Annotated in this window: 51 protein-coding genes and 3 pseudogenes; 24 read left to right on the plus strand and 30 right to left on the minus strand. The window is 72.6% G+C overall.

What is annotated here, in order from left to right; all coding sequences use genetic code 11:
- The first annotated feature begins 90 nt into the window (after window positions 1–90).
- The 3 genes from ACN260_RS03195 to sucD all read left to right on the plus strand — a co-directional run bounded on the left by ACN260_RS03195 (window position 91) and on the right by sucD (window position 3,067).
- Entirely contained in the window at window positions 91–495 is a 405-nt protein-coding gene (locus ACN260_RS03195; protein ID WP_088645808.1) for a cobalamin B12-binding domain-containing protein, read from the plus strand.
- A gap of 503 nt (window positions 496–998) precedes the next feature.
- Window positions 999–2,177 carry an ADP-forming succinate--CoA ligase subunit beta gene (gene sucC, locus ACN260_RS03200; RefSeq protein ID WP_145921670.1) on the plus strand — a complete coding sequence of 393 codons (1,179 nt, stop codon included), beginning with the start codon at window positions 999–1,001 and terminating at the stop codon, window positions 2,175–2,177.
- A gap of 2 nt (window positions 2,178–2,179) precedes the next feature.
- A complete protein-coding gene (gene sucD / locus ACN260_RS03205) occupies window positions 2,180–3,067 on the plus strand; it encodes a succinate--CoA ligase subunit alpha (protein WP_422754632.1) in 888 nt (295 codons plus the stop codon).
- A 61-nt stretch (window positions 3,068–3,128) separates the two neighbouring features.
- Here sucD and ACN260_RS03210 read toward each other — a convergent pair whose 3' ends face one another.
- Window positions 3,129–3,386: a hypothetical protein gene (locus tag ACN260_RS03210; protein ID WP_302746309.1), complete on the minus strand. Its 258-nt coding sequence runs from the start codon at window positions 3,384–3,386 to the stop codon at window positions 3,129–3,131.
- A gap of 156 nt (window positions 3,387–3,542) precedes the next feature.
- Here ACN260_RS03210 and ACN260_RS03215 point away from each other — a divergent pair.
- A pseudogene (locus ACN260_RS03215) lies at window positions 3,543–4,817 on the plus strand (DUF6350 family protein); the annotation flags it as partial.
- A 238-nt stretch (window positions 4,818–5,055) separates the two neighbouring features.
- On the opposite strand, the gene ACN260_RS03220 reads toward ACN260_RS03215, so the two are convergent.
- Both ACN260_RS03220 and ACN260_RS03225 read right to left on the minus strand, forming a co-directional pair.
- The gene (locus ACN260_RS03220; protein ID WP_422754633.1) at window positions 5,056–5,655 is read right to left on the minus strand and encodes a hypothetical protein; all 600 of its coding nucleotides are present in this window, start codon (window positions 5,653–5,655) and stop codon (window positions 5,056–5,058) included.
- A gap of 26 nt (window positions 5,656–5,681) precedes the next feature.
- Window positions 5,682–5,978 carry a CD225/dispanin family protein gene (locus ACN260_RS03225; protein WP_088647169.1) on the minus strand — a complete coding sequence of 99 codons (297 nt, stop codon included), beginning with the start codon at window positions 5,976–5,978 and terminating at the stop codon, window positions 5,682–5,684.
- 185 nt (window positions 5,979–6,163) lie between these two features.
- Between ACN260_RS03225 and purN the strand changes: the two genes are divergently transcribed.
- Entirely contained in the window at window positions 6,164–6,784 is a 621-nt protein-coding gene (purN, locus tag ACN260_RS03230) for a phosphoribosylglycinamide formyltransferase (protein ID WP_422754634.1), read from the plus strand.
- On the plus strand, window positions 6,781–8,352 hold the full coding sequence (purH, locus tag ACN260_RS03235; protein ID WP_422754635.1) for a bifunctional phosphoribosylaminoimidazolecarboxamide formyltransferase/IMP cyclohydrolase: 1,572 nt from the start codon (window positions 6,781–6,783) through the stop codon (window positions 8,350–8,352). The genes purN and purH overlap by 4 nt, the downstream gene beginning before the upstream one ends.
- Window positions 8,353–8,393: 41 nt before the next feature.
- Here purH and ACN260_RS03240 read toward each other — a convergent pair whose 3' ends face one another.
- From ACN260_RS03240 to ACN260_RS03260, 5 genes are all read right to left on the minus strand, one after another.
- On the minus strand, window positions 8,394–9,440 hold the full coding sequence (locus ACN260_RS03240; protein ID WP_422754636.1) for an ABC transporter ATP-binding protein: 1,047 nt from the start codon (window positions 9,438–9,440) through the stop codon (window positions 8,394–8,396).
- The gene (locus ACN260_RS03245) at window positions 9,424–10,461 is read right to left on the minus strand and encodes an ABC transporter ATP-binding protein (RefSeq protein WP_422754637.1); all 1,038 of its coding nucleotides are present in this window, start codon (window positions 10,459–10,461) and stop codon (window positions 9,424–9,426) included. The genes ACN260_RS03240 and ACN260_RS03245 overlap by 17 nt, the downstream gene beginning before the upstream one ends.
- A 40-nt stretch (window positions 10,462–10,501) precedes the next feature.
- Window positions 10,502–11,458 (minus strand): ABC transporter permease, encoded by a 957-nt coding sequence (locus tag ACN260_RS03250; protein WP_088647164.1) that lies wholly within the window; start codon window positions 11,456–11,458, stop codon window positions 10,502–10,504.
- Between the two features lie 18 nt (window positions 11,459–11,476).
- Window positions 11,477–12,415 (minus strand): ABC transporter permease, encoded by a 939-nt coding sequence (locus ACN260_RS03255; protein WP_422754638.1) that lies wholly within the window; start codon window positions 12,413–12,415, stop codon window positions 11,477–11,479.
- Between the two features lie 152 nt (window positions 12,416–12,567).
- Window positions 12,568–14,172, minus strand: a complete 1,605-nt coding sequence (locus tag ACN260_RS03260; protein ID WP_422754639.1) for a peptide ABC transporter substrate-binding protein — start codon at window positions 14,170–14,172, stop codon at window positions 12,568–12,570.
- A 405-nt stretch (window positions 14,173–14,577) separates the two neighbouring features.
- Between ACN260_RS03260 and ACN260_RS03265 the strand changes: the two genes are divergently transcribed.
- The 3 genes from ACN260_RS03265 (at window position 14,578) to ACN260_RS03275 (ending at window position 18,196) form a co-directional block, all read left to right on the plus strand.
- Window positions 14,578–15,438 (plus strand): bifunctional methylenetetrahydrofolate dehydrogenase/methenyltetrahydrofolate cyclohydrolase, encoded by an 861-nt coding sequence (locus tag ACN260_RS03265; RefSeq protein WP_422754640.1) that lies wholly within the window; start codon window positions 14,578–14,580, stop codon window positions 15,436–15,438.
- 166 nt (window positions 15,439–15,604) lie between these two features.
- The gene (locus ACN260_RS03270; protein WP_422754641.1) at window positions 15,605–16,555 is read left to right on the plus strand and encodes a malate dehydrogenase; all 951 of its coding nucleotides are present in this window, start codon (window positions 15,605–15,607) and stop codon (window positions 16,553–16,555) included.
- A 423-nt stretch (window positions 16,556–16,978) separates the two neighbouring features.
- Window positions 16,979–18,196 carry an NADP-dependent isocitrate dehydrogenase gene (locus ACN260_RS03275; protein ID WP_422754642.1) on the plus strand — a complete coding sequence of 406 codons (1,218 nt, stop codon included), beginning with the start codon at window positions 16,979–16,981 and terminating at the stop codon, window positions 18,194–18,196.
- Between the two features lie 305 nt (window positions 18,197–18,501).
- On the opposite strand, the gene galT is transcribed toward ACN260_RS03275, so the two are convergent.
- The 4 genes from galT to ACN260_RS03295 all read right to left on the minus strand — a co-directional run bounded on the left by galT (window position 18,502) and on the right by ACN260_RS03295 (window position 22,693).
- Window positions 18,502–19,578 carry a galactose-1-phosphate uridylyltransferase gene (gene galT / locus ACN260_RS03280; protein WP_422754643.1) on the minus strand — a complete coding sequence of 359 codons (1,077 nt, stop codon included), beginning with the start codon at window positions 19,576–19,578 and terminating at the stop codon, window positions 18,502–18,504.
- Complete coding sequence (locus tag ACN260_RS03285; RefSeq protein WP_422754644.1) at window positions 19,575–20,381, minus strand: DeoR/GlpR family DNA-binding transcription regulator; 807 nt, start codon at window positions 20,379–20,381, stop codon at window positions 19,575–19,577. The genes galT and ACN260_RS03285 overlap by 4 nt, the downstream gene beginning before the upstream one ends.
- A 103-nt stretch (window positions 20,382–20,484) precedes the next feature.
- The gene (gene cysC / locus ACN260_RS03290) at window positions 20,485–22,014 is read right to left on the minus strand and encodes an adenylyl-sulfate kinase (protein ID WP_422754645.1); all 1,530 of its coding nucleotides are present in this window, start codon (window positions 22,012–22,014) and stop codon (window positions 20,485–20,487) included.
- A 127-nt stretch (window positions 22,015–22,141) separates the two neighbouring features.
- The gene (locus tag ACN260_RS03295) at window positions 22,142–22,693 is read right to left on the minus strand and encodes a DM13 domain-containing protein (RefSeq protein ID WP_422754646.1); all 552 of its coding nucleotides are present in this window, start codon (window positions 22,691–22,693) and stop codon (window positions 22,142–22,144) included.
- 175 nt (window positions 22,694–22,868) lie between these two features.
- Between ACN260_RS03295 and ACN260_RS03300 the strand changes: the two genes are divergently transcribed.
- The 7 genes from ACN260_RS03300 (at window position 22,869) to ACN260_RS03330 (ending at window position 29,817) form a co-directional block, all read left to right on the plus strand.
- Complete coding sequence (locus ACN260_RS03300) at window positions 22,869–23,795, plus strand: polyphosphate polymerase domain-containing protein (RefSeq protein WP_422754647.1); 927 nt, start codon at window positions 22,869–22,871, stop codon at window positions 23,793–23,795.
- Window positions 23,796–23,801: 6 nt separating this feature from the next.
- Window positions 23,802–24,479: a DUF4956 domain-containing protein gene (locus ACN260_RS03305; RefSeq protein WP_145921651.1), complete on the plus strand. Its 678-nt coding sequence runs from the start codon at window positions 23,802–23,804 to the stop codon at window positions 24,477–24,479.
- The gene (locus ACN260_RS03310; RefSeq protein ID WP_422754648.1) at window positions 24,479–26,242 is read left to right on the plus strand and encodes a CotH kinase family protein; all 1,764 of its coding nucleotides are present in this window, start codon (window positions 24,479–24,481) and stop codon (window positions 26,240–26,242) included. Before ACN260_RS03305 ends, ACN260_RS03310 begins: the two co-directional genes overlap by 1 nt.
- A 186-nt stretch (window positions 26,243–26,428) precedes the next feature.
- Window positions 26,429–27,286, plus strand: a complete 858-nt coding sequence (locus ACN260_RS03315) for an ABC transporter ATP-binding protein (protein WP_422756600.1) — start codon at window positions 26,429–26,431, stop codon at window positions 27,284–27,286.
- A complete protein-coding gene (locus tag ACN260_RS03320) occupies window positions 27,279–28,160 on the plus strand; it encodes an ABC transporter permease (protein WP_422754649.1) in 882 nt (293 codons plus the stop codon). The genes ACN260_RS03315 and ACN260_RS03320 overlap by 8 nt, the downstream gene beginning before the upstream one ends.
- The gene (locus tag ACN260_RS03325; RefSeq protein ID WP_422754650.1) at window positions 28,157–29,107 is read left to right on the plus strand and encodes an ABC transporter ATP-binding protein; all 951 of its coding nucleotides are present in this window, start codon (window positions 28,157–28,159) and stop codon (window positions 29,105–29,107) included. The genes ACN260_RS03320 and ACN260_RS03325 overlap by 4 nt, the downstream gene beginning before the upstream one ends.
- Entirely contained in the window at window positions 29,107–29,817 is a 711-nt protein-coding gene (locus ACN260_RS03330; protein WP_281894486.1) for an ABC transporter permease, read from the plus strand. The genes ACN260_RS03325 and ACN260_RS03330 overlap by 1 nt, the downstream gene beginning before the upstream one ends.
- Before the next feature lie 161 nt (window positions 29,818–29,978).
- Here ACN260_RS03330 and valS read toward each other — a convergent pair whose 3' ends face one another.
- The 9 genes and pseudogenes from valS to ACN260_RS03375 all read right to left on the minus strand — a co-directional run bounded on the left by valS (window position 29,979) and on the right by ACN260_RS03375 (window position 41,468).
- Window positions 29,979–32,594, minus strand: a complete 2,616-nt coding sequence (gene valS, locus ACN260_RS03335; protein ID WP_422754651.1) for a valine--tRNA ligase — start codon at window positions 32,592–32,594, stop codon at window positions 29,979–29,981.
- 97 nt (window positions 32,595–32,691) lie between these two features.
- Window positions 32,692–34,266, minus strand: coding sequence for a trypsin-like serine protease (locus tag ACN260_RS03340; protein WP_422754652.1), 1,575 nt, complete (start codon window positions 34,264–34,266; stop codon window positions 32,692–32,694).
- Window positions 34,267–34,397: 131 nt separating this feature from the next.
- Window positions 34,398–36,230, minus strand: coding sequence for an ABC transporter ATP-binding protein (locus ACN260_RS03345; protein ID WP_422756601.1), 1,833 nt, complete (start codon window positions 36,228–36,230; stop codon window positions 34,398–34,400).
- Between the two features lie 95 nt (window positions 36,231–36,325).
- Window positions 36,326–38,131 carry an ABC transporter ATP-binding protein gene (locus tag ACN260_RS03350; RefSeq protein ID WP_422754653.1) on the minus strand — a complete coding sequence of 602 codons (1,806 nt, stop codon included), beginning with the start codon at window positions 38,129–38,131 and terminating at the stop codon, window positions 36,326–36,328.
- A gap of 37 nt (window positions 38,132–38,168) precedes the next feature.
- Window positions 38,169–38,681, minus strand: a complete 513-nt coding sequence (locus ACN260_RS03355; protein ID WP_422754654.1) for a methylated-DNA--[protein]-cysteine S-methyltransferase — start codon at window positions 38,679–38,681, stop codon at window positions 38,169–38,171.
- Window positions 38,678–39,052: pseudogene (locus ACN260_RS03360) on the minus strand (DNA-3-methyladenine glycosylase family protein); the annotation flags it as partial. The pseudogene ACN260_RS03360 and the gene ACN260_RS03355, both read right to left, overlap by 4 nt.
- A 144-nt stretch (window positions 39,053–39,196) precedes the next feature.
- A pseudogene (locus tag ACN260_RS03365) lies at window positions 39,197–40,246 on the minus strand (bifunctional transcriptional activator/DNA repair enzyme AdaA); the annotation flags it as partial.
- Window positions 40,247–40,359: 113 nt separating this feature from the next.
- Entirely contained in the window at window positions 40,360–40,962 is a 603-nt protein-coding gene (locus tag ACN260_RS03370) for a hypothetical protein (protein ID WP_422754655.1), read from the minus strand.
- Window positions 40,959–41,468, minus strand: coding sequence for a SigE family RNA polymerase sigma factor (locus tag ACN260_RS03375; protein ID WP_422754656.1), 510 nt, complete (start codon window positions 41,466–41,468; stop codon window positions 40,959–40,961). The genes ACN260_RS03370 and ACN260_RS03375 overlap by 4 nt, the downstream gene beginning before the upstream one ends.
- A 143-nt stretch (window positions 41,469–41,611) precedes the next feature.
- Here ACN260_RS03375 and ACN260_RS03380 point away from each other — a divergent pair, with 143 nt between their 5' ends.
- From ACN260_RS03380 to ychF, 3 genes are all read left to right on the plus strand, one after another.
- The gene (locus tag ACN260_RS03380; RefSeq protein ID WP_422754657.1) at window positions 41,612–42,073 is read left to right on the plus strand and encodes a hypothetical protein; all 462 of its coding nucleotides are present in this window, start codon (window positions 41,612–41,614) and stop codon (window positions 42,071–42,073) included.
- A 71-nt stretch (window positions 42,074–42,144) separates the two neighbouring features.
- Window positions 42,145–42,879 (plus strand): Type 1 glutamine amidotransferase-like domain-containing protein, encoded by a 735-nt coding sequence (locus tag ACN260_RS03385; RefSeq protein WP_422754658.1) that lies wholly within the window; start codon window positions 42,145–42,147, stop codon window positions 42,877–42,879.
- 58 nt (window positions 42,880–42,937) lie between these two features.
- A complete protein-coding gene (gene ychF / locus ACN260_RS03390) occupies window positions 42,938–44,023 on the plus strand; it encodes a redox-regulated ATPase YchF (RefSeq protein WP_088647525.1) in 1,086 nt (361 codons plus the stop codon).
- A 390-nt stretch (window positions 44,024–44,413) separates the two neighbouring features.
- On the opposite strand, the gene ACN260_RS03395 is transcribed toward ychF, so the two are convergent.
- Window positions 44,414–45,010 carry a Uma2 family endonuclease gene (locus tag ACN260_RS03395; RefSeq protein ID WP_422756602.1) on the minus strand — a complete coding sequence of 199 codons (597 nt, stop codon included), beginning with the start codon at window positions 45,008–45,010 and terminating at the stop codon, window positions 44,414–44,416.
- 110 nt (window positions 45,011–45,120) lie between these two features.
- On the opposite strand from ACN260_RS03395, the gene ACN260_RS03400 reads away from it, so the two are divergent.
- Both ACN260_RS03400 and ACN260_RS03405 read left to right on the plus strand, forming a co-directional pair.
- Window positions 45,121–45,693 carry a hypothetical protein gene (locus tag ACN260_RS03400; RefSeq protein ID WP_422754659.1) on the plus strand — a complete coding sequence of 191 codons (573 nt, stop codon included), beginning with the start codon at window positions 45,121–45,123 and terminating at the stop codon, window positions 45,691–45,693.
- A 95-nt stretch (window positions 45,694–45,788) separates the two neighbouring features.
- Window positions 45,789–46,256 carry a GNAT family N-acetyltransferase gene (locus ACN260_RS03405; RefSeq protein WP_422754660.1) on the plus strand — a complete coding sequence of 156 codons (468 nt, stop codon included), beginning with the start codon at window positions 45,789–45,791 and terminating at the stop codon, window positions 46,254–46,256.
- 57 nt (window positions 46,257–46,313) lie between these two features.
- Here ACN260_RS03405 and ACN260_RS03410 read toward each other — a convergent pair whose 3' ends face one another.
- From ACN260_RS03410 to ACN260_RS03420, 3 genes are all read right to left on the minus strand, one after another.
- A complete protein-coding gene (locus ACN260_RS03410) occupies window positions 46,314–47,042 on the minus strand; it encodes a class I SAM-dependent methyltransferase (RefSeq protein WP_422754661.1) in 729 nt (242 codons plus the stop codon).
- Between the two features lie 200 nt (window positions 47,043–47,242).
- Window positions 47,243–47,749 (minus strand): GNAT family N-acetyltransferase, encoded by a 507-nt coding sequence (locus tag ACN260_RS03415; protein ID WP_422754662.1) that lies wholly within the window; start codon window positions 47,747–47,749, stop codon window positions 47,243–47,245.
- Window positions 47,750–47,829: 80 nt separating this feature from the next.
- Window positions 47,830–48,723 (minus strand): NAD(P)-dependent oxidoreductase, encoded by an 894-nt coding sequence (locus tag ACN260_RS03420; protein WP_422754663.1) that lies wholly within the window; start codon window positions 48,721–48,723, stop codon window positions 47,830–47,832.
- Between the two features lie 60 nt (window positions 48,724–48,783).
- Here ACN260_RS03420 and ACN260_RS03425 point away from each other — a divergent pair, with 60 nt between their 5' ends.
- Entirely contained in the window at window positions 48,784–49,149 is a 366-nt protein-coding gene (locus ACN260_RS03425) for a MerR family transcriptional regulator (protein ID WP_422754664.1), read from the plus strand.
- Window positions 49,150–49,192: 43 nt separating this feature from the next.
- Here ACN260_RS03425 and ACN260_RS03430 read toward each other — a convergent pair whose 3' ends face one another.
- Window positions 49,193–49,555 (minus strand): PH domain-containing protein, encoded by a 363-nt coding sequence (locus tag ACN260_RS03430; protein ID WP_302746275.1) that lies wholly within the window; start codon window positions 49,553–49,555, stop codon window positions 49,193–49,195.
- 111 nt (window positions 49,556–49,666) lie between these two features.
- Here ACN260_RS03430 and ACN260_RS03435 point away from each other — a divergent pair, with 111 nt between their 5' ends.
- Entirely contained in the window at window positions 49,667–50,941 is a 1,275-nt protein-coding gene (locus ACN260_RS03435; protein WP_422754665.1) for a septum formation family protein, read from the plus strand.
- Between the two features lie 159 nt (window positions 50,942–51,100).
- On the opposite strand, the gene ACN260_RS03440 is transcribed toward ACN260_RS03435, so the two are convergent.
- The gene (locus ACN260_RS03440) at window positions 51,101–51,409 is read right to left on the minus strand and encodes a 4a-hydroxytetrahydrobiopterin dehydratase (RefSeq protein WP_088647517.1); all 309 of its coding nucleotides are present in this window, start codon (window positions 51,407–51,409) and stop codon (window positions 51,101–51,103) included.
- A 182-nt stretch (window positions 51,410–51,591) separates the two neighbouring features.
- On the opposite strand from ACN260_RS03440, the gene ACN260_RS03445 reads away from it, so the two are divergent.
- On the plus strand, window positions 51,592–52,032 hold the full coding sequence (locus ACN260_RS03445; protein ID WP_422754666.1) for a (deoxy)nucleoside triphosphate pyrophosphohydrolase: 441 nt from the start codon (window positions 51,592–51,594) through the stop codon (window positions 52,030–52,032).
- A gap of 180 nt (window positions 52,033–52,212) precedes the next feature.
- On the opposite strand, the gene ACN260_RS03450 is transcribed toward ACN260_RS03445, so the two are convergent.
- Genes ACN260_RS03450 through ACN260_RS03460 form a run of 3 tightly spaced genes read right to left on the minus strand, consistent with a single transcriptional unit; the run spans window position 52,213 to window position 56,013 of the window.
- Window positions 52,213–53,280: a succinate dehydrogenase/fumarate reductase iron-sulfur subunit gene (locus tag ACN260_RS03450; protein WP_422754667.1), complete on the minus strand. Its 1,068-nt coding sequence runs from the start codon at window positions 53,278–53,280 to the stop codon at window positions 52,213–52,215.
- Window positions 53,280–55,193, minus strand: coding sequence for a fumarate reductase/succinate dehydrogenase flavoprotein subunit (locus tag ACN260_RS03455; RefSeq protein WP_422754668.1), 1,914 nt, complete (start codon window positions 55,191–55,193; stop codon window positions 53,280–53,282). The genes ACN260_RS03450 and ACN260_RS03455 overlap by 1 nt, the downstream gene beginning before the upstream one ends.
- 13 nt (window positions 55,194–55,206) lie before the next feature.
- Entirely contained in the window at window positions 55,207–56,013 is an 807-nt protein-coding gene (locus ACN260_RS03460) for a hypothetical protein (protein ID WP_422754669.1), read from the minus strand.
- Between the last annotated feature and the right edge of the window lie 119 nt (window positions 56,014–56,132).

The following is a 56,132-nucleotide window of genomic DNA, read 5'->3' on the forward strand; positions in this document are numbered from 1 at the left end:
TAGGGGTCCGGCCCGGGTTCTCCACCCCCGGTGGGCCGGGTTACCGTTCGTTCAGCTGGTAGCCGCGGGAGCCGTGAAGGGTGTGCGCTGATGAACTCTCGTATCCGGGTAGTCGTCGCGAAGCCGGGCCTCGACGGCCACGACCGGGGTGCCAAGGTGGTGGCGCGTGCCCTGCGTGACGCGGGTATGGAGGTCATCTACACCGGCCTGCACCAGACCCCGGAGCAGATCGTCGAGACCGCCATCCAGGAGGACGCCGACGCGGTCGGCCTCTCGGTGCTCTCCGGCGCGCACATGACGCTCTTCCGCCGGGTCCTGGAGCTGCTCGCCGAGCGGGACGCGCGGGACGTCGTCGTCTTCGGCGGCGGCATCATCCCCGACGCCGACATCCCCGAGCTGGTGGAGATCGGCGTCAAGAAGATCTTCACGCCGGGCGCGACCACCCAGTCGATCGTCGAGTGGGTCCGCGCCAACGTTGCCCAGCCGGTCGCCTGACGACCTGCGGGTGCGGCGCATCCGTCCGTACACCGACGGTGGTGGGCCGGTTTCCGGCCGCCGCCGTCTGGTCGTGCCGTGACCCCGGCGTGGCATCAGGTGGGAGGGCTTCCCGAATCCGGGCAGGGTGAAGGGCCGGACGCACCCCTCACACGCCCGGCCCTTCTATGCACGATGCCCCGCCGCCACCCCTCGACCGACAGGGCATCGGCCGCTCCCGTCTTCGCGCTGATCAGCGCTCCGACATCAGACTCAACGACGCCCGTACGGTGGGGTTACGCGTTACGTGGGACAACCTGCGGACCGATCTGTGCCACCGGCGAGTCGCCGACGGCGCGCTGTGCATTACCGCACACCGCGCACCCGCTCGGTTGCCGCCGGTGCCCACCTCGCTAGGCTGCGGCCAATGGCCTGTTTCAACTGATGGCAGGCGTCAACGGAGTTTCCACAACGCTGGCGGCGGCGCGACGGCGCGCCGCGGAGACGGGACGGGACGCGCAATCGTGGACCTGTACGAGTACCAGGGGCGGGACCTGTTCGAGCGGCACGGCTTGCCCGTGCTCGCCGGCGGCGTCGCCACGACCCCGGAGGAGGCCCGCGCGATCGCCGAACGCCTCGGCGGTCGGGTGGTCGTCAAGGCGCAGGTGAAGGTCGGCGGCCGAGGCAAGGCCGGCGGCGTCAAGCTGGCCGAGGGCACCGACGAGACGGTGGCCAGGGCCACCGACATCCTCGGCATGGACATCAAGGGACACACCGTCCACAAGGTCATGATCACGGTGACCGCGGACGTGGCCGAGGAGTACTACTTCTCCTACCTGCTCGACCGGGCGAACCGCACCTTCCTCTGCATCGCCAGCGTCGCCGGCGGCATGGACATCGAGCAGGTCGCCGCCGAGACCCCCGACAAGGTGGTCAAGGCCCCGATCGACGCGGTCGAGGGCGTGGACGAGGCGAAGGCCCGGGAGATCGTCGACGCGGCGGGGTTCCCGGCCGAGGTCGCCGACCAGGTCGTCGCGGTCGCGGTGGGGCTGTGGAAGGCGTTCGTCGCCGAGGACGCCACCCTGGTCGAGGTGAACCCGCTGGCCAAGACGGGCGACGGCACGCTGCTGCTGCTCGACGCCAAGGTCACCCTGGACGAGAACGCCGGCTTCCGGCACCCGGACCACGAGGCCCTGGTCGACCAGGCCGCGGTGGACCCGCTGGAGCAGGCCGCCAAGGAGAAGGACCTCAACTACGTCAAGCTCGACGGCGAGGTCGGCATCATCGGCAACGGCGCGGGTCTGGTCATGTCCACCCTCGACGTGGTGGCCTACGCGGGCGAGCGGCACGGCAACGTCAAGCCGGCCAACTTCCTCGACATCGGCGGCGGCGCGAGCGCCGCGGTGATGGCCAACGGCCTGGAGATCGTGCTCTCCGACCCCTCGGTGCGCAGCGTCTTCGTCAACGTCTTCGGCGGCATCACCGCCTGCGACGAGGTCGCCAACGGCATCATCCAGGCGTTGGCCCTGCTGGAGGAGCGCGGCGAGAAGGTCACCAAGCCGCTCGTGGTCCGGCTCGACGGCAACAACGCGGAGGCCGGTCGGGCGATCCTCGACGGCGCCGGGAACCCGCTGGTGCAGCGGGTCGACACCATGGACGGCGCGGCCGAGCGGGCCGCCGAGCTGGCAGCTGCGGGGGTCTGACGATGGCGATCTGGCTGACCAAGGAGTCCAAGGTCATCGTGCAGGGGATGACCGGCTCCGAGGGTTCCAAGCACACCCGGCGGATGCTCGCCGCCGGCACCAACGTCGTCGGCGGGGTGAACCCGCGCAAGGCCGGCACCACCGTCGACTTCGACGGCACCGAACTGCCGGTGTTCGCCTCCGTCGCGGACGCGATGCGGGAGACCGGGGCGGACGTCACGGTGATCTTCGTACCGCCGCAGTTCACCAAGGGCGCGGTGGTCGAGGCGATCGACGCGGGTATCCCGCTCGCCGTGGTGATCACCGAGGGCGTGCCGGTGCACGACACCGCCTCGTTCTGGGCGTACAACGTGGCCAAGGGCGGGCAGACCCGGATCATCGGGCCCAACTGCCCCGGCATCGCCTCGCCGGGCGCGTCCAACGCCGGCATCATCCCGGCCGACATCACCGGCTCCGGCCGGATCGGCCTGGTCAGCAAGAGCGGCACGCTGACCTACCAGATGATGTACGAGCTGCGCGACATCGGCTTCTCCACCTGCGTCGGCATCGGCGGTGACCCGATCATCGGGACCACCCACATCGACGCGCTCGCCGCGTTCGAGGCCGACCCGGAGACCGACGCCATCGTGATGATCGGCGAGATCGGCGGCGACGCCGAGGAGCGGGCCGCCGAGTTCATCAAGGACAACGTCACCAAGCCGGTGGTCGGCTACATCGCCGGCTTCACCGCGCCCCCCGGCAAGACCATGGGGCACGCCGGCGCGATCATCTCCGGCTCGGCGGGCACCGCCGAGGCCAAGCAGCAGGCCCTGGAGGCGGTCGGCGTCAAGGTCGGCAAGACCCCGACCGAGACCGCCAAGCTGATGCGGGAGCTGATGTCCGGCCGCTGAGCCGTGCACGGCACCACCCGGGCGAGCGACGCAGGGGGTCGACCGGAGACGGTCGGCCCCCTCAGTCGTTCCAGAGCGGGTACGTCCCGCTGGCCCGCCAGATCGCGGTACCGATGATGTTGATCACGCCGAACGCGATGGCCAGGTAGCCGAGGACCGGCGACTGGCCGTACCGCTTGGCGTCGCGGATCGACAGGTAACCGAAGATGATGCCCAGGATGCCGCAGCAGATCAGGCCGAGGACGATGCCGAGCACCCCCCAGAGCGTGGTGCGGTCCCGCCCGGCCGCGGCCGGTGGCGGTGGGTACGGAGCGTTCACGGCTTCCTCCGGGCGATCGGTGCCGCGACTTCGGTCGCGTCCCTGCGCCGAGGCTAGACCGGATCGGGGCCGCACGGCGGTGGATCACGGAACTCGCCGCCCCCCGCCGGCCCCGACGGGCAGCCACCACCGGCGCGGCATGCCAGAGTAGAGCCGATGTCCTCGACCACCCCTGATCAGCCCCGCCGTCCCAGCGGTGCCCGCACCGGCAGGCCGCCCGGCCGTGCCGGCGGCGCCCGGGTACCCGCGCCCCGCCGGCCGGAGCAGTCCGGGCGCTCCCGGGCACCGCTGCCCGTCGCCGCCGCGGTGGCCGCGGCCGGCGCGGCCGTCACCTCGTACCTGCCGGTGGCGGTGGTGCTCGGGCTGGCCCAGTTCAGCGAGGACGCCGGCTCGCTGGTCGGTGCGCTGCGCGCCGGGCTCGCCGGCTGGCTGCTCGGGCACGGCGTGCCGCTGGAGACCACCGCCGGCCGGCTCGGCCTCGTCCCGCTGACGCTCTGCGCGTTCGCCTTCTGGCGGCTGAGCCGGGCCGGGGTGCACGCCAGCCGGGCGGTCGGCGCGCGTGGCGGCCGGTCACCCCGGCAGGCGGCCACCGTCGCCCTCGCGGTCGGCCTCGGGTACGCCGTGTTCGGCGTCCTGGCCGCGCTGCTTGTCGACAGCGCCGGCCTGCGGGTGTCCCCGGTCCGGTCCGGGCTGACCCTGCTGCTGTTCGGCACGCTGGCCGCCCTGGTCGGGGCGGCCCGCACCACCGCCGTCACCCGGCTGCTCGCCGACCGCGCGCCACCGGTGCTGCGCGACGGCGTCCGCACCGGCCTGGTCGCCGCCCTGCTGCTGCTCGCCGCCGGGGCGAGCGCGGCGGGCCTGGCGGTGGCGACCGGTGGGGGAGACGCCGCCGACCTGATCGGGGCCTACCGGACCGGGGTCGCCGGGCAGGCCGGGATCACCCTGGTCAGCCTCGCCTACGCGCCGAACGCCACCGTCTGGTCGGTGGCCTACCTGCTCGGCCCGGGGTTCTCCGTCGGCACCGGCACGGCGGTCCGGCTCAGTGAGGTCTCCGTCGGGTCGCTACCGGCCGTACCCCTGCTCGCCGGGCTGCCCAGCGGCCCGGTCGACGGGTTCGGCGCGGCGCTGCTGGCGGTGCCGGTGCTGGCCGGCATGACGGCGGGCTGGCTGCTCGCCCGCCGGCTGCTCCGTCCGGACGCCGACGAGTGGACCCCGCCGGCCTGGCCGGCGCTGCTCGGCCCGGCCGTGCTCGCCGGTCCGGTGGTCGGCCTGGTCGTCGGGCTCGCCGCGGCGGCATCCGGCGGCCCGCTCGGCGGCGGCCGGCTGGCCGAGATCGGTCCGGTGCCGTGGCAGGTGGCGGCGGTGGCCACCGCGGTGGTCACGGTCGGCGCGCTGCTCGGGGCCGTCGCCGCCAAGGTGCTCGACCGGCCGTCGTCGGCCCGGCCCCGGCCAGCCGCCGACCGCCCCCGCCGGGCTCCGGAGCGGCCCGACCCGACCGGGGACCGGCGGCCGACCCGGGAGCGCCCCCGGTCGTCCGAGGACCGCCCGCCCCGCCCGGTACCCGACTGACCACCCCGTGCCGGACCGCCGGCGTGGTGGTCCTGCCGGGACACGCGACGAGGGGCGCCCCGGACGGTGCCGGGACGCCCCTCGATCGTGCCCGCCCGGGTCAGGGCGAGGTGGGCAGCGTGAAACTGCCGATGATGTTGAGGAGCAGCAGCAGGATGCCGAGACCGACCGCGACCGCCCCGCAGATCAGGCCGGCCTTGGCCTGACCGCCGTTGCTGGCCAGGCCCTGGTTCGCCTTCTGCATGCCCAGCCAGCCGGTGATCGCCGCGCCGATACCGAGCGGAATGCCCAGGTAGAGGCAGCAGAGCAGCGGGATGGACGCGATGCCGAGGATCAGCGACACCAGACCGAGGGTGTTCTGCTGCCCCTGCGGCGCCGGGTAGCCGGCCCCCGGGTAGGAGCCGGCCGCCGCGGCGTACGGCTGCTGCCCGTAGGGGTCCTTGTGGACGGGCTGGCCGTACGGGTCCGGCTGGAAGGGCTGACCGTACGGCTGGCCCGGGGTGGGCTGGGGGCCGTACGGGTCGTGGGTGGGCTGCCCGTACGGCGGCTGCTCACCGTACGGTGCCGCCGGCTGCTGCCCGTACGGTGCCTGCGGCGCGGCGTACGGGTCCTGCGGCTGGCCCGACACGGGCTGCTGCCCGTACGGATCGTGCGGGGGCTGCTGGCCGTACGGGTCGTGGCCGGGGGTTCCGGGCTGCATCTCGGCTGCTCCTCAGTCGTGGTCCGTCAGTAGCTGCTGGTGCTGCTGCCGTCGATCGCACCCATCACACCACCGAAGAGGCAGCACAGCAGCACGATGACGAGCCACACGCCACCGATGATGAAGGCCAGCTTCGACCACTTCTTGGACTCGCGGGCGGCGGCCTCGGCGCCCGCGTAGTCGCCCTGCTGCAGAGCCGGGTTGACCTTGGAGGCGTTGATGATGGCCGGGATCGCCAGCGGCCAGAAGAAGAAGATGGCCACGATCGACGCGGTCATGTTGTTGTTGATCGGCTGCTGCGGGTTGGGGTAGCCGGGCTGCATCTGCAGTACTCCTCGTTCACGTCGGTACGGCGTCCGTACCTGATCATGGGCTGTGGGGCGCGGTGGCGGGCACGGCCCGGCCACCGGGCGACCGGCAGCGTACCGTGTCCGGGCGACACGCGTGATCACCCGAAACGTCGCCGCCCGCAGGATGGGCGTGCCGACCTGCCCGCTAGGGTGGCCGGGTGACCGAGCCCGCGTCCGTCGCCCGCCTCGTCGTCCTCGTCTCCGGCTCCGGCAGCAACCTCCAGGCGTTGCTGGACGCCACCGCCGACCCCGGCTACGGGGCCCGGGTGGTGGCCGTCGGCGCCGACCGGGACGGCATCGTCGGGCTGGACCGGGCCGCCGCCGCCGGGGTGCCGACCTTCGTCGACCGGGTGAAGGACCACCCCACCCGCGCCGACTGGGACAAGGCCCTCACCGCGCACGTCGCCGAGCACCGGCCCGACCTGGTGATCTCGGCGGGTTTCCTGAAGCTGGTCGGGCCGCAGTTCCTGGCGGCCTTCGGCGACCGCTACCTGAACACGCACAACACGCTGCTGCCGGCGTTCCCCGGCATCCACGGCCCCCGGGACGCGCTCGCCTACGGCGTCAAGGTCACCGGGGCCACCCTCTTCTTCGTCGACGCCGGGATGGACACCGGCCCGATCGTCGCGCAGGTGGCGGTGCCGGTCCTCGACGACGACGACGAGGAGACGCTCACCGAGCGCATCAAGGAAGCCGAGCGCCGCCAGCTCGTCGAGCAGGTCGGTCGCCTGGTCCGTTCAGGTTGGACGATCACCGGAAGAAAGGTCACGGTTCCGTGAGTGCCCCGCAGGACTCCCGCCGCCCGATCAGGCGGGCGCTGGTCAGCGTCTACGACAAGAGCGGCCTGGTCGAGCTGGCCCGTACGCTGCACGAGGCCGGGGTCGAGATCGTCTCGACCGGTTCCACCGCGTCGACGATCTCCGGCGCGGGGGTGCCGGTGACCCCGGTCGAGCAGGTGACCGGCTTCCCCGAGATCCTCGACGGCCGGGTCAAGACCCTGCACCCCAAGATCCACGGCGGGCTCCTGGCCGACCTGCGCAAGGAGTCGCACGCCGAGCAGCTCGACGGGCACGGCATCGCCGGCATCGACGTCCTGGTCTCCAACCTCTACCCGTTCCAGGCCACCGTCGCCTCCGGCGCGTCCCCGGACGAGTGCATCGAGCAGATCGACATCGGCGGGCCGGCGATGGTCCGGGCCGCCGCCAAGAACCACGCCTCGGTCGCCGTGGTGACCGACCCGGCCGCTTACCCGGCGCTGGTCGCCGCGCTGGCCGAGGGCGGTTTCACGCTGGCCCAGCGGCGGGCGCTGGCCGCCCGCGCGTTCGCCGACATCGCCGAGTACGACGTGGCCGTCGCCGACTGGTTCGCCGGCACCGCCGCCCCGGCAGAGGACGGATGGCCGCACTTCGCCGGGCTGGCGCTGCGCCGGCAGGCGACGCTGCGCTACGGCGAGAACCCGCACCAGGGTGCCGCCGTCTACGCCGACCCGGCCAGCCCGCCGGGGCTGGCCCAGGCCGAGCAGCTGCACGGCAAGGAGATGTCCTACAACAACTACGTCGACGCGGACGCCGCCTGGCGGGCCGCGAACGACTTCCCCGACGAGCCGGCGGTGGCGGTCATCAAGCACGCCAACCCGTGCGGCATCGCCGTCGGCGCGGACGTCGCCGAGGCGCACCGCAAGGCGCACGCCTGCGACCCGGTCTCCGCCTTCGGCGGGGTGATCGCCGTCAACCGGCCGGTCTCGGTGGAACTGGCCGGCCAGGTCGCGGAGATCTTCACCGAGGTGCTGGTGGCGCCGGAGTTCGAGCCCGGCGCGGTGGAGATCCTCCGGGGCAAGAAGAACATCCGGCTGCTGCGCGCCCCGGCCTTCACCCCGCTGCCGGCCGAGTGGCGGCAGGTCACCGGCGGGGTTCTCGTCCAGCAGCGGGACCGGATCGACGCCGCGGGCGACGACCCGGCGAACTGGAAGCTCGCCACCGGCGAGGCCGCCGACGAGGCCACCCTGCGGGACCTGGCGCTGGCCTGGCGGGCGGTCCGCGCGGTGAAGAGCAACGCGATCCTGCTGGCGAAGGACGGCGCGTCGGTCGGGGTGGGGATGGGCCAGGTCAACCGGGTCGACTCGGCCCGGCTGGCGGTGAGCCGGGCCGGCGCGGAGCGGGCCCGGGGTTCCGTCGCCGCCTCCGACGCTTTCTTCCCGTTCGCCGACGGCGCGCAGATCCTGATCGACGCCGGGGTGAAGGCGATCGTGCAGCCCGGCGGGTCGATCCGTGACGAGGACACCATCGCCGCCTGCCAGCAGGCCGGCGTCACCATGTACCTGACCGGCACCCGGCACTTCTTCCACTGATCCACCCGCGTGCTCCCGCGCCCCGGCGCGGGAGCACGCGGTCAGCCCCGGCCCGGCGGGTCGGACGGCGCGCGCAGCGCGGCGAAGTGGCAGGCGCTGGGGTGGGGGTCGGCGGTACGGGGGACGGTCGGCGGGTCCTCCCGGGCGCAGATGTGCTCGGCCTTCCAGCAGCGGGTGCGGAAGTGGCAGCCGGACGGCGGGTCGGCCGGGCTGGGCACGTCGCCGGTGAGCCGGATGATGCCGGCCGTGCCCCGGGCCTCCGGATCGGGCACCGGCACCGCCGACAGCAGCGCCTGGGTGTACGGGTGGGTGGCCCGTTCGTAGATCTCCTCCTCGGTGCCGATCTCCACGATCCGGCCGAGGTACATCACCGCGACCCGGTCGCAGATGTGCCGGACCACCGACAGGTCGTGCGCGATGAACACGTACGACAGTCCGAACTCGTCCTGGAGCTGCTCCAGCAGGTTGATCACCTGGGCCTGGATCGAGACGTCCAGGGCGGAGACCGGCTCGTCGCAGACGATCACCTCGGGGCGCAGGGCGAGCGCGCGGGCGATGCCGATGCGCTGCCGCTGGCCGCCGGAGAACTGGTGCGGATAGCGGTTGATGTGCTCCGGGTTGAGGCCGACCACGTCCAGCAGCTCCTGTACCCGGCCGCGTTTGCTGCCCCTGGGTGCGGCGTCCGGGTGGATGTCGAACGGCTCTCCGATGATGTCGCCGACCGTCATCCGTGGGTTCAGCGAGGTGTACGGGTCCTGCATCACCATCTGCATGTTGCGGCGCAGCCGGCGCAACTCGCCCCCGGCGGCGGTGAGCAGGTCCCGGCCCTGGAGGGTGGCCCGGCCGGAGGTCGGTGTCTCCAGCCGCATCAGCACCCGGGCGAGGGTCGACTTGCCGCAGCCGGACTCGCCGACGATGCCGAGCGTCTCGCCCCGGTGCAGGGTGAAGCTGACCCCGTCGACGGCACGGACCGCGCCGACCTGCCGGCGGAAGAGCACGCCCCGGGTGATCGGGAAGTGTTTGACCAGGTCGTCGACGCTGAGGATGGTCTCGCCCCGGACCTTGGCCGGGTCAGCGGTCGCGGTCATCGTGGACCTCCTGCGCGAAGTGGCACGCGCTGGTCCGGCCGTCGGCGAGGACCAGGTCGTCGGGCACCACGTCCACACACACCTGCTGCACGTACGGGCAGCGGGGGTGGAACGGGCAGCCGCCGGGGATGCGCATCAGGTTCGGCGGCAGGCCCCGGATGGTGGACAGTTCCCGGCCGCGCACGTCCAGCCGGGGGATCGAGGCCAGCAACCCCTTGGTGTACGGGTGGGCCGGTGCCCGGTACAGCGGGCGGACGTCGGCGTGCTCGACGATCCGGCCGGCGTACATGACGGCGATCCGGTCCGCGACGCCGGCCACCACCCCCAGGTCGTGGGTGATCAGGATCATCGCCATGTCGAGGTCGCGACGCAGGTCGGCCAGCAGGTCCATGATCTGGGCCTGCACGGTGACGTCGAGGGCGGTGGTCGGTTCGTCGGCGATCAGCACCTTCGGGTCCAGCGCCAGCGCCATGGCGATCATGACGCGTTGCCGCATCCCGCCGGAGAACTGGTGCGGGTGGTCGCCGAGCCGCCCGGCCGCCCCGGGGATGCGTACCAGGTCCATCAGCTCGACGGTCCGCCGTCGGGCGTCGGCGCGGGACATCCCGTCGCGGTGCCGCAGCGTCTCGCCGATCTGCCAGCCGACCGGGAAGACCGGGTTCAACGCCGACAGGGCGTCCTGGAAGATCATCGCGATCTCCTTGCCGCGTACCTGCCGGCGCTGCTCCTCGGGCAGGGTGAGCAGGTCGCGGCCCCGGTAGCGGATCTGACCGGAACGGATCACCGCCGGCGGGCTGTCCAGGATGCCCATGACCGCCTGGGCGGTGACCGACTTGCCGGAGCCGGACTCGCCGAGCACGGCGAGCGTCTCGCCCGGGTCCAGGTGGTAGGAGACCCCGTTGATCACCTTGGCCACCCCCTCGCCGGTGCGGAACTCGACGTGCAGGTCGCGGACGTCCAGCAGGTGCCCGCCGGGCGGGGTGGGTGAGGCCGGCGTGGGCCGGGGTGCGGACTCGGTCACCGGATCTGCCTCTCGCTCGCGCCCGGGGTGGACATCGGCCTCACCGCAGCTTCGGGTCGAAGGCGTCGCGGATCGCGTCGCCGAGCATGATGAAGGCGAGCACGGTCAGCGCGAGGAAGGCGGACGGGACGACCAGCGGCGTCGCCGACTCGCGCATGTGCACCCGGCCGGCGTCGATCTCGATGCCCCAGGAGATGGTCGGGGCCTTCAGGCCGATGCCGAGGAAGCTCAGCGTCGCCTCGGCGGCGATGAACGAGCCGAGCGCGATGGTCAGCACCACGATCGCCGGGGCGAGCGCGTTGGGCAGGATGTGCCGCCACATGATCCGGCCGTGGCCCGCGCCGAGCATCCGGGCCGCCGCGACGTAGTCCTGCTCCTTGGCGGTGATCACCGAGGAGCGGACCACCCGGGCGGCGGTGGTCCAGCCGAGCACCGCCAGCACGAAGATCACCGCGAACAGCCGGACCGTGTCGCTGCTGGTGCTGACCCGCTTGAGCAGCACGATCGCGGCCAGCAGCAGTGGGATGCCGAGCACGATGTCGATCACCCGGGAGAGCACCGCGTCGACCCAGCGGCCGAAGTACCCGGCCACCATCCCGACGACCAGCGCGATGGCCCCGGTGAGCAGGGCGGACAGCGCGCCGACCAGCAGCGAGGCGCGGGCCCCGTAGACGGCGCGGGCGTACGTGTCGCAGCCCTGGAAGTCGTACCCGAAAATGGCCCCGCCGGACGCCCCGGCGTGCTGGCGGGACAGCACGCAGTCGCGCGGGTCGTTGGCGGTGAACAGCGACGGCACGGCGGCCATCGCGGCGACCAGCACGACCAGCACCAGGCTGATCCAGAAGACCGGCTTGCGGCGCAGGTCGCGCCAGGCGTCCCCGGCGAGGCTGCGGGGTTTCTGCGGTACGCCCACCCGGTCGGGTGTCCCGGGCTCGCCGGAGACCCCGCGCCTGGCGGCCTGGTCCTCCGTCGCCGCCACCGTCTCGAAGTCGCTCATGCCGGCACCTCGCTGCGTTCACTCATAGCGGATCCTCGGGTCGAGGACGGCGTACAGGACGTCCACCACCAGGTTGGCGACGAGGTAGACCACGACGAGGACGCTGACGATGCCCACCACCAGCGGGCCGTCCTCGGTGCGGATGCCCCGGAACAGGTTGAAGCCGACCCCCGGGATGTTGAACACGCCCTCGGTGATGATCGCGCCGCTCATCAGGTTGCCCAGTTCGACGCCGAGGAAGGTGATCACGGGGATGAGCGAGTTGCGCAGCACGTGCACCCCGATGATCCGCCGCCGGGCCAGCCCCTTCGACCGGGCCGTACGCACGTAGTCGGCGCGCAGGTTCTCGGCGACCGAGGTACGGGTCAGCCGCAGCGCGGTGGCCAGCGACAGCGAGCCGAGCACGATGCCGGGCAGCAGCAGGGCGTACAGGTCGGGGTCGGCGCCGGCGGTCGGGGGGAAGATCGGCCACCGTACGCCGAGCAGGTACTGGGCGAGCGGGGCCAGCACGATGGTGGGGATGCCCAGTACCAGCAGGGTCAGCACCAGTGTGGCGTTGTCGAACAGGCTGGCCCGGCGGATGCCGGCGAGCACCCCGGCGGTGACCCCGAACAGGATCGTCACGGCCATCGCGATCAGCGCCAGCTTGACGGTGACCGGCCAGGCGGCGGCGAGGATGTCCCCGATCGACCGGCCGGTCAGCGACTGCCCGAGGTCACCCTGGAGCAGGTTCTTGAGGTAGTCGAGGTAGCGGTAGAGGAAGCCGCCGACGCCGGTGCGGTCGAGGTGGAACTCCTCCGTCAGGTACGCCCGCTGCGCCGGGGTCACCGGCCGTTCCCCGGCCAGTGCCTGGATCGGGTCGCCCTGGCCGGCGAACATCAGGGCGTACACGATCAGGGTGGTCCCGAAGAAGGCGAGGACCATCTGGAGCAGACGCCGCAGAACGAAGCGGAACATACTGTGCAGTCTTGCCCAAAAGCGGCGGAGACGGAGGCGGGTCGGGTCACCGTCCACCGATGACCCGACCCGTTGCTCCCGCCGACGGCCCCGTTGCCGCCGACGCGCCGTCACGTGCCGGCGGCCCGTTCGCCGCCGACGCCCCTCCCGGACTAGCTGACCGCCTCGATCTTCAGCAGGTCGACCCGGTCGAAGAGGTCCATCTGGACGTTCTTCACCTTGGTCGAGTGGCCGAAGTTGTTCTGGCCGTAGCGCAGCGGGATCACCGGCATGTCCTCGGCCAGCAGGTCCTCGGCCGCCTGGTACTTGGCGATCGCGGCCTCCTCGTTCGGCGCCTTGGCGCCCTCGGCGAGCAGCTTGTCGAACTCGGGGTTGCTGTAGCCGTAGTAGTTCGACGAGCCGTTGGTGCTGTACAGCGGGCCGAGGTAGTTCTCCATCGACGGGTAGTCCATCACCCAGCCCATCCGGAACAGACCCACCGGCTGCTTCGCCTTGACCTTGGTCAGCAGGTCGGCGAACTTGGGCTCGGCGGTGCCGACGCACTCCACGCCCAGGTTGGCCTTGAGCTGGTTGCAGGTCGCGTCGATCCAGTCCTTGTGCCCGCCGTCGCCGTTGTACGACAGCTCGATCTTCTTCGGGCCGCCGGCCGCCTCGTACGCCGCCTTCGCCTTGGCCGGGTCGAACTCGCCGGCCGCGCCGATGGTGTTCTCCCGGTAACCCGCGACCACCGGCGAGACGAACGAGCGGGCCGGCTGCTGCGAGTCCTTGAAGATCGACCTGGTGATCTCGTCCCGGTCGATCGCCATCGAGATCGCCTTGCGCACCTCGGGCTTGCTGAACTCCTTCTGGAAGGTCGGGAACGCCAGCACCTGCAACGACGACGCGGGGCTCTGCCGGAACCGGTCACCCAGGTCGGTGGCGGCGGTGGACAGGTTCTCGGTCGGGATCGTCTTGATCACGTCGAGGTTGTCCGAGAGCACGTCCGCGTACGCGGCGGTCGGCTGCTGGTAGATGCGGAACTCGACGCCGCCCACCTTCGGCTGCTCGCCGGGGAAGGCGTCGTAGCGTTCCACCTCGACCTTGGCGTCGTGCTGCCAGGAGCCCTTCATCCGGAACGGGCCCTGCCCGACCGGGGCCTGCTCGTAGCCCTCCCTGAGCACACCGGGGGCGGAGAAGGCGGCCTTCGGCAGCGGGTAGAAGGCGGTGTACCCGAGCATCGACTTGAACTCGCTGTACGGCTCGGTCAGCGTGACGGTGAAGGTCAGGTCGTCGACCTTCTTCAGCCCGGACAGCCGCTCGGCGGTCGGCTTGTCGCCCTGGAGGTCGGCGTACCCGGCGATCTTCTCGAAGAAGTAGCTGGAGTTCTGCCCGTTGGGGGCGTACGCGCCGTAGTTCCAGGCGTCGAGGTAGTTGTCGGCGGTGACCTTCTCGCCGTTGTGGAAGGTGTAACCGTCCTTGAGCTTGACCGTCCAGACCCTGTTGTCCGACGACGTGACCGACTCGGCCGCCACCTCGTAGGGCTTGTTGGCCTCGTCGTAGTCGACGAGCGGGCTGAACAGGGCGGCGAGCACCTGCGAACCGCTGGTCTCGTTGGTGTTGGTCGGGACCAGGTGCTGCGGCTCGGCGATCTCGATCCGCACGGCCGCGTCGGGGTCGGACTGACCGGTTCCGCTGCCGCCGCCCGAGCCGCAGGCCGCCAGGCCCAGGGTCACCGCGAGCGGGAGAGCGGTCCAGGCAGCAAGCCTGCGCACACGCATGGGGGTCTCCTCATCTCATTACGGAGCGCAGTCAGGCCCGGCGTTGGGTGACTCTGCGCAACGTCCGGCAACGGTAGGCCGGGCTCGGCCCGTCGACAACGACAGCGTTGCGAACGGATAACGGATCACCGGGGACGGCCTTGTCGGTGGCGATCGTTCCTGGTAGAGGAATCGGGCGAAGTTGCTGCGTGAGAGCGGGTGTTGAGGGTGGTTCCGGGGTTGGATCGACCGTCGTGGCGGCCGGGGTGCCCGATGTCCGGTCCGGACCCGGCATGGTCGTCCCGTCCGGTACGGCAGGTGAGCCGGCCCGCATTAAGTCACTCAGGGTGATTAATGGCACCTCACGGAAAGTCACGGGTTCCCGGTCGTCGGCCCGCCGTCCACCGGCCATGAGACGATCTGGTCGTGACGGCGATCATCCTGGACGGCAAGGCGACCGCGGCCGAGATCAAGGACGAGCTGCGGGTACGCGTCAAGGCGTTGGCCGAGCGCGGGGTCACCCCCGGCCTGGGCACGGTCCTGGTCGGCGCGGACCCCGGCTCCGAGGCGTACGTCAACGGCAAGCACCGCGACTGCGCCGAGGTGGGCATCGCCTCGATCCGCCGCGAGCTGCCCGCCGACGCCACCCAGCAACAGCTCGACGACGTGCTCGCCGAGCTGAACGCCGACCCGGGCTGCCACGGCTACATCGTCCAGCTGCCGCTGCCGGCGCACCTGGACACCCAGCGGGCCCTGGAGATGATCGACCCGGACAAGGACGCCGACGGCCTGCACCCGGTGAACCTGGGCCGGCTGGTGCTCGGCTACGACGGCCCGCTGCCCTGCACCCCGCGCGGCATCGTCGAGCTGCTCCGCCGGTACGACGTGCCGCTGCGCGGCGCCAACGTCGCGCTCGTCGGCCGGGGCAACACCGTCGGCCGCCCGCTCGGCCTGCTGCTCAACCGGCGCAGCGAGAACGCGACCGTCACCCTCTGCCACACCGGCACACTCGACCTCGCGGCCCACACCCGTGCCGCCGACATCGTCATCGTCGCCGCCGGGGTGCCCGGCCTGCTCACCGCCGACATGATCACGCCGGGGGCCACCGTGGTGGACGTCGGCATCACCCGGGTGATCGGCGACGACGGCAAGGGCCGCTACACCGGTGACGTCGACCCGGAGGTGGCGCAGGTCGCCGGTCGGCTCGCCCCGATGCCCGGCGGCGTCGGGCCGATGACCCGGGCCATGCTGCTCACCAACGTCGTCGAACGCGCCGAGCGCGGCTGATCCCCTGCTCGGCGGCGGTGCCCCGCAGCGGGGCCGCCGCCCGCCGGGAACGGGGCGGTGGTGACGTTGGCCCCATCCCGGGGATGGTCGCCGCCCCTGGCCGAAACGGTGCCGGGATGACTGTTACGGTCGGGAAAACCGACTGGTAGCAGGGAGTGGGACGACCATGGGTAAGAAGGTCACTGTCGTCGGGGCCGGCTTCTACGGCTCCACCACCGCACAGCGCCTGGCCGAGTACGACGTCTTCGACACCGTCGTCATCACCGACATCGTGGAGGGCAAGCCGGCGGGTCTCGCGCTGGACCTCAACCAGTCCCGCGCGGTCGAGGGCTTCGAGACCAAGGTCGTCGGCGTCACCACCGGCCCCAACGGCGAGGGCTACGAGGCCATCGAGGGCTCCGACGTCGTCGTGATCACCGCCGGTCTGCCCCGCAAGCCGGGCATGAGCCGGATGGACCTGCTGGAGACCAACGCCAAGATCGTGCGGCAGGTCGCCGAGAACGTCGCCAAGTACGCCCCGAACGCCGTCGTCATCGTGGTGTCCAACCCGCTCGACGAGATGACCGCGCTGGCCCAGCTCGCCACCCAGTTCCCCAGGAACCGGGTGCTCGGCCAGGCCGGCATGCTGGACACCGCCCGGTTCACCAACTTCGTCGCCGAGGCGCTGAACGTACCGGTGAAGTCGGTGAAGACGCTGACCCTCGGCTCGCACGGCGACACGATGGTCCCGGTGCCCTCGCAGAGCACCGTCAACGGCAAGCCGCTGCGTGACGCGATGCCGGCCGAGCAGATCGAGGAGCTGGTCGTCAAGACCCGCAACGGTGGCGCCGAGGTCGTCGCGCTGCTCAAGACGGGTTCGGCGTACTACGCGCCGTCCGCCGCCGCCGCCCGGATGGCGCGGGCCGTGGCCGAGGACTCCGGCGCGGTCATGCCCGTCTGCGCCTGGGTCGACGGCGAGTACGGCATCTCCGGGGTCTACCTGGGCGTCGAGGCCGAGATCGGCGCCGAGGGCGTGAAGCGGGTCGTCGAGACCGACCTGGACGCCGACGAGCTGGCCAGCCTCAAGGAGGCTGCCGAGGCCGTCCGCGCCAAGCAGGCTGACGTCGCCAGCATGTGATCCGCTGAACCATCCGCCGCAGGGGCGGGACGGCACCCGCCGTCCCGCCCCTGCGCCGTCCCGTCCCCGCCGCTCGCCCCGCCCGTCCCCGTCCCCGCCCGTCGCCCCCGCCCCGCCCGTCGCCCTGTCCCGGTGATCAAGAGCTTTGCGTCAAGCCACCGCCACGACGTGACTCGAACCTCTTGATCACCGGGCTGGCGCTCCGGGGCGGGTTCCCACCGGTCGGCCTCGCGCCGGTGTGCGGCGGTCGCCCCGGGGAATGCCCGCGGGCGGGGCTGGAAGAATTTGTCGGGGCCGGCCGTGGCCCGCCGGGCGTTTTCCGCCGGCCGGTGCCGCCGGGTGGAGGCCGGCTCGGTGCCGCCGACCAGTTTCCAGTACGCTCGTACTGCTTGAGCACGTGTCCCCCGAGAGGAGCGCCGGCCGATGGCGAAGATCAAGGTAAACAACCCGGTCGTGGAGCTCGACGGCGACGAGATGACCCGGATCATCTGGAAGCAGATCCGTGAGCAGTTGATCCTGCCCTACCTCGACGTCGACCTGCACTACTACGACCTGTCGATCCAGCACCGGGACGCCACCGACGACCAGGTGACCATCGACGCCGCGAACGCCATCAAGGAGCACGGCGTCGGCGTCAAGTGCGCCACCATCACCCCGGACGAGGCCCGGGTGGAGGAGTTCGGCCTCAAGAAGATGTGGCGGTCGCCGAACGGCACCATCCGTAACATCCTCGGCGGCGTGGTCTTCCGCGAGCCGATCATCATGTCGAACGTGCCGCGGCTCGTCCCGGGCTGGACCAAGCCGATCATCATCGGCCGGCACGCGCACGGCGACCAGTACAAGGCCACCGACTTCGTGGTCCCCGGTCCGGGCACGGTCACCATCACCTACACCCCGGCCGACGGCGGCACCCCGATGGAGATGGAGGTCGCCAACTTCCCCGGCGGCGGCATCGCCATGGGCATGTACAACTACGACGAGTCGATCCGGGACTTCGCCCGCGCCTCGTTCCGGTACGGCCTGGACCGCAACTACCCGGTCTACATGTCGACCAAGAACACCATCCTCAAGGCGTACGACGGCCGGTTTAAGGACCTCTTCGCCGAGGTGTTCGACAACGAGTTCAAGGACGAGTTCGCCGCCGCCGGCCTCACCTACGAGCACCGGCTCATCGACGACATGGTCGCCGCCGCGCTCAAGTGGGAGGGCGGCTACGTCTGGGCCTGCAAGAACTACGACGGTGACGTGCAGTCCGACACCGTCGCGCAGGGCTTCGGCTCGCTCGGCCTGATGACCTCCGTGCTGCTCTCCCCGGACGGCCGTACCGTCGAGGCGGAGGCCGCCCACGGCACCGTCACCCGGCACTACCGGCAGTACCAGAAGGGCGAGAAGACCTCGACCAACCCGATCGCCTCGATCTACGCCTGGACCCGGGGCCTCGCCCACCGGGGCAAGCTGGACGGCACCCCGGCGGTCACCGAGTTCGCCGACACGCTGGAGCAGGTCATCGTCGACACCGTCGAGAGCGGCCAGATGACCAAGGACCTCGCGCTGCTCATCTCGCGGGACGCCCCGTGGCAGACCACCGACGAGTTCATGAACACCCTCGACGAGAACCTGGCGCGCAAGCTCGGCGCCTGACCCTCGCCCGCACCTCCCGGAACCCGTCGGCGGACCGCCGACGGGTTCCGGCGTCTCCGGCACGTCGCGGCCCCGACAGCGGGAGACCGTAGCCGCCACCCGTCCGGGTGACGGCGGCGTCACCGGCCCGGAAACACGTCGTTGAGCCGGGTGGACGTGGTGCCAGTCGCGTCCAGGGAGGTTGTCGTCGGTCGTCGCACGGCACCGGTGCCGACCGGCCAGCCTTCCCGGCTGTCGAGCACAGCCAGCCGTCCCTTCCCCGCGGGGGGCCCTGTTCCGGGGCCCCCCGCGCCCTGCCTCCGGGGTCAGGCGGCGCGTAGCAGTTCGGCGGCCCGCTCGGGGGCGATGTCGTTGATGAAGACCCCCATGCCCGACTCGGAACCGGCCAGGTACTTCAGCTTGTCCCTCGCCCGCCGGACGCTGAACAGTTGCAGGTGCAGGTGGCCCAGCTCCCGGTCGATCCGCACCGGCGCCTGGTGCCAGGCCGCGATGTACGGCATGGGCAGGTCGAACAGCCCGTCGAACCGGCGCAGCACGTCCAGGTAGAGCGGGCCGAAGGAGTCCCGTTCGGCGTCGTCGAGCGCCGGGATGTCCGGTACCGGCCGGTGCGGCGCGACGTGCACCTCGAACGGCCACCGGGCCGCCGCCGGCACGTACGCCGTCCAGTGCTCGTTGGCCGCTACCACCCGGTCACCGGCGGCGCGCTCGGCGGCGAGCACGTCGGCGTAGAGGTTGCCGCCGCCGGTGCGCTCCGCGTGCCGGCGGGCCGCCGCCAGCAGCGACCGGGTACGCGGCGTGACGAACGGGTACGCGTAGATCTGGCCGTGCGGGTGGTGCAGGGTCACCCCGATCTCCACGCCCCGGTTCTCGAAGCAGAACACCTGCTCCACCCCGGGCAGCGCGCCGACCGCCGTGGTCCGGTCGGCCAACGCGTCCAGCACCAGCCGGACCCGGGCGGGGGAGAGGCTGGCGAAGGACGCCTCGTGGTCGTCGGTGAAGCAGACCACCTCGCAGCGCCCCTGGCCGGGCCGGACCGGGGTGAACCCGGTGATCTCGGCCGGCTCGTCGGCGATCCGTTGGCTCAGCGAGGGGAACCGGTTCTCGAAGACCGCCACGTCGTAGTCGGGCGCGGGGATCTCGCTGTGCCGGTCGCCCCGCGACGGGCACAGCGGGCACTGGTCGGCCGGGGGGAGGAACGTCCGGGTCTGCCGGTGCACCGCCACCGCCACCCACTCGTCGGTGAGCGGGTCGTAGCGCAGTTGGGAGGCGGGCGGGGGTGGCGGCAGCTCCCGCCGGTCCGGCTGGTCCCGGACGGCGTCGTCGCGTTCGTCGAAGTAGATCAGCTCGCGGCCGTCGGCCAACTCGATCGCCGTACGCTTCACCGCGTCGTCTCCCGCCCGTCAGCCCGACCCGTACCTGTCACGATCACCAGCTCGCCCACCTTCTCGTCGATCACCCGGCGCGCCTCGGGGGCCAACCGGTCGTCGCTGACCAGCACGTCGGCGGCGCCCAGGCCGACGATGGAGGAGATGCCGACGGTGCCCCACTTGGTGTGGTCGGCGAGGACGACCAGCCGGTCGGCGGCCTCCACGAGGGCCCGGTCGGTCTCCGCCTCCATCAGGTTCGGGGTGGTGAAACCGGCCCGCTCGGTGATCCCGTGTACGCCGAGGAAGAGCAGGTCCAGGTGCAGCGAGCGGATGGCCTCCACCGCCAGCGGACCGACCAGCGCGTCGGACGGGGTGCGTACCCCGCCGGTCAGCACCACGGTCTGGTCGGGGCGGCCGGCGGTGTGCAGGATCTCGGCCACCGGCAGCGAGTTGGTCACCACGGTCAGCCCCGGCACGTCGACCAGGCGACGGGCCAGCTCGGCGGTGGTGGTGCCGGCGGAGAGGGCGACCGCCGCACCCGGGCGGACCAGTTCGGCGGCCCGGGTGGCGATCGCGGCCTTCTCGGCGGCCTGCCGGACGGACTTGGCGTGGAAGCCCGGTTCGTCGGTCGAGCCCGGGTCGGTGACGGTGGCCCCGCCGTGCACCTTGGCCAGCAGGCCCCGGTCGTGCAGCGCGTCCAGGTCACGCCGGATGGTCATGTCGGAGACACCGAACTCGGCGGCCAGTTCGGTGACCCGGACGCCACCGGCGGTGCGGACCCGGTCGAGGATCGTCGCCTGCCGCTGCCGCGCCAGCATCCGCCGTACCTCCCGGGCCCCCGCACCTGCACGCGCTCGCACGTGTTCCAACAAGATTGAACACTAGCGCGCAGCGGGCAGGGGCGGAAGTGGAACCCCGAGGTCAGGCGGACGGCAGCCGCGGCTCCACCCAGCCGGTCTCGGTCAGATGGGTCATCACCGCCTGCACCGCCTCGTCGATGCTCTGGTCGGTGGTGTCGACCACCAGATCGGCGTCGGTGGGCGTCTCGTACGGGTCGTCGATGCCGGTCATCCCGGTGAGCAGGCCGGCGCGGGCGCGGGCGTACAGGCCCTTGCGGTCGCGCTGCTCACAGACCTCCAACGGGGTGGCCACGTGCACCAGCAGGAAACCCGCCCCGGCCGCCCGGGCCATCTCCCGCACGGCGGCCCGCGCCTGCGCGTACGGGGCGATCGGGCAGCAGATCCCCACCCCCCGGTGCCGGGCGATCTCGGCCGCCACCCAGCCGATCCGGCGCACGTTCGCGTCCCGGTCGGCCCGGCTGAACGTCAACCCGGCCGACAACTCCCGACGCACCACGTCGCCGTCGAGCAGGGTGATCGTCCGGTCGCCCTGCTCGCGCAGCAGATCGGCCAGGCCCCGGGCGATCGTCGACTTGCCGGAGCCGGAGAGCCCGGTGAGGAAGACCACCAGCCCCCGGTGCCGGCGCGGCGGGCGGGCCCGGCTCAGCTCCTTGGCCACCGCCGGCGGGGTGTGCCACTCGGGCAACGGGAAACCCCGGTCGAGCAGGTCGTCGATCTCCGCCTCGCTCAGCGCCAGCTTGCGGTTGCGTGGCGGGATGTCGTCCCGCCAGCGCCACTGGCCGTCCCGGCTGTCGTAGGCCAGCTCGCGGGGGACCAGCACCCGCAGCCCCGCCCCGGAGAGCATGCCGCCGGTGGACAGCAGGTGGGTCACCCCGTAGGCGGCGGAGATCCGGGCCCGCAGCAGCGCGTCGCTGATCTCGTCGGCCCGGCGGGGCAACGGGACCGCCACCAGCGTCGCCGGGGGCATCCGGTCGCGGGCGGCGAAGATGCTGCGGACCAGGGCCTCGGTTGGCAGCCCGCCCGCGCCGTCCTCGCCGACCGGGATCATCACCAGCAGATGCGCGCCGAGGGTACGGGCCGCGTGCGCGATCTGCGCCAGTTGCGGCCGGTGCAGCGGCCGGTCGGCGATCACCCCGAGCACCCGGCCCGGGGGCAGCAGCGGACGCACCTCGTCCGGACCCCGGCGCAGCCGCTGGAACGGGCCGTGCCCGCCGTCGCCGAGCCGGCGTACCGGGCCGCCCAGCCCGGCCACGCCCTCGCGGACCGGCCAGACGTCGGTCACCTCCAGCCCGGCCACCGGGGCGCCCTCGCCGTCGGTGAGCACCAGCGTCCGCCGGCCCGGGTCGGCCGGGTCCAGCCCGTCGGCGACGGCGGTGGGCACCTGGAGGGTCACCGGGACCGGCCAGGACGTGCCGTCGGCCAGTCTGCCGCGACGCTGCAACGAGGCCAGGTCGGCGCGGGTCATGAAACCGGCCAGCGGGGTGTACGCCCCACTCAGCAGCAGCTCCAGATCGGCCAGCTCACCGGGGCGTGGCGCGTACGCGGGGGCGTCCCGCAGCACGTCCTCGGGCAGCACTGAACCGTTGCTCATCCGTACCCCTCACTCGCTGGCCGGATCACAGTTTCTCAGCCGGCCGGCGATCGGTCGAGAGCGCCACTCCACTCCCGACCCGGAAGTGGATCATCGGTGGCCTGTCCCGACCGGTCGGTGGGGGGCGTCAACCGGCCGGGACCAGGGACGCGGCACCGAACGAGACGGCGAATCGCTGACACCAGATGGTGACACTGGTCAGCGCGGTCAGGTCGGTGCCGGCCGGGACGGCGTACGCCTGGTCGCCGCGGTTGCCCTTGAGCCGGCCCAGCTCCGCCCGGCGGCCGTCGTCGAAGACGTGCCAGCCGGCCCGGCCGGTGCGAACCGGCTGGTCGGAGAGCCAGACCCGCAGGTCCGGGCCGTTGGAGGTGTCCAGCCCGACCAGTTCCAGCCGGTGCCCCCCGTCGGCGGTGCGGACGATCCGGGCGGTGCCCGAGGTGTCGTGTTCGTGACTGACGAACTCCCCCCGACTGACCAGCACCGGGCGGGTGGCCGTCGGACCGGTCGCGGGCGTCGCCCGGGGCGGGGCGGCATCCTCCACCCCGGAGAGCCGTTCGTCGACCTGACGGTCGGTCACCACCTTCCAGGGCTGGAACCAGTACAGCCCGAAGGCGGCCCCGATGCCGATGACAGCGACGGCGACCCAGGTCAGCGGGGTACGGAACAGGCGACGGGACATGCCGCCCAGTCTCGCCGGACAACGGCGGCCGGTCACCGCCCGACGCCGTTACGAAAGTCTTACCGTCGCCGGACATCCACGATCCATAGCTCATTCATAGGTCGTTCATATCGACTTTTCGGTCCGGTCACCTTGGCTGCCTGCGACCCTTTCGCGACCAGAGAGCGCCCACCGCATGCGACCACGGTTACCCCGCCGAACCCCCAGAGCCGATCCGTCCACCGTCGCCGAACCCTCCGCCGGAGGGCATCGCGAGTCGCCGACCCGGCACGGCCACACCGACCACACCGGCCACGCCCTACGGGCACCGAGCAAGCTGCACGCGTTCAACCGTTACGAGATCAAGTACTTGGTCGAGACGACGAGGGTGCCGGCGTTGCGGGCCGCACTCGCCGCCCGGATGGTGCCCGACGCGCACGGCGGTGACGGTGGTTACGGCGTCTGGAGCGTCTACTACGACACCACCGACCTGCGGTTCTACTGGGAGAAGATCGAAGGGCTGAAGTTCCGTCGCAAGCTGCGGGTACGCCACTACGGCGACCGGTCCGGCGTGACCGACGACGGGACCGTGCACGTCGAGATCAAGCAGCGGGTCAACCGGGTCACCCAGAAGCGCCGGATCGCCGTGCCGTACCGGTTGGCCCGCCGGCTCTGCGACGAGCGGGTCATGATCGAACACGACCCCTCCCAACGCGGCTTCGTCGAGGAGGTGCTGGAACTCGTCTCCGGCCTCGACCTGCGCCCGGTGGCGATGACCGGCTACCAGCGCGAGGCGTTCGTCGGCCAGGAGGCCGACCTGGGCCTGCGGGTCACCCTCGACCACCGGGTGCGCGGCCGGGACCGCGACTTCCACCTCGGCGCGGACGCCGAGAACCGCCTGATCATCCCGGCCTCGAAGTCGATCGTCGAGGTCAAGGCGAACGAACGGGTTCCGTACTGGCTCACCGACCTGGCCGGCCGGGCCGAGCTGTCGGTGGTGCGGGTCTCCAAGTACTGCCAGAGCGTCGAGGCGTTCGGCCGGGTGCCGCGCTCGATCTTCCACGTCCGGGACGCCGACCCCGCCGCCGAGTTGGCGGCCCCCACCCCGAGAAACGAGGCCTGAACCCCGATGGACATCACGTTCCAGGACCTGTCCGGCACCTTCAGCGCGGGCGACATCGCCCTCACGCTGTCCCTGTCCTTTCTACTCAGCGCGATGATCGGCTGGGTCTACCGGGCCACCCACCGCAACGTGTCGTACAGCCAGTCGTACGTCCAGACGCTGATCATCCTGGGCATGCTGATCTCGCTGATCATGCTGGTGGTGGGCTCCAACATCGCCCGCGCGTTCGCCCTGGTCGGCGCGCTGTCGGTGGTGCGGTTCCGCAACGCCATCAAGGAGACCCGCGACGTCGGCTTCATCTTCCTGGTGATGGGCGTCGGGATGGCCTGCGGCACCCGGTTCTACAGCCTGGCCGTCGCCGCCGCCGTGGCGATCAGCCTGATCATCGTGGTGATGTACCGGTTCAACTGGTTCGCGCTGAACGTGCAGCGGCAGGTGGTCAAGGTCCAGGTCCCGGCCGGTGGCAACCACACCGCCGACATCCAGGACGTGCTGGTCCGGCACACCACCGAGTTCGAGCTGGTCAGCATGGAGACGATCCGGGCCGGTGCGCTCACCGAGATGACGTACACGGTCCGGTTGAAGAAGGGCGGCGAGCCGGGCGACCTGATCAGCGCGCTCAGTGAGCGGACCTCGGGCCAGCGGGTGACCGTGCTGACCGGCTACGACCAGACGGACCTGTGATGGCGCAGTCCCTGCGTACCCGGTCGGTTCTGCCGCGCCGGCTGCGTCGCCGGCTGCCGGTCCGGGTGCGGCAGAACTGGAAGCTGCTCACCACCTGCGCGGCGTTCCTTGCCGTGCTGACCCTGGTGCTGGGAACGGAACGGATCCGCCCCTACGTGACCAGCACCGGGGACTCCGGGGGCGACGTGGTGAGCGTGGACATCCCCGGCACCGTCGACCTCTTCGACGCCGGTCGGGCGCACGAGATCTCGCTGACGTTCCGGAACGCGGACTACGAGCGGATGCTCGACGCCTACTGGAAGGAGGGTGAGAAGGGGTACGTCGAGGCCGACCTCACCGTCGACGGGACCACGATCCCCAGCGTGGGCATCCGACTCAAGGGCAACTCGACGCTCGGCCAACTCAGTTGGAAGGGCGAGACGCGGTCCTTCGGGGGCCGGGGTGAGGACGGCGGTGGGCAGCGACCGGGCGGCGGGTTCCCGGGCGGGCCACCCGACGGCGGGCCGCCGCAGGGCGCCGGGTTTCCCGGTGGCGGAACGCCGGACGGTGCTGCTCCCGGCGTTCAGCAGCCCGCAGCAGGCGATCAGGCCGGTGGTGGTCAGCAGCCGGGTGGCGGTCAGCAGGCCGGTGGTGGCCAGTTTCCCGGTGGGATGACCCGGATGTCGTTGAAGGCCGAGGAGCCGGAGACGCTGCCGTGGCTGCTCAGCTTCGACGAGTTCGTCGACGGCCGGCGCTACCAGGGGCACCGGGAGGTGGCCGTCCGGGTGGGTGGCATGGGCGGCGGTTCGACAGTGCTCAACGAGGCCCTGTCGCTGTCGCTGCTCGACGCCACGGGTGAGCCCGCGCAGCGGTACGCGTACTCCTCGTTCACCGTCAACGACCGGCCCACCACCGCCCGACTGCTGGTCGAGCACCCGGACGAGCACTTCGCCGATCAGATGGACGGTACCGGCGTGCTCTACAAGTCACTGGCCAGCGGCAACTTCACCGACCAGGGCGACGATCCGACCGCGTACGCCGACGACTTCAAGCAGGTCACCATGAAGGGCAGCCAGGACCTGCAACCGGTGATGAACCTGATCCGGTGGGTGACGTCGGCCAGCGACGAGGAGTTCGACGCGCACCTCGCCGACAGGGTGGACGTGGCGTCCTTCGCCCGGTACGTCGCGTTGCAGAATCTGCTGCTCAACTTCGACGACATGGCCGGCCCGGGGAAGAACTACTACCTCTGGTACGACCTGGGGACGAAGAAGTTCAGCGTGATCAGCTGGGACCACAATCTGACCTTCAGCGGCAACGCCAGCCAGGGCCCGCACGACAGCGGCGGGTTCGGCATGGGCCGGGGTTCCCCCGGTGCGGCCGGTGCCAACGGCGCGGGCCAGGCAGCACCGGGCGGGACCGGTCAGCAGCCGGGCCAGCAGGCTGGAGCGCCACCCGGGCAGCCGGCCGGGCCGGGCGCCCGGGGCGCGGACAACGGGGGTGGTGCCCCGCGCGGCGGGATGATGACGGGCCACAAGCTCAAGGAGCGCTTCCTCGCCAGCGACGCCTTCAAGGCGACCTACGAGGACGCCTACCGGGAGCTGTACCAGCAGGTCTTCGGCAGCGGTAAGGCGGCGGAGTCACTCACCGCGATCAGCACGGTGCTGAAGAAGGTCGACGGGGCGGACGCTTCCGCCGTCGATTCCGACGTGGCCCGGCTGCGCACCCTCATCGTCCAGCGGACCGAGAGCCTGGGCAAGCACGAGGTGATCGCCCGGAGCTGAAGCCGACGGGACGCGGGCCGGCACGGGGCCCGCGTCCCGTCCCCGACCTCAGACCCGTCCCCGACCTCAGGGAAGTCCCCGGGCGATTCCGGATACCCGCCGGGGTGGGCGCTCCCTAGGCTGGCGGACGTGACACTGATCGCGACCGAGTCGCTCACCAAGACGTACGGAGGCCGGGTCACCGCGCTGGCCGACCTGACCGTCGCGGTCGAGCCGGGGATCATCGGTCTGGTCGGCGCGAACGGCGCCGGCAAGTCGACCCTGATCAAGATTCTGCTGGGCCTGCTCCCGCCGACCAGCGGACGGGTCTCCGTGCTCGACCTCGACCCCACCACCGACCCGGCAGCGGTCCGCGCCCGGGTCGGTTACATGCCCGAACACGAGGCGCTCCCACCCGACCTCTCCGCCGCCGAACTCGTCACCCACCTCGGGCGGATGAGCGGCCTGCCCCGTACGGTGGCCCGCGAGCGCGCCTCCGAGACGCTGCGCCACGTCGGCCTCTACGAGGAGCGGTACCGCCCGGTGGGCGGCTACTCCACCGGCATGAAGCAGCGCGTCAAGCTCGCCCAGGCCCTGGTGCACGACCCGGACCTGCTGCTGCTCGACGAGCCCACCAACGGCCTCGACCCGGCCGGCCGGGACGCCATGCTCGCCCTGGTCCACCGGATCGGCACCGAGTTCGGCATCTCCGTCCTGGTCTGCTCGCACCTGCTGGGCGAGGTGGAACGGATCTGCGACACCCTGGTCGCCATCGACGGCGGGCGGCTGCTGCGCGCCGACCGGATCGACGCGATGACCTCGGCCACCGACCTGCTCGCCGTCGAGGTCAGCGAGGGCACCGACCAGTTGGCCGGCCGGCTCGCCGCGCTCGACCTGCCGGTGACCCGCGACGGCCGGATGCTGCTCGTCCCGCTGGCCGACGAGCGTACCTACGACCTGATCCTCGGCGCGGTCGCCGAGCTGGACCTGCCGCTGCACCGGCTGGACCAGCGCCGGCACCGGGTGGCCGAACTCTTCGCCCCGAGGGAGCCCAGCAATGCCTGAGCCGACCGGCGTCATCCACGACATCGGCTACCAGCGGTACACCGGCCTGAGGCTGGGCCGCCGGCACGTCTTCGGCGCGCTCTACCTGCACGGCCTGCGGACGGTCTTCGGGCTGGGCCGCAGCGCCAAGGCGAAGATCTTCCCCTGGCTGGTGGTCGGCATCGTGACGGTGGTGGCCGCCGGCCTCACCGCCGTCCGTAGCCAGATCGGCGAGGTGGTGATGACCTACGCCCAGTTCGCCGACGCGATGAGCTGGCTGGTCATCTTCTTCGTCGCGGTGGCCGCCCCCGAACTGGTCTCCCGGGACCTGCGCAGCGGCGTGCTCCCGCTGTACTTCTCCCGGCCGCTGCCGCGCGACGACTACGCGCTGGCCAAGCTGCTCTCCCTGGTCAGCGCGCTGTGGCTGCTGCTGGGCGGACCGCAGCTGGTGATGTTCCTGGGGGCTGCGTTCACCACCCCCGACGGCCTGCGCGGCACCTGGAACGAGTTGCTGGACCTGCTGCCCGGTCTGCTCTACGCCGGGCTGTGGGCGGTGGTCTTCGCCGCGATCGGGCTGCTGGTCGCCTCGCTCACCGGCAAGCGGGCGTTCGCCGCCGGTGGCATCGTGGCGGTCTTCCTGATGACCACCCCGATCGTCGGCGTGCTGTCGATCCTGCCCTCGCAGGCCGTCAACGAGCTTGCCCTCCTGGCCTCGCCGTCGACGCTGGTCCAGGGGGTCGGCTCGTGGGCGTTGCAGGACCTGCTCTACCCGGGCGCCGGCACCGGCCCGCCGATCGGCGGCTTCGGCCCGGTCTACGCGGTCGTCACCGCGCTGCTGGTCGCCGCCTGCACCGCCCTGCTGCTGCTGCGATACCGGAAGGTGGCCGCCCGATGACCACACTCGACACCGACGCCCGGCCGGTGGCCACCACCAGCACCCTGGATCTCGCCGGGGTCTCCCGCTGGTACGGCAACGTGGTGGCGGTCAACGACGTCACCATGCGGCTCGGCTCCGGGGTGACCGGCCTGCTCGGCCCGAACGGTGCCGGCAAGACCACCCTGCTGCACATGATGGCCGGCTTCCTCGCCCCGTCCCGGGGCACGCTCACCCTCGACGGGGAGTCCACCTGGCGCAACCCGGCCGTCTACCGGCGGCTCGGGCTGGTCAGCGAGCGGGAGGCGGTGCACTCCTTCCTCACCGCCAAGGAGTTCGTGCTGGCCAGCGCGAAGCTGCACCGGCTGCCCGACCCGGAGGCCGCCGCCCGCCGGGCGATCGACCTGGTCGAGATGACCGACGCGCAGGACCGCCGGATCGGCACGTACTCCAAGGGCATGCGGCAGCGCACCCGGGTGGCCGCCGCGCTGGTGCACGACCCGCAGGTGCTGCTGCTCGACGAGCCGTTCAACGGGATGGACCCGCGCCAGCGGCTGCACATGATGGGCCTGCTGCACTCCCTCGGCGACGCCGGGCGGACGATCCTGTTCAGCTCGCACATCCTGGAGGAGGTCGAGCAGGTCTCCGGCACGGTGCAGGTGATGGTGGCCGGTCGGCTGGCCGCCTCCGGTGACTTCCGCACCATCCGCCGGTTGATGACCAACCGGCCGCACGTCTTCGCGGTCCGCTCCACCGACGACCGGGCGTTGGCCGTGGCGCTGATGGCCGACCCGTCGGTCGCGGGCGTCGAGTTGGACAAGACCGGCCTGACCGTACGGGCCGGCGACTACGGCGCGTTCACCCGGGCACTGCCCAAGATCGCGCTCGCCCGGCAGATCCGGGTCCGGCAGTTGACCCCCGAGGACGAGTCCCTGGAGAGCGTCTTCTCCTACCTGGTGGAGGCCTGATGTCGACCGTTTCCTGGATCACCGCGCGCGGGCTGTTCGGCCGTCGCCGGTTCCTCATGCTGCTGCCGCTGCCGGCGGTGCTGGTGCTGCTCGCCGTCCTGTGCCGGTCGCTCGGGGTGGACCCGGGCCAGTGGGCTCCGCCGGTGCTGGTCGGCCTCGGCCTGGCGGTGGTGCTGCCGGTGGTGGCGCTCATCGTCGGCACCGGCGTGCTGGGCGCGGAGATCGACGACGGCACGGTGGTGCACATCCTGACCAAGCCGCTGCCCCGCTGGCAGATCGTGCTGCCGAAACTCGCGGTGGCCGCCGGGGTCAGCGCGGTCACCGTCGCCGTGCCGCTCTACGTCGCGGGCGTGCTCGCCGACTCGGTACGCCTGGGCCTGGGCCTGGTCGTCGCCTCGGCGCTCGGCGCGCTGGCCTACTCGGCGCTGTTCCTGGCGCTCAGCCTGGTCACCCGGCGGCCGGTGCTGCTCGGCCTGGTCTACGTGCTGATCTGGGAGGGGCTGCTGGGCAACTTCGTCAGCGGCACCCGGGTGTTGTCGATCCAGCAGTGGGTGATCGCCTTGGCCGACCGGATCGCCCCCACCGACCTGCTGTCGACCACCGTGTCGGTGCCGGTGGCGGTGGTGCTGACCGCCCTGGTCAGCGTCGGCTTCACCGTGCTGGCCATCGACCGCCTCCGCTCCTTCAGCGTCGCCGGCGAAACCAGCTGACCCTGCCCCACCTGCCTCACCCGCCCGCCCCGCTGGGGCGGGCGGGGCGGACAGTCCATGATCGACGCAGTTGCGCCGGTGTGGCGGTATCCATTCGCCTGGATACCGCCACACCGGCGATCTAGCGCCGACCCGCCGACCCGTCCACCCGCCAGCCCGCCTCAGAACGCGCTGGCGATGACGAGTTCGGGGGCGCGGTCGGGGAGCAGGTCGAGGGTGGTGATCCGGCCGGCGGCGCGCACGTCGTCGGCGACCAGGGTGAGCTGGTCGAGCAGGTCCGCCGGGCCCAGTGCCTCGGCCAGCGGGACCTCCGCCCGCATCGACAGCCGGCGCTCGGACTTGGCCCGCCGGACCTGGCCCAGCGCGTCCCCGGCCAGCCGCAGCAGGGCCGGGTCACCGGTGCCGGTGATCGCCCGCCCCACCTCGTAGGTGGTCGGCCAGGGGGCCCGGTGCACCGAGCCGTACCGCCACCACGACCAGACCTCCTCGGTCACGTACGGCAGCACCGGGGCGAACAGCCGCAACTGCACCGACAGGGCGGTGGCGAGCGCCGCCCGGGCCGAGTCGGCACCCGGCCCGGTGCCGTAGGCGCGTTCCTTCACCAACTCGATGTAGTCGTCGCAGAACCGCCAGAAGAACGCCTCGGTGGCCTGCAACGCGGTCGTGTGGTCGTACCCGTCGAAGGCGGCGGTGGCGGTGGCGACCACGGTGGACAGTTCGGCGAGCAGGGCGGTGTCCAGCGGGGTGGTCGCCGGGGCGCGCAGCGCGTCGGCGGCGCCCAGTCCGAGCGCGAACTTCGACGCGTTGAGCAGTTTGGTGGCCAGCCGCCGGCCCACCCTGATCTGTGCCGGATCGAAGGCCAGGTCCATACCGGGTCGGCCGTTGGCCGCCCAGTAGCGCACCGCGTCCGAGCCGTGCTGCTCCAGCAGCGCCATCGGGGTGACCACGTTCCCCTTGGACTTGGACATCTTCTTGCGGTCCGGGTCGAGGATCCAGCCGGAGAGCACGGCGTCCCGCCAGGGCAGCACCCCGTGCTCCAGGTGGGCGCGCACGACCGTGCCGAAGAGCCAGGTCCGGATGATCTCCTGCCCCTGCGGGCGCAGGTCCATCGGGAAGATCCGGTCGAACAACTCCGGGTCGGTCTCCCAACCGCCGACGATCTGCGGGGTCAACGACGAGGTGGCCCAGGTGTCCAGCACGTCCGGGTCGCCGACGAACCCGCCGGGCACGCCGCGCTGCGACTCGTCGTAGCCGGGCGGCGGCTCGCCCGACGGGTCGACCGGCAGCGACGCCTCGTCCGGTGTGAGAGGGTTGGCGTGGTCCGGCTCGCCAAAGGCGTCGAGCCGGTACCACACCGGCACCGGCACCCCGAAGAAGCGCTGCCGGCTGACCAGCCAGTCCCCGGTCAGCCCGCCCACCCAGTGCGCGTACCGGTGCCCCATGTGCTCCGGCACCCAGCGCAGCTCGTCGCCCCGGGCCAGCAGCTCGGCCCGCAGCCCGGCGTCCCGGCCGCCGTTGCGCAGGTACCACTGCCGGGTCGAGACGATCTCCAGCGGCCGGTCGCCGCGCTCGTAGAACTTCACCGGATGGGTGATCTCGCGCGGCTCACCCACCAGGTCACCGGCGTCGCGCAGCAGCGCCACCACGGCCCGCCGGGCGACGTTGACCGACTGCCCGGAAAGCGTCGCGTAGGGTGCCGCCGGCACGCCGGCCGGTGGCTCGGCCAGCAGCCGGCCGTCCCGGCCGATCACCACCCGGGTCGCCAGGTCGAGGTCCCGCCACCAGGTCACGTCGGTCAGGTCACCGAACGTGCAGACCATCGCGACGCCGGTGCCCTTCGCCGGGTCCGCCAGCGGGTGCGCGCGCACCGGCACCTCGACCCCGAACACGGGGGTACGCACGGTCGCGCCCACCAGGTCGGCGTACCGGCCGTCGTCGGGGTGGCAGACCACCGCCACACAGGCCGGCAGCAGCTCCGGCCGGGTGGTGTCGATCAGCACCTCCCGCCCGTCCGGCCCGGTGAACCGCAACCGGTGGTACGCCCCCGGACGCTCCCGGTCCTCCAGTTCCGCCTGCGCCACGGCGGTGCCGAACCCGACGTCCCAGAGCGTCGGCGCCTGCGCCTGGTACGCCTCGCCCCGGGCCAGGTTGCGCAGGAACATCCGCTGCGAGGTGGCCCGCGCCGCCCGCCCGATCGTGGTGTACGTCAACGACCAGTCCACCGACAGCCCGAGCCGACGCCAGAGCGCCTCGAAGACCTGCTCGTCGTCGGCGGTCAACCGTTCACACAGCTCGACGAAGTTGCGGCGGGAGATCGGCGTCGGCTCCCGGCGCAGAGCCTCGGTGACCGGGGTGTCAGGCGGCTGCCACGCCGGGTCGTACGGCAGGGACGGGTCGCAGCGCACGCCGTAGACGTTCTGCACCCGGCGTTCGGTGGGCAGGCCGTTGTCGTCCCAGCCCATCGGGTAGAACACGTTGCGCCCGCGCATCCGCTGGAACCGGGCCACCGTGTCGGTGTGCGTGTACGAGAAGACGTGCCCCATGTGCAACTCGCCGGATACGGTCGGCGGCGGGGTGTCGATGGCGTACACGTCGTCGCCGCGACCGTGCCGACGCGGGGCCCCCGCCGTCGAACCGCGACCCGCTACGGTCGCCTTCTCCCGGTCGAACGCGTACGTGCCCTCCTCCTGCCAGCGGCGCGCCCAGCGTTCCTCGATGCCGTCCAGGGTGGGACGTTCGGGAACACCGGCGCGGGCCGTCCTCGCCGTATCAGTCATCGGTCGATCGTAGGCAGCCGTCGACCTCCCGCCCACGGCTTTACCGGGCGTGCCGGCGGCACCGCGCCGGGTGCCCGGCGCGTGTCCGGCCGCCCGGCTACCGGTTCGAGGAGCCGGTGGGCGCGGCGAGCAGCGGCCCCTGGGTGGCGATCTGGAAGCCCAGCCCGGTGCGGTCGTTGACCCGGTCGAGGATCACCGAGACCGGCGCGTAGATGTTCTTCTCGTCGGGGTTGGTGCAGGGCCCCTCACCGGGGTCGCCGTCGCTGAGGATGCCCAGCGCCCGCCCGTCGGACTCGGTGAACAGCGGGCTGCCGCTGTCGCCCGGCCGGGCGCACACCCGAACGTCGATGCCGCCGCTGGCCTTGCCGATGACCTCGCCGCAGCGGGTGCCCGGCAGGTAGCCGACTCCCGCGCCCGAGTCGACGTACTGCTCGCCGGCCTTCGGGGTGTACGCCGAGCCGGTGGCGCAGACCACCCAGCCGGCCTGCACGGTGGCGTACGGCGCGACGCCGGTGATCGGCACGTCGTGGCTGCCCCTGCCGGCGCAGGCCGGGTTGTCGGCCACGCACCAGTAGTTGACCAGGCTCGGCGTGTTGCCGGTCCCGCGCCTCGGGTACGCCCAGCGGGTGCTGACCCCCTTGGCGTAGGGCAGGATCGCGTAGTCGTTGGGGAATGCGTTCTCGGCCAGCACCGGGTTGGTCGACTCGATGCCCACCGGCACCTTCGGCCCGAGGAACTGGTGCCAGGTGTCGTCCACCCGCTGGTGCCGGCCGCCCACCACGCAGTGCCCGGCGGTCAGCACGTAGTACCGCCCCGACTTCGCCCGGACGTTGAAGCCGGTGGTGCAGCCGCCGACGGTGCCGTCGTCGCGGGGCACGTCCAGCCGGATGCCGCCGCGCATCGGCGCCTGCGCGCAGTAGCGCGGGTCGCACGCCTTGGGGATGGTGCCCTCGTCGAACCGGGCGCGGGCCCGCGCCGGCACTCCCGCCGTGTCCAACGCGCCGGCCAGCCGGGCGTCGTCGGTGGGCACCGCGTCGCCGGTGAGCACCAGCACCTCGTTGGCCCGCTCGTCGACCACCACGTCCCGGCCGGCGGTGACGCCCAGCGTCCCGGCCAGCCGGGTCGCCGCCGCGTCGAGGTCACGCCGCGAGTGGCGGACCGGCACGACGGTGACGTGCCGGGCGTCCGGCAGCCCGGCGACCGCCTCGGTGACCCGGGCCGGGTCGGTGGCGGCGATGGTGAGCACCCCGCCGCCGGCCTGGTCCAGCCACATCCCGGCGTACGCGTCGGGGAAGCGGGCGGCCAGGGTGCCGGCCAGCGGCGCGGACAGTTCCTGGAGGGCCAACCGGCGGGCGGCCTCGCCGGGGCCGACCCGGTAGCGGTCGCTGAGGTAATTCACCGAGGCGGGCGCGGCCTGTGCGACCTGGGCCGCCGGGCGGCTCGCCACCGGTGTTGGGCGCGGTGCGGAAGGCGTCGAGGCCCGGCCACCGGCGTCGGCGCGGGACGCCGCGTGGGCCTGCCCGGCGACCGGGACCGCCCCGGCCGCCCAGGTGCCCACTGCCGGTTCGCCGGCCGGAGCGGCACCCCGGTCCACGGCCAACGCCACCCCGGTCGTCCCCACCGTACCCAGCGCCAGCGCCGCCGCCAGCACCACTCGTCCACGGATCCGCACGCCGCAACCTCCCCGTATGCCGGCGACGCGACCGACCCCGCCGCGCCCGCCCGGACCGGCGGGGGCGAGGCCCGTCGATGCGGGCCGAGTCTAGCCGCCCGGTGCGCCACCGGGTGCCCCGAAGGAGCGGGTCAGCTCAGCGACTCGCGCCACTGCCGGTGCAGCGTGGCGTACCGGCCGCCGGTGGTGGCGAGCCGGGCCGGCGGGCCGTCCTCGACGATCCGTCCGGAGTCGACGACCAGCACCCGGTCGGCGGTCTCCACCGTGGAGAGCCGGTGCGCGATCACCAGCGCGGTGCGGTCCCGTAGCACGCTGGCCAGCGCCCGCTGCACCAGCCGCTCGGTCGGCACGTCCAGCGACGACGTCGCCTCGTCCAGGATCAGCACCCGGGGGTCGGCCAGGAACGCGCGGGCGAACGCGACGAGCTGCCGCTGCCCGGCGGAGAGCCGGCCACCGCGCCGGTGCACCTGCGTGGCGTACCCGTCGGGCAGGGCGGCGATGAAGTCGTGTGCGCCGATCGCCCGCGCCGCCGCCTGCACCGCCGCGTCGGACGCGGCCGGCCGGCCGAATCGGATGTTCTCCGCCACCGAGCCGCCGAACAGGTGGTTCTCCTGGGTCACCAGCACCACCGCGCGCCGCAGTTCGGCGTCGGACAGGTCCCGCAGGTCGACCCCGTCCAGCTCGACCGAGCCGGCGTCCGGGTCGTGGAAGCGGGCGAGCAGCTTCGCCACCGTCGACTTGCCGGCGCCGGTCGGGCCGATCAGGGCCACCGTCTGCCCGGCCGGCACGGCCAGGTCCAGCCCGGTCAGGATCGGCGTCTGCGGCCGGTAGCCGAAGGAGACGGCACGGAACGTCACCGCGCCCCGCCCCGGGCCGGCCGGCAACGGCACCGGCGCGGCCGGTTCGGGCACCCCCGGCCGTTCGTCGAGCACCCCGGCGAGCTTCTCCAGGGCGGCCGTCGCCGACTGGAGGGAGTTGTAGAACTGGCTCAGCTCCTGCATCGGGTCGAAGAACCGGCGCAGGTAGAGCAGGAACGCGGCGAGCACCCCCACCGGGGTGTCGCCGCCCAGCACCCGCCAGCCGCCGTACCCGAGCACCGTGGCCACCGTGACGTTGCCGATCACCTTGATCCCCGGCGAGTACGTGGCGATCAGCCGGAACCCGCGCAGGCTGGCCCGCCGGTACTCGTCGTTGACCGCCACGAAGATCTCCTGGTTGCGTGGCTCACGGCGGAACGCCTGGACCGCGCGGATACCGCGCAACGACTCCACGAAGTGGACGATCACCAGCGCCACCGCCTCCCGGCTCTGCCGGTAGGCCTGGGCCGAGGCACGGGCGAACCAGCGGGACAGCCAGAACAGGAACGGGAACGCCAGCAGGGTCACCGCCGCCAGCGGCAGGTCCAGCCAGAGCAGGATGGCGGCGACCGACAGCACCGACAGCGCGGCGGCGACCAGGGTGTCGATCCCCCCGTCGACCAGCTCGGCGATCGAGTCGACGTCGCTGGTGAGCCGGGACACCACCCGACCGGAGGTGTAGCGCTCGTGGAAGCCGACCGAGAGGGTCAGCAGGTGGCCGTACACCCGCTGGCGCAGGTCGAGCAGGACGGCCTGGCCGATCCGGGCGGAGCGGGTGAGGTAGCTGCGCCGGGCCGCGTACTCGGTGAGAGCCGAGACGGCGAACGCGCCCGCGACGGCGGCCAGCGGACCCGGGTCACCGGCGCGCAGCGGTGGCACCGCCCGGTCGATGCCGAGCATGACCAGGTACGGCCCGGCCATCGCGGCGGCGTTCTGGGCCAGCAGCAGGCCCACCGCCACGCCGAGCGAGCGGCGGTGCGGGCGGAGCAGGTCACGCAGCAGCACCCGGCTACGCAAGCGCAGCCGGGCCACCGCCTCCGGGGAGTCGTCCTCGGCCCGGCTGCGGTCGGCGTCCGGGTCGGTGGCCCGGCCCCGCCAGTGGTCCAGGGTGGCTGACCTGCCGTCGCCCCCGGTCGTGCCACCCTGCCGGGGCGGCCGGCCGTCGCCCCCGACCGCGTGGTGCTGCCGGGTCGACCGGCGGATCACGAGCGCACCAGGCCCGGTGCCGGCGCGGGCTCGGCGGCGAGTACCGCCCGGTACGCCGGCACCGTGGCCAGCAGGTCGCAGTGCCGGCCGACGGCGGTGATCCGACCTCCGTCGAGCAGCGCCACCCGGTCGGCCAGCGCGACTGTCGACGGCCGGTGCACCACCAGCAGCGCGGTGGTGTCCCGCAGCACCCGGCGCAGTGCCGCCTCGACCAGCGCCTCGGTGTGCACGTCCAGGGCGGAGAGCGGGTCGTCGAGGACCAGCAGCGCCGGGCGGCCGAGCACCGCGCGGGCCAGCGCCAGCCGCTGCCGTTGCCCGCCGGAGAGCGACAGCCCCTGCTCGCCCACCCGGGTCGCCAACCCCCACGGCAGGTCGTACGCGAAGTCGGCCTGGGCCAGCGTCAGCGCCGCCCGGACCTCGTCGTCGGTGGCGTCCGGGCAGCCCAGGGTGAGGTTCTCCCAGACCGACATGGAGAACAGCGTCGGCTCCTCGAAGGCCACCCCGACCAGCCGGCGCAGCGCGTCCAGGCGTACCCCGCGCAGGTCGTGCCCGTCCAGGGTGATCCGGCCACCGGTGACGTCGTGCAGTCGGGGCACCAGGGAGAGCAGGGTGCTCTTGCCGCAGCCGGTCGCCCCGACCAGGGCCAGCGTCTCGCCCGGCTCGACGGTCAGCTCGATCTCCCGCAGCACCGCCTCGGCGCTGCCCGGGTAGCGGAACGACACCCCCTCGAAGCGGAGCCGGCCGCGCACCGCCGAGCGGGCCAGCGGTACGGCGTCCGGGGCGTCCACTATCGACGGCGGGGTGTCCAGCACCTCCTGGATCCGGTCCGCGGCGGTGGCCGCCTCCTGCCCGTTGGCGATGATCCAGCCGAGTGACTGCACGGGCCAGATCAGCATGAGCTGGAGACTGACGAAGGCGACCAGCTCACCGATGGTCAACGCGTCCCGGGCGACAAGCGTCGCGCCGCCGACCAGCGTCGCGCCCAGGGTCAGGTTGGGCACCAGGTCGAACAGGGCCGACGCGCCGGCCAGCAGCGCCCCCTTGGCCACGCCGGTGTCGTGCAGCGCGCGGGCCCGCCCGGCGAACCGGTCGGCCAGCTCCGGCCCCCGCCCGTACGCCTTCATGGTGCGCAGCCCCTGCGCGGTCTCCTCGACCAGGGTGGCCACGTCGCCCTGCTGGTCCTGCATCCGCCGCGACGAGGTGTGGTAGTGCCGCCCGAACCGGCGGCTGATCAGGAACAGCGGCACCGCGCTGGCCGCCACCAGCAGCCCCAGCGGCCCGTGCAGGCGGATCAGCAGGATCACCACGGCGACGTAGGTGACCACGTTGAGCACCAGGAACAGCAGTCCGAAGGAGAGGAACCGGCGCAGCACCGACAGGTCGCTGATCGCCCGGGAGAGCAGTTGCCCGGACTGCCAGCGGTCGTGGAATCCGGCCGGCAGGCGTTGCAGGTGGGCGTAGAGGTCGGCGCGGATGGTCGCCTCCATGCCGACCGAGGAGGAGGACTGGCTCCACCGCCGGATGAAGATCAACACCGCCTCGACCAGGCCGAGCAACAGGGCCAGCCCGCCGAGGCGGAGCAGCCCCGCCGGGTCGTGCCGGGCGACCGGCCCGTCCACCACCCGCTGCACCAGCAGGGGTACGGCCAGCCCCGCCCCGGTGGCGGCCAACGCGGCCAGCAGCAGCAGGACGTACGCGGCGGCGTACGGGCGTAGGTAGCGGCGCAGCCGCCAGAGGTTGCGCAGCGACCGGACCCGACCGTCCGCCCCCGGGGCCGGGTCGCCGTCGCGCTGCGCAGGCACTACCCGACGGTAGCGTTGAACGGCGTCGATGCGGCTGTCAGCTTGCCGTCAGCCGCCGCTCGTGGCCGAGCAGCCACTGCTTCACCGGCAGCCCGTACCGGTAGCCGCCGAGGGTGCCGTCGGTGCGCAGGACCCGGTGGCAGGGCACGAAGAGGGCGGCGGCGTTACGGGCACAGGCGGCGGCCGCGGCCCGGACCGCGGCGGGGCGGCCGGCCAGCGCGGCGTACCCGGTGTAGGTGATCGGCTCACCCGCTTTGACGTCGCGCAGCACGGCCCAGGCGTGGGTCTGGAACGCCCCGCCGCTGTGCTGCCGCACCGGCACCCCGTCGATCGCGGTCAGGTCCCCGTCGAGGTAGGCGCGGACGGCGACGGTCACCGGGCCGAGGTCGGCGTACGGCTCCAGCGGGCCGCGCAGGCTCGGGTGCACCAGCGGCAGCAGGCTGTCCGGGTCGGCGGTGAACCCGGCGGCCCGGACCGCGCCGTCCGGGTCGACGAGCACGCTGAGCGGGCCGGTCGGGGTGTCCATGGTGGTGGTGCCGAGGGTCGTCATGCCGCTCTCCAGAGTCTGATCGCCGCGTACGACCGCCAGGGTCGCCAGCGGTCGGCGTACGTGTCCAGGGTGGTGGGGGTGGCCGGCAGCCCGAGGGCGGCGGCGCCCCGGCGTACCGCGAGGTCGGTGGGGAGCAGGACGTCGGGGTCGCCGAGGGCCCGCATGGCCAGGTAGCCGGCGGTCCACGGGCCGATCCCGGGCAGTGCGGTCAGCCGTCGTACCGTCTCCGCCCGGTCCCCGCCGGGTTCCAGGTCGACCTCGCCGGCGGCGACCGCCCGGGCCAGTGCCCGGATCGTCTCCCGCCGGGCGGCCGGCATCCCGAACGCCGCATCCGGCAACCCCAGCACCTCCTCGGCCCCCGGAAACCCCCACACCCCCCACCCGTACGTCCCGCCGTCCCCGACCGCCTCGCCGCGCCCGCCCGCTTCGGCGGGGTGATCAAGAGGTTCGCGTCGCCGGGAAGCGCTCTCCGTGACGCAAACCTCTTGATCACCGAGGTCAGGGGCGGGGCGAGGGCGGGCGGCGGGGCGGGGAGTGTGGGTGAGGAGGCGGGTGAGGGTGGTGCGGGCGGCGGACAGGGAGACCTGTTGGCCGACGACGGCCCGCAGCGCCATCTCGAAACCGTCCACCGCCCGGGGCACCCGCACACCGGGTTCGGCGGCGACGATCCCGGCCAGGGCCGGATCGGCGGCCAGCGTCTGGTCGACCGCCTCCGGATCGGCGTCCAGGTCGAACAGGCGGCGGCAGCGGGCCACCGCCGGGGCCAGGTCCCGCAGGTCGGCCAGGCGCAACGTCGCCACGACGTACCCGGTCGTCGGCGTCAGTGCGACCTCCGCCGGGCCGTGCGGCAACCGCAACCCCCGGCGGTACGTCCCGTCGCGCACCTCCTCCAGCCCGGGTAGCGTCCGGGCGGCCAGGAACCCCAGCAGGGCGGCGGCGTGCAGCGGCGGCCGGTACGCCAGCCGGAGCGTGATCGTGCCCGCCCCGCCCGGCGTCGGTGGGCCGCCCCGCCCGGTACGCAACTGCGACGGCACCGTCCCGTACACCTGGCGGACGGTGTCGTTGAACTGCCGTACGCTGCCGAACCCGGCCGCGAACGCCACCTCCGCCAGACCCAGCCCGGTCGTCTCGATCAGCGTCCGGGCGGTCTGGGCGCGTTGGGCCCGCGCCAGTGCCAGCGGGCCGGCACCCAGTTCCGCCCGGAGCATCCGGTGCAGGTGCCGTTGCGTGTAACCCAGCCGGGCGGCCAGCCCGGGTACGCCGTCCCGGTCGACCACGCCGTCGGCGATGAGCCGCATGGCGCGTCCCACCACGTCGGCGCGGACGTCCCACTGCGGTGAGCCGGGCGCGGCGTCCGGCCGGCACCGGCGGCAGGCCCGCAGGCCGGCCCCCTGCGCGGCGGCCGCCGACGGGAAGAAGCGGACGTTACGCCGCTTCGGGGTGATCGCCGGGCAGGACGGCCGGCAGTAGATCCCGGTCGACGTGACGCCCGTGTAGAACCAGCCGTCGAACCGCTGGTCACGGCTGTCCACGGCGCGGTAGCACCGTTCGAAGTCCAACTCCACGCCACCGATCATGCCCGCAGCTCACCGGCGGTGGCTCGCGGGAATCGGACCTGAGCGTGCGGCCCGGCGGTGACCTCCCCACCCCGGCACGGGCGGGGTGGGGAGGTGGTGGCTCAGCGCGCGGGAACGGGGCCGGTCGCGGGGCCCCGGTCGACGGGCGGCGCGCTGCGGGCGGGGGCCGGTGCGGTGACCGGGCCGGTGCGCGGTCCGTCGACGCGTGGCGCGGGCGACGCCGGAACGGGCGATGCGGGAATGGCGGTCGTCGCGGGCGATGCGGGGATGGGCGATGCGGGGATGGGCGATGCGGGGAGGGCGGGCGGTGCCGGGGTGGACGTCGCGGGTACGGCCGTCGAGGCGGGCTTGCCCGGCGGTGCGGGGATGGCGGTCCGGGCCGGTGCCGGCGCGCCGCGGCCGGTCCGGGCGCCCTGGTCGACGGGGGGTTCGGTCACCGCTGCCGGGGCGGGTGCCGCGGGCGGCCCGCTCGGCGTCGAGGCCGGTGCGGCGGGCGGGGCGTCCCCGTCACCGCTGGCTGCCATCGCCAGCGGGGTGGCGATCAGCATGGCGGCGAGGACCCCCGCCGCGCTCATCGTGATCGTGGCGCGGCGGCGGGACCGGACCCGGCGTTCCGCCCGGTTCAGGTGGTCGTGCACTGTCGGTGCCTCCTCGGCGAGGTCGGAGAGGGTGGCGCGGATGAGGTTCTCGAGGGGCGTGGTCACCGCCGTACCTCCAGCAGTTCGATGTCCGGCAGGAGTTGCCGCAGCCGGGCCACGGCCCGGTGGGTGCGGCTGCGCACGGTGCCGACCGAGCAGCCGAGCGCGGCGGCCACCTGGGTCTCGGTCAGGTCCTCGTAGTAACGCAGGACCACGACCGTGCGCTGGGCCGCCGGCAGCGCGCGCAGCGCGGCCCGCATCGCCAGCCGTACGTCGGTGCCGCCGAACAGGTCCGGTCCGGCCCGGTCGTCGACGCCGGTGTGCAACGTCTCCCGGTACCGGCGCAGCCGCCGCCACCAGCTGACCTGCTCCCGGTACATGACCGTGCGCAGGTAGCCCTCCGGGTCGGTGTGGCGCAGGTCACGCCACCTCGGAATGGTTTTGGCCAGCGCCGACTGGAACAGGTCCTCGGCGGCGTGCCGGTCCCCGGTGAGCAGGTACGCGACCCGCATCAGGGCCGGTGCCCGACCGGCCACGAACTCGGCCAGCCGGGCCCGATCGTCCTCGTCCACCCACCCTCCCCGTCGTTGTCTGTCACCGATACAGACGCCCCAGCTCACCCCGCCTATCCCGGTCGCCGGGTTCAGTTTCCGGTTCGGAAAGTGTCGGTAGTGGTCGGTAGCGTCCCGCCACCAACTCCAGAAAGGGTGCGGCGATGGCGAGCGTGACCGGGCGGGGTGACCCTCGGTCAGGGCGGGGGCGGCTGGACGACGCCGCCGCGCAGGGCCTCTACGACCGGATGCGGGTGGTCGCGCCGGCCGCCTTCGGCGCGATCGAGCGGGACCGGGCCGACGATCCGGCACGGCCGTTCGCCGACACCGCCTGCGGCCGGCTCGCCGGCTCGCTCGACGCGGCCGGCCTGCGGGCGCTGGGCATGTGGGCGCACCACTGGTGCATGCGGTTCTACGACGACGACACCCGGGTCGGCCGACGGCTGGTCCGGGAGATCGCCGGCCGGCGGGGACTGGGCTGGACTGTCGACGAGGTGCGCTGGATGCTCGGCGAGTCCGAACGGGCCGGCCCGGACGCCCGGGACCGGCTCACCCTGCCGCTCGCGGCGGCCGGCGAGCTGCCCGGGGTGGCCGACGGCGGGGCGGGCTGGCGACTCGCCGGGTGACCCCGGCCGGTGGCCGGGGGAGATGGCGGTGGCGCAGGATGGCAGCGGAGCCAGCCGCAGAGAGGACCAGCATGCCCGCCACCGAACCGACGATCGTCGCCACCAGCATGGGATTCACCAGCCGCAACCGGGGGCCCTGGGACGCCGCCCCCGGGCCGGTCTTCGACCTGATGGCCGGGCTGGCGCAGGCCGACGAGCCGCGGATCTGCTACCTCAACCAGGCCGTCGGCGACCAACCCACCTCGCTGACGGTCTTCCACGGCGCGTTCGCCGGCACCCGCTACCGCCCGTCGCACCTGGCGCTGTTCCCGATGCCCAACGTCGAGGACGTCCGGGCGCACCTGCTCGGCCAGGACATCATCTGGGTCGGCGGCGGCAGCGTGGCCAACCTGTGCGCGGTGTGGCGGGTGCACGGGCTGCCGGAGATCCTGCGGGAGTGCTGGGAGGCCGGGGTGGTGCTCGGTGGGGTCTCCGCCGGCTCGATCTGCTGGCATGTCGGCGGCACCACCGACAGCTTCGGCCGGAACCTGCGCGCCTACACCGACGGCCTGGGCTGGCTGCCGTACGGCAACGGGGTGCACTACGACAGCGAGGCACAGCGCCGGCCGCTGCTGCACCGGCTGGTCGCCGACGGCACGCTGCCGGCCAGCCACTGCACCGACGACGGGGTGGGGCTGGTCTACCGGGGCACCCGGCTGGCCGAGGCGGTCGCCGACCGGGCCGGGGTGGCCGCGTACGAGGTGGTGCCGGACGGTGCCGGTGGGGTGCGGGAGACCCGGATCGAGCCCCGGTTGCTCACCGCCTGAGCCGTCCCGGCGGTGCCGACGGGGCCGCCTGCCGGGTGACGGCGTAAGCTGGCCCGTCGTGAGTCTCACCATCGGCATCGTCGGCCTGCCCAACGTCGGCAAGAGCACCCTGTTCAACGCGTTGACCAAGAACGACGTGCTCGCGGCGAACTACCCGTTCGCCACGATCGAGCCCAACGTCGGGGTGGTGGGGCTGCCGGACGCGCGGCTCGACAAGCTCGCCGAGATCTTCTCGTCGCAGAAGGTGCTGCCCGCGCCGGTGTCGTTCGTCGACATCGCCGGCCTGGTCCGGGGGGCGTCGAAGGGGCAGGGCCGGGGTAACGCGTTCCTGGCGAACATCCGGGACGCCTCGGCGATCTGCCAGGTGGTGCGGGCCTTCTCCGACCCGAACGTGGTGCACGTCGACGGCAAGGTCTCGCCCGCCGACGACATCGAGACGATCAACACGGAGCTGATCCTGGCCGACCTGCAGACGCTGGAGAAGGCGCTGCCCCGGCTGGAGAAGGAGGCCAAGCTCCGCAAGGACCGGGCCGCCGCCGTGACCGCCGCGAAGCAGGCCGTCGAGGTGCTCGACGGCGGCACCACCCTGTACGCCGGGGCCGCCGCCGCCAAGATCGAGCTGGAGCACCTGCGGGAGCTGCACCTGCTCACCACGAAGCCGTTCCTCTACGTGTTCAACGTCGACGAGGCCGAGCTGGGCAACGCCGCCTTCCTCGACGAGCTGCGTGCCCTGGTGGCCCCCGCCGAGGCAGTCTTCATGGACGCCAAGATCGAATCCGAGCTGGTGGACCTGCCCGAGGAGGAGGCCCGCGAGCTGCTGGAGTCGATCGGGCAGTCCGAGCCGGGGCTGGACCAGCTCGTCCGGGTCGGCTTCCGCACGCTCGGGCTCCAGACGTACCTCACGGCGGGGCCGAAGGAGGCGCGGGCCTGGACCGTGCCGGTCGGCGCGACCGCCCCGGAGGCCGCCGGGGTGATCCACAGCGACTTCCAGCGCGGGTTCATCAAGGCCGAGGTGGTCTCCTACGACGACCTGGTCGCGGCCGGCTCGATGGCGGCGGCGAAGGCCGCCGGCAAGGTCCGGATCGAGGGCAAGGAGTACGTCATGCAGGACGGCGACGTGGTGGAGTTCCGGTTCAACGTGTAGTTCCGGTCCACCCTCTCGCGGACAGCTCGGCGGGTCGTGCCGCCCGGCTGAATCGCGTTGTCGGGCCTGTCGACCGGTCCTGCGGTGATCCGGTGACGATCCGAGACGCCGAGGACGGCGACTGGCCTACGATCTACCCCTTCTTCAGCGAGATCGTGGCGCAGGGCCGCTCGTACGCGTTCCCCGGGAAACCTGTCCCTGGAGCAGGCCCGCGGGTGGTGGATGGAGTCCCCTTCCCGGCGCACCGTCCCCGGGGCGTTCGACCACCCCGAGCACGGCCTGATGGGGCTGCACGTGATGTTCCTGAATCTGGGCGCTCCCGAGCCACCGTCACGGTGACCGGCGACGGGATCCGGTGGGGTCCGCTCCAGCGTGTGGTGGTCGCCGCGCTCAGGCCTTGCGTCCCGGCACCAGCCCGTCCAGGTCAAGCTTGATCACGAACGGCTTCGTGGTCCGCAGTTCGTGTCGATGGATTCCGGTCGCCACGTAAGCCCGTGTCGGCACGTCCAGTTCGTAGGCGTGGACCACAGGTGAGCCGTCCTCCTCCTCGACGCGCCAGTAACTGGCGATGCCGGCTTCCGCGTACTTGCGCAGCTTGACCGTCCGATCACTGTGCGCCGACTCCGGCGACACCACCTCCACGACCAGGAGGGTCTCCTCAGGTGTGTAGAAGGTCCGCGACGGGTCGTAAGGTGCTGCCGCTGCCAGGAGGTCGGGCTCGGGACGGTTCCATCTGTCGAGTCGGATCGTGATCTCCCGGTCGACCTCGACGCCTGGGGGCGCCTGGTTGGTCAGGGCGTTCACCAGCGCTGTGACGATCCGGGCGTGCCAGACCCGCTGGGGGGACATCATGAAGACGAGTGCTCCGTCGATCAGTTCGGTGTGACGGGTGCCTCGGTGAGCGTGTCGAGGTCGTCTGCGTACCACCCCTCCGGGCGGGGCGGCCGCATCCACTCGGGCACCGCAGTCATGCCGTCCCCGTAGCATTCGGTAGTCGCGGTCCCGGCCTCCTGCGCTAGCCCGCCCCCTGCCCTGCGTCGCCACGGAACGCGGTGGACCTCCGCTTCGACGTCCGAGCCTGCCGGTACGGTCGGGCCATGGTCACGACGTTGACACCCACGCTCCCGGACAACCGGGCCGGCGGGCGGATCGGCGGCGCACCGCCGGTCGCGATCGAGTCCTACCCGGTGCTGACGACACACCGTTACCTCCTGACACTGCCCGCGGACTGCGCGCCCTGGACCGGCGGTCGTGAGGTGTCGGTGCTGCTGCGCGAGGGATTCGAGATCGCCGACGACGACCTCGAATACCCGGGCATGGCGATGCGGGCCGTCCTACACCTGCCCTCGCCGAGGGGCTCCCGCCCGGAGTTCGGCTGGCCCGGGCTGCGCTGCGCCGCGTTGACGGAGTGCGACGGCGACGTCGTTCCGTTCGTGCGTATCGGCCCTGAACCGGTGCTCATCCAGAACGACCCGACCTACGCGGACGCGGTGCTCGCCGACGGGCACGACTTCCTCTTCCAGGTCGACGAGGAGGGGTGGCCGGTGGCAGGCGAACTGGAGGACATGGTCGGGTCCTACCTCTGGGGGTACGGCTCGGTGTACTTCTACGGCACGCCGCGCGCGGACGGCACGGTGGACGAGGTCGTGGCCGGGTTCATCGACTTCTGACCGCCGCGTCGCCCCTGACGTCGCAGGCCGGGGTGAGCCGCGCGTCACCCCGTCGCGGGCAGCGGGCCGGGGCGGTGCGGGCCTACCGTGACGGCGTGACGTTGCGACTGGAACCGATGACCGACGAGCAGTACCTCCGCTACCGGGAACACGCCGAGGAGAACTACGCGCGCAACATCGTCGCCTCCGGGGCGATGCCGCTGCCGGAGGCGCAGGAGAAGGCCCGGCAGGACTTCCAGGGACTGCTGCCCGACGGCCTGGGCACCGAGGGGCACCGGCTGTGGACGGCGTACGACGGCGACGCCGAGGTCGGTCGGCTCTGGTTGCACCTCGAGCAGAAGTCCGACGGCCTGCACGCCTTCGGCTACGACTTCGAGGTGCGCGAGGAGTTGCGCCGCCAGGGCCACGGCCGGGCGATCATCGAGGCCGCCGAGCGGCTGTGCCGGGAGTTGGGGGTGGTCGCCATCGGGCTGAACGTCTTTGGCTTCAACACCGGCGCGCGGGCGCTCTACGAGCAGATGGGCTTCGAGGCCACCGCCATCCGCATGATCAAACGGCTGTAGTACGCCGGCACACCCCGGGGTCGGGACGGTGTGCCCCGACCCCGGCCGGTCCACCCCTCAGCGGCGGTAGACCGAGATGTGCGACGTGCTGGTGTCGTCGAACGGGTGCCGGTGCCAGTCGGCGTACCGCTCGACGAGCCGCAGGCCGGCCCGGTGGGCCAGCTCGTCGATCTGCTCCGGCCAGCAGTAGCGCATCGCGAACGGTTCCAGGTGCACGCCGTCGCGGTCGAAGGTGACGGTCTGCCGGACGAAGGTCTGCGCCGCCCGGTCGTACCGGTGCAGCCGGATGGTGGCCGAGTCCTCGGTCACCGACCGCATCTGCACCTGTTCGTCCCGGTCGAAGCCGGCCGGGTCGGGCACGAACGCCTCGACGACGAACTCGCCGCCGGGGGCCAGCACCCGGGCCACGTTGCGTAGGCAGTCCTGCTGCCGCTCGGCACGGACCAGGTTGAACAGGGTGTTGAACACCAGGTAGACCAGCCGGTACGGGCCCGTCACGGGCACGTCGGCCATGTCGCCGATGGTGACCGGGACGCCGTCGCCGCCGGGCTTGGCGCGCAGCTTCGCCACCATCTCCGGTGACGCCTCGACCCCGTCGACGGGTACGCCCCGGGCGGCGAGCGGTAACGCCACCCGACCCGTCCCGACGGCGAGTTCGAGCACCCGCCCGTCGCCGGCCCGTTCGGCGAGGAAGTCCACCGCCGGGCCCGGGTCGGGGTTGCCGGGGCTGTCGTAGCTGTCGGCCCACATCCTGCCGAAGTGGCCCGGATCATCGAACACCGACATCAGCGACCCCCGTACGGGGTGCCGGTCGGTCCGGTGTCACCGGCGCATGGTCGCGCCGGCACTGCCGTGGTGGTGCTGGTGGTCATGAAGCCTCGATTCCCGCTGCTCGTCCATGGTGGGCGCCTGGGTGGACCTCGTGGCGTACGACATGTCGTCTGCTCCCTCCGGTCGGCTTCGTCCCCAGCCAAGCAGCGGGCCGGTCAGCGGGGCAACCCGGTTTCCGGGCGGGTCAGGTCGAGCGTCCAGTGCCGGGTGCGGATGACCTGGTCGTTGAACTCGACGTCCTCCTCGCCGAGCAGGCTGAACCCGAGCGCCCGGCAGATCGCGTTCGACGGGCCGTTGCCGACCGCCGGGAAGGCGTGCACGGTGTCCGCCCGCTCGTCGGTGCGGGCCTGGTCGAGCAGCTCCCGGACGGCACGTTTGGCCAGGCCCCGGCCCTGGAACTCGGGCAGCACCATCCAGCCGATCTCGGTGACCGCCCCGTCGCCCGGCCCGCGCCACAGGGTGACGGTGCCGGCGACCGTGTCGTCCACCACGATCATCTTGATCAGCGCGACGCCGTCGGCGGCCAGTCGGGCGTCCCGGCGGACCTGCCGGGCCACGTGGGCGGCCGGCAGCGGTCCGCCGAGTTCGGCCATCATCGCCGGGTCGCAGCGCATCCGCTGGTACGCCTCGACGTCGGTGGCCAGCACGTCACGCAGGAACACGCCGCACCCGCTCCCGCCGGCCACTGTGGAGAGTCGTCCGCATGTGCCCGAGTATTCCAAAGGCCGAACCGCGGCGGGGGTCAGCCGGGGCGGGCCGGGGTGAGGGACCGGGCCAGCCGGGCGAGGCCGTCGTCGCCGTGACCGGCGGCGACCGCCTGCTCGACGACCGACCGGGCGGCCCGCAACACCCCGGAGTCGATGCCGTGGGCGTCGGTGGTCGCGATGACGTGGCCGAGGCCCGCGCCGGCCGAGGCGACGGTGGAGCGGTCGCCGGGGAACCGGTCCTCGGTGAGCTGATCGGCGAAGCGGGCCGTCATCTCGGCGAGCATCGGGGCGATTCCGGCGGCGTAGCGGGCGAACGACCGGGGGGCGATGCCCTCGGCCGAGGCCAGCGCGAAGGCGTGGGTCAGGCCGCTGACCGCCGTGCCGAACAGGTCGAGCAGCGCCATGTCGTACGCCGCCGCCGCGCCCGGGTCCGGGCCGAGGTAGCCGGGGGTGCCGCCGAAGGCCGCCAGGATGGGCCGGACGGCGTCGAAGCCGGAGCGGCTGCCGCACCACAGGGCCGTGGCGGCGGGAGTGCCGATGGTCGTCGTCGGGGACAGGATGGCTCCCTTCACCAGGTCGGCCCGGTGCCCGGTGGCCCACTCCGCCAGCGCCCGCGCCTCGTCCGGTCGGCCGGTGGTGACGTCGACGACGGTCCGCCCGGCCCAGTCGTCGTGGGCGGCCAGCACGGTGCCGACAGCCGCCGGGTCCCGCAGGCAGGTGATCACGACGGGGGCGGCCCGGACCGCCCCGGTGACGGTCGGCGCGGCCGTCGCGCCGAGCGCGACGAGGGGGCCGGCCCGGTCCGGCGTACGGTTCCAGACGGTCGTCGGCGTCCCGGCGGAGATCAGGGCGGCGGCGAGCGCCCGGCCCATCGGACCCAGGCCGAGCACCGCCACCGGCGTACGGTGCGTGAGTTGTCGATCGCTCATGCCGGGGACGGTAGACCTTCTCGTTGACGTGAAGGTCAAGTCCGCGGTCTGCTGTGCGGCATGCGGATCGGTGAACTGGCCCGGCGGGCCGGGGTGAGCACCAGGGCCCTGCGCTACTACGAGGAACAGGGCCTGCTGCGGCCCGAGCGGCGGCCGAGCGGCTACCGCGACTACGGTGAGCAGGCCCTGACCACGGTGCGGCACATCCGGCTGCTGCTCTCGGCCGGGCTCGGTACGGCCGTGATCGCCGAGATCCTGCCCTGCGTGCCGGACGACACCACGGTGCTCGCCCCCACCTGCCCCGAACTGCTCGACGGCCTGGCCGGGGAACGGGCCCGGATCACCGCGTCCATCCAGCGGCTCACCGCGGCCCGGGACATCCTCGACGCCCTGATCGCCACGGGTGGTCCCGCCCGCCGGCCGTGAGGTGGCCGCCGGGAGGCCGGGGCGTCGGCGGGCGGGCCGGTGGTCAGGAGATGTAGTGCAGGATCACGTTGTGCACGTGGTGGCTCTTCTGCGCGCCCCGGAACTCCACCTCGTAGGTGTGGGTGCCGACGTGCACGGCGATCGAGCCGGTGGAGAAGAACTCCCCGCCCCACGACTTGTTGCTCACCACGCTCACGCTGGTGATCTTCGAATACGGGATGCTGGTGATCGCGAACTTCTTGCCCACGAACGACCGGTCCTGGATGATCACCCGCCGGTCGGTCAGGCCGATGAACCCGGTGCCGGTGCCGATGGCGTCGTAGACGGCGATGATCTGTTCGCCGTCGAGTAGTCCACTGCGGATCTGCTGGAACTGCTCCTTGCGGTCGTACGTCACATTTGCCATGGGTTCCACGGTAGGAAGTGGGCGCCAGTGTCGGCCGTTGTCCGCCCGTCAGCCCGGTCGACTAGTCTCCCCATGCCTGGCCGGACGCGGGCGACGGGGGAGGGAAGCGGTGTGACCAGCGAACGTTCCGAGACGCAGCCCGCCGACGAGTCGCGGCCGGAGCCGCCGGACACCTCGGTCGGCGTCGACGACGCGGCCCCGGCCGACGCGGCGACCCCGGCCCCCGACGGTGCCGACGCGCCCCCGTCCCCTGCGGTGACCCCGGCCCCCGCCGCCAAGGCTCAGGCCCCCGCCGGCGGTGAGGCACCGGCCCCGGGCGGCGACCCGGCCCCGGGCGGCACCGGGGACGCGGAGGCGGGCCGGGCGTCGGATGCCGTGCCCGACTGGGAGCCGTGGCCGCAGCGTCCCGCCGCCCGGGGCCGGCTGAACCGGCTGGCCGTGGTCACGCTGGTGCTGGGCCTGCTCGGCGGGGTGCTGGCCCCGGTCACCGCCGGGTTCGCGCTGCGCCGGATCAGGCGGGACGGCGAGCGGGGCCGGGGCCTGGTGATCGCCGGGCTGGTGCTGCTCGGTGGCTGGGTGCTGGCCGGGCTGGTGGCTCTGGGCGTCACGATGACCGCGTCCGACCCGGACCCCGGGCTTCGCGGGCTGCGGGTGGGGGACTGTTTCCGGGTGCCGTCCGGTGCCACCGCCAGCCGGACCGCGCCCGAGGAGGTCACCCGGGTCGCCTGCGACGTCCCGCACCACGCCGAGTACGTCGACGACTTCCCCGCCTACGAGCGTTCCGCCGACGAGCGGTACCCCGGTGCGGCGGCACTCTCCGAGCGGGCCGAGACGCTGTGCCGGCAGCGGCAGCGCAGCTACGTGGTGGATCCACTGGGCCTGCCGGCCGAGGTGCGGCTGAGCTGGTACCTGCCGACCCGGGTCGACTGGTCCACCGACCCCACCATCACCTGTTACCTGACCGCTCCGGGCGGGTTGTCCCGGTCGCTGCGGATGGACACCACGGTGCTCGACCCGGCGCAGCTCGGCTACCTGCTGGCCAGCCGGGACTGGACGCAGGAGCGGGCCGCCCTGGTGGCCGGTGCGCCGACCAGCACCCCGGCCGGGTTGCGGGACGCGGTGCGGCGGGCTGAGACCATCCACACCGACATGTGGTTCCGGCTGCGCCGGGAGACCTGGCCGGAGGCCGTCCGCCCGGCGATGGAGCGGCTGCTCACCGAGATGGAGCAGGACGAGCCGGCCTGGCGGGACGCCGACGGCGAACCCGACCGGGGCCGGCTGCTCCAGGTGGTCGCGCAGGCCGGGCAGCATCCGGACCCGGCCACCGAACTGGCCGTACGCCAGGCGCTGGGGTTGCCGACGGCGCAGGGCGAGCCGATGCGCTGAGCCGACCGAGGGTGGTGTTCCGACCACTCGGCGTGGACGGGTCGGACGTTCCGCCGAGCGGGTCGAGCGCCGGACGGCTCTAGGCTGGCTGGCGGGGACGCGACTGACGAGGGGGTCGACGATGGCGCAAGCGGGCGGGCCTGCGTCGCCGCCGGGCGTTCAGTCCGCCATCACCGCGCGGTACGCGTCCTCGATCCGCGCGGCGAGCAGCACCTCACCCTCGGTGAGTGGTTCCCCGTCACCGTGCCCGACCCGGATCCGGGTCTCGGTGTCCCGCCGGCTGATGTCCGGTCGCAGCCGCAGCGCGTCCGCGACGACCTTGACCCGTTCGGTCAGCGCCGCGTGCTGGGTGTCGTCCATGACCAGGGTGCGGCGGATCTGCTCTCCGTCGCGGGTCCACCCGTGCAGGAGCGTGAGGGCGTCACTGAGATAGTCGTGCTTGCTTCGACTGGTGAACAGCGCGCGCATCACCGCACCTCCCAGGCGCCGTTGCCGGCTTGTGGCCAAATCGTCGCCGTCCCGTGTCCTCGTGGTGTTAACAGTCTGTCGGCCTGATGGCGGTGTGTCCACGCCCACACTTCCGTCTCTTATTGGCCTACCGGTCGGCCACGGTACCCAAACCGACGATTGATCTGGCACGCTGGACGCCCGTGCAGACCGAACGGCGTAGCGAAAACGGACCGAGCGACAGGCGTGAGCCGAGGGTGGTCGTAGGAGCGGCGATCATCTCCGCCGGGCGGGTACTCGCCTGCGCGCGTACCGCGCCCCCCGAGGTCGCCGGCATGTTCGAGTTCCCCGGCGGCAAGGTCGAGCCGGGCGAGAGCGAGACGGCGGCGCTGGTCCGCGAGTGCGCCGAGGAGTTGGCCGTCCGGGTGGAGATCGGCGACCGGGTCGGCCGGGACGTCCGGATGGCCCACGGCCGGTCGGTGCTGAAGGTGTACGCGGCACGCCTGCTACACGGCGACCAGCCGCGCGCGCTGGAGCACTCCGCGATGCGCTGGCTGACCGCCGACGAACTGCACAGCGTCACCTGGCTGCCCGCCGACGTGCCCATCGTCGCCGCCCTCCGCCCGCTGCTGGCCGCCGGTTGACGGCGGCGGGTACCGGGCCGGGACGGCGACGGGGGCCGACGGCGTGTGCCGTCGACCCCCGTCGACCTCGTCGTGCCCGCTCCGGCGGATGTCGCGCCGAGTGGTGCCCGGCCGTCCCGGCCCGGTGCCGTTCGTCCGGCCCGGTGCCTGTCGGGCCGGTTCAGTGCCCGTCAGGCCGGTTCAGTGCTTCTCGTCCTGGCTCGGGTGGGCGAAGTTGAGGTGCTCCGGCGGCAGCGGGAAGGTGACGTCGTCGCCGAACGGCGACGGGGCCGCCGCCCGGTCGAAGGTCAACTCCGTCAGCGGGAGCTTGCCCCGGTCGTCGACCGCCGGCATGGTCGGGTGCGGGACCTCGCGGTGCCAGTTCACGCCCTGCTGGGCCTGGGCCTCTGCGGCCGGGTCGCCGGAGCCTCCGGCGTGCGAGTGGACTCCAGCCTGACGGGCGCCGCTGTGCACCACGGACCCCTTTCCCCCGCTGTTCGCGGTGCTCGGGGGCGTCTCGCCCCGACGGAAGATCTTGCTACCGAGCCATACCAGGGGATCGTACCTGCGGTCGACGACCCGTTCCTTCATGGGGATGATCCCGTTGTCGGTGATCTTGATGTGCTCGGGGCAGACCTCGGTGCAGCACTTGGTGATGTTGCAGAAGCCGAGCCCCTGCTCCTGCTGCGCGTACTGCTTGCGGTCGGTCTTCGCGTCCAGCGGGTGCATGTCCAGCTCGGCGGCCCGGATGAAGAACCGGGGGCCGGAGAAGGCCGGCTTGTTCTCCTCGTGGTCACGGATCACGTGGCACACGTTCTGGCACAGGAAGCACTCGATGCACTTGCGGAACTCCTGCGAGCGTTCCACGTCGACCTGCTGCATCCGGTACTCGCCCGGGGCCAGGTCGGCCGGCGGGGCGAAGGCCGGCGTCTCCCGCGCCTTCTCGTAGTTGAACGAGACGTCCGTGACCAGGTCCCGGATCACCGGAAAGGTGCGCAGCGGGGTGACCGTGACGGTCTCGGACTCCTCGAACGTCGACATCCGCGTCATGCAGCTCAACCGGGGCTTGCCGTTGATCTCCATCGAGCAGGAGCCGCACTTGCCGGCCTTGCAGTTCCACCGGCAGGCCAGATCCGGCGCGTCGGTGGCCTGGAGCCGGTGGATGACGTCGAGGACGACCTCGCCCTCGTTCACCTCGACCGAGTAGTCCTGGAGGTCACCGCCGGTCTCGTCGCCCCGCCAGATGCGGAACTCCCTCTTGCTTCCCATCAGTTCGCCTCCTCGGTGAGGGCGTCGAAGTCGGCCAGCTCCTCGTCGGTCAGGTACTTGGCCAGCTCGGTACGGTCGAAGAGGCCGATCAGCTCGGCCCGCATCTTCGGCAGCGGCTTGTGCTCCAGCCGGACGGTGTCCCCGTCGAGCGCACAGACCAGGTTGACCCGACGCCACTTCGGGTCCATGGTCGGGAAGTCCTCCCGGGTGTGCCCGCCGCGCGACTCCTGCCGCTCCAGCGCAGCCTTCGCGGTGCACTCCGAGACGACCAGCATGTTGCGCAGGTCCAGCGCCAGGTGCCAGCCCGGGTTGTAGCGCCGGCCGCCGACCGCGCTCACCTTCGCCACCCGCTCGCGCAGCTCGGCCAGCCGGCGCAGGGCGTCGACCAGCTCACCCTCCCGGCGGATGATCCCGACCAGATCCCCCATCACCGCCTGGAGGTCCTGCTGGAGGGTGTACGGGCTCTCCCCGGTGTCCCGCTGCAACGGCGCCAGCGCCGTCTCCACGGCGGTCTCCACCGCGCTCACCGGCACCTTCGGGCGCGAGGTCAACTGATCGGTGTACGACGCCGCGTGCCCGCCCGCCCGTTTGCCGAAGACCAGCAGGTCGGACAGGGAGTTGCCGCCGAGCCGGTTGGAGCCGTGCATGCCACCGGAGACCTCACCGGCGGCGAACAGCCCCTGCACGGTGCCGTACGCGGCCCCCGAGTCCGGGTCCACCTCGACGCCGCCCATCACGTAGTGGCAGGTCGGCCCGACCTCCATCGGCTCGGCCGTGATGTCGACGTCGGCCAGCTCCTTGAACTGGTGGTACATCGACGGCAGCCGGCGACGGATCTCCTCGGCCGAACGCCGGGAGGCGATGTCGAGGTAGACGCCGCCGGCCGGCGTACCCCGACCGGCCTTGACCTCGCTGTTGATCGCGCGGGCGACCTCGTCGCGGGGGAGCAGCTCCGGCGGGCGCCGGTTGTTGTCCGGGTCGGTGTACCAGCGGTCCGCCTCCTCCTCGGTCTCCGCGTACTGCTTGCGGAAGACGTCGGGGACGTAGTCGAACATGAACCGCTTGCCGTCGGAGTTCTTCAGCACGCCGCCGTCGCCCCGGACCGACTCGGTGACCAGGATGCCCTTCACCGAGGGCGGCCAGACCATGCCGGTCGGGTGGAACTGGAGGAACTCCATGTTGATCAGGGTGGCCCCGGCACGCAGCGCCAGCGCGTGCCCGTCCCCGGTGTACTCCCAGGAGTTCGAGGTGACCTTGTAGGACCGGCCGACCCCGCCGGTGGCCAGCACCACCGCCGGCGCCTCGAACAGGATGAACTCGCCGGACTCCCGGTAGTAGCCGAACGCCCCGGCCACCCGGTCGCCGTCGAGCAGCAGCTCGGTGATCGTGGTCTCGGCGAAGACCTTGATCCGGGCCTCGTAGTCGCCGAGGTCGCGCTTGTCCTCCTGCTGGAGGGAGACGATCTTCTGCTGGAGGGTGCGGATCAGCTCCAGGCCGGTGCGGTCACCGACGTGCGCCAGCCGGGGGTACTCGTGCCCGCCGAAGTTGCGCTGGGAGATCTTGCCGTCCTTCGTCCGGTCGAAGAGCGCCCCGTACGTCTCCAGCTCCCAGATCCGCTGCGGCGACTCCTTCGCGTGCAGCTCGGCCATCCGGAAGTTGTTGAGGAACTTGCCGCCGCGCATGGTGTCGCGGAAGTGCACCTGCCAGTTGTCCCGGCTGTTCACGTTCCCCATCGCGGCCGCCGCGCCGCCCTCGGCCATCACCGTGTGCGCCTTGCCGAAGAGCGACTTGGAGATGATCGCGGTCTTCTTGCCGGCGAGCCGGGCCTCGATCGCCGCGCGCAGGCCGGCGCCGCCGGCCCCGATCACGACGACGTCGTAGTGGTGTCGTTCGATGCGAGTGGTAGTGGTCATGTCGCCGCGCCCTCTAGTTGATGAACCGCAGGTCGGTGAACCAGCCGGCGGCGACGGCCATCACGTAGAAGTCGGTGAAGGCCAGCGTGCCGAGGGTGATCCAGGCGAGCTGCATGTGCCGGGTGTTCAGCTTGGACACGAACGTCCAGGCCCGGTACCGCACCGGGTGCGCGGAGAAGTGCTTGAGCCGCCCGCCGATGATGTGCCGGCAGGAGTGGCAGGAGATGGTGTACGCCCACAGCATCACCACGTTGCCCAGCAGAATGATGTTGCCCAGCCCGAAGCCGAAGCCCTCCGGTGAGTGGAAGGCCAGGACCGCGTCCCAGGTGTTGATCAGCGAGATGAGCGCGGCGGCGTAGAAGAAGTAGCGGTGCAGGTTCTGCCCGAGCAGCGGGAAGCGGGTCTCCCCGGAGTAGGACTTGTGCCCGTCCGGCACCGCGCAGGCCGGCGGCGACAGCCAGAACGACCGGTAGTACGCCTTGCGGTAGTAGTAGCAGGTCAACCGGAACAGCAGCAGGAACGGCAGGGTCAGCGCCGCATCCGGGATGATCCACCAGCCGGGCAGGAAACTGCCGAAGTGCGAGGAGCCCTCGACGCACCGGTCGGTCACACAGGGGGAGTAGAACGGCGTCAGGTAGTGGTACTGGTCCACCCAGTACCACTTGTGCATGAACACCCGGACGGTCGCGTACGCCACCCAGGCGCTGAGCCCGACGACGGTGATCAGGGGGGCGAACCACCAGCGGTCGGTCCGCAACGTCTTCGCCGCGATGGCGGCGCGCGCCCGCGCCCCCCGCGGCTTCGTTGCCGTTGATGTCATTCGAGTCGTCTTCCTGACGGGACGGGCCCTCGCGGGCGGCGGTTCACGTTCCGTGCCGGTCAGTGGACCGGCCGGACCGTGTCCACTGCCGCGTGGTGCGCAAGCAGGCTGCCGCGCCG

Origin of the sequence: Micromonospora sp. WMMD708 (genome assembly GCF_049315245.1) — a bacterium.
Taxonomy (GTDB): Bacteria; Actinomycetota; Actinomycetes; order Mycobacteriales; family Micromonosporaceae; genus Micromonospora; species Micromonospora wenchangensis.

Excerpts from the sequence above, each read along its gene's own strand:
- ACN260_RS03195 (WP_088645808.1), top strand. The coding sequence starts at position 91 with ATGAACTCTCGTATCCGGGTAGTCGTCGCGAAGCCGGGCCTCGACGGC.
- sucD (WP_422754632.1), top strand. The coding sequence starts at position 2,180 with ATGGCGATCTGGCTGACCAAGGAGTCCAAGGTCATCGTGCAGGGGATG.
- ACN260_RS03220 (WP_422754633.1), bottom strand. The coding sequence starts at position 5,655 with ATGCAGCCCGGAACCCCCGGCCACGACCCGTACGGCCAGCAGCCCCCG.
- ACN260_RS03225 (WP_088647169.1), bottom strand. The coding sequence starts at position 5,978 with ATGCAGCCCGGCTACCCCAACCCGCAGCAGCCGATCAACAACAACATG.
- ACN260_RS03240 (WP_422754636.1), bottom strand. The coding sequence starts at position 9,440 with ATGACCGCGACCGCTGACCCGGCCAAGGTCCGGGGCGAGACCATCCTC.
- ACN260_RS03250 (WP_088647164.1), bottom strand. The coding sequence starts at position 11,458 with ATGAGCGACTTCGAGACGGTGGCGGCGACGGAGGACCAGGCCGCCAGG.
- ACN260_RS03255 (WP_422754638.1), bottom strand. The coding sequence starts at position 12,415 with ATGTTCCGCTTCGTTCTGCGGCGTCTGCTCCAGATGGTCCTCGCCTTC.
- ACN260_RS03260 (WP_422754639.1), bottom strand. The coding sequence starts at position 14,172 with ATGCGTGTGCGCAGGCTTGCTGCCTGGACCGCTCTCCCGCTCGCGGTG.
- ACN260_RS03270 (WP_422754641.1), top strand. The coding sequence starts at position 15,605 with ATGGGTAAGAAGGTCACTGTCGTCGGGGCCGGCTTCTACGGCTCCACC.
- ACN260_RS03275 (WP_422754642.1), top strand. The coding sequence starts at position 16,979 with ATGGCGAAGATCAAGGTAAACAACCCGGTCGTGGAGCTCGACGGCGAC.
- ACN260_RS03285 (WP_422754644.1), bottom strand. The coding sequence starts at position 20,381 with ATGCTGGCGCGGCAGCGGCAGGCGACGATCCTCGACCGGGTCCGCACC.
- cysC (WP_422754645.1), bottom strand. The coding sequence starts at position 22,014 with ATGAGCAACGGTTCAGTGCTGCCCGAGGACGTGCTGCGGGACGCCCCC.
- ACN260_RS03295 (WP_422754646.1), bottom strand. The coding sequence starts at position 22,693 with ATGTCCCGTCGCCTGTTCCGTACCCCGCTGACCTGGGTCGCCGTCGCT.
- ACN260_RS03300 (WP_422754647.1), top strand. The coding sequence starts at position 22,869 with ATGCGACCACGGTTACCCCGCCGAACCCCCAGAGCCGATCCGTCCACC.
- ACN260_RS03305 (WP_145921651.1), top strand. The coding sequence starts at position 23,802 with ATGGACATCACGTTCCAGGACCTGTCCGGCACCTTCAGCGCGGGCGAC.
- ACN260_RS03310 (WP_422754648.1), top strand. The coding sequence starts at position 24,479 with ATGGCGCAGTCCCTGCGTACCCGGTCGGTTCTGCCGCGCCGGCTGCGT.
- ACN260_RS03320 (WP_422754649.1), top strand. The coding sequence starts at position 27,279 with ATGCCTGAGCCGACCGGCGTCATCCACGACATCGGCTACCAGCGGTAC.
- ACN260_RS03325 (WP_422754650.1), top strand. The coding sequence starts at position 28,157 with ATGACCACACTCGACACCGACGCCCGGCCGGTGGCCACCACCAGCACC.
- ACN260_RS03330 (WP_281894486.1), top strand. The coding sequence starts at position 29,107 with ATGTCGACCGTTTCCTGGATCACCGCGCGCGGGCTGTTCGGCCGTCGC.
- valS (WP_422754651.1), bottom strand. The coding sequence starts at position 32,594 with ATGACTGATACGGCGAGGACGGCCCGCGCCGGTGTTCCCGAACGTCCC.
- ACN260_RS03355 (WP_422754654.1), bottom strand. The coding sequence starts at position 38,681 with ATGACGACCCTCGGCACCACCACCATGGACACCCCGACCGGCCCGCTC.
- ACN260_RS03380 (WP_422754657.1), top strand. The coding sequence starts at position 41,612 with ATGGCGAGCGTGACCGGGCGGGGTGACCCTCGGTCAGGGCGGGGGCGG.
- ACN260_RS03385 (WP_422754658.1), top strand. The coding sequence starts at position 42,145 with ATGCCCGCCACCGAACCGACGATCGTCGCCACCAGCATGGGATTCACC.
- ACN260_RS03395 (WP_422756602.1), bottom strand. The coding sequence starts at position 45,010 with ATGCTACGGGGACGGCATGACTGCGGTGCCCGAGTGGATGCGGCCGCC.
- ACN260_RS03400 (WP_422754659.1), top strand. The coding sequence starts at position 45,121 with ATGGTCACGACGTTGACACCCACGCTCCCGGACAACCGGGCCGGCGGG.
- ACN260_RS03410 (WP_422754661.1), bottom strand. The coding sequence starts at position 47,042 with ATGTCGGTGTTCGATGATCCGGGCCACTTCGGCAGGATGTGGGCCGAC.
- ACN260_RS03420 (WP_422754663.1), bottom strand. The coding sequence starts at position 48,723 with ATGAGCGATCGACAACTCACGCACCGTACGCCGGTGGCGGTGCTCGGC.
- ACN260_RS03425 (WP_422754664.1), top strand. The coding sequence starts at position 48,784 with ATGCGGATCGGTGAACTGGCCCGGCGGGCCGGGGTGAGCACCAGGGCC.
- ACN260_RS03430 (WP_302746275.1), bottom strand. The coding sequence starts at position 49,555 with ATGGCAAATGTGACGTACGACCGCAAGGAGCAGTTCCAGCAGATCCGC.
- ACN260_RS03440 (WP_088647517.1), bottom strand. The coding sequence starts at position 51,409 with ATGCGCGCGCTGTTCACCAGTCGAAGCAAGCACGACTATCTCAGTGAC.
- ACN260_RS03450 (WP_422754667.1), bottom strand. The coding sequence starts at position 53,280 with ATGGGAAGCAAGAGGGAGTTCCGCATCTGGCGGGGCGACGAGACCGGC.
- ACN260_RS03455 (WP_422754668.1), bottom strand. The coding sequence starts at position 55,193 with ATGACCACTACCACTCGCATCGAACGACACCACTACGACGTCGTCGTG.
- ACN260_RS03460 (WP_422754669.1), bottom strand. The coding sequence starts at position 56,013 with ATGACATCAACGGCAACGAAGCCGCGGGGGGCGCGGGCGCGCGCCGCC.